Origin of the sequence: Streptomyces sp. AA1529 (assembly GCF_000280905.1) — a bacterium.
GTDB lineage: Bacteria > Actinomycetota > Actinomycetes > Streptomycetales > Streptomycetaceae > Streptomyces.
This window is the reverse complement of the sequence record NZ_ALAP01000046.1, coordinates 1-57671: the sequence shown is the minus strand read 5'-3', so window position 1 is coordinate 57671 and position 57671 is coordinate 1. Positions and strand designations below refer to the sequence as shown.

At 70.6% G+C, this 57671-nt stretch carries 41 protein-coding genes, 1 tRNA gene and 3 pseudogenes (1 of these 45 running past the window's edge); 27 read left to right on the top strand and 18 right to left on the bottom strand.

Going from position 1 to position 57671, the window contains the following annotated elements; genetic code table 11:
• Positions 1-524 carry the 5' portion of an ROK family transcriptional regulator gene (locus A949_RS0114125; RefSeq protein ID WP_019356666.1) on the bottom strand. The gene continues 724 nt to the left of window position 1, outside the view, so the window shows 524 of its 1248 coding nt (coding positions 1-524); the start codon lies at positions 522-524; its stop codon lies off the left edge, out of view.
• 307 nt (positions 525-831) lie between these two features.
• Between A949_RS0114125 and A949_RS0114120 the strand changes: the two genes are divergently transcribed.
• From A949_RS0114120 to A949_RS0114100, 5 genes are read left to right on the top strand one after another with little or no spacing between them, the layout of a single operon-like run.
• Positions 832-2643: a peptide ABC transporter substrate-binding protein gene (locus A949_RS0114120; protein WP_019356665.1), complete on the top strand. Its 1812-nt coding sequence runs from the start codon at positions 832-834 to the stop codon at positions 2641-2643.
• Between the two features lie 48 nt (positions 2644-2691).
• A complete protein-coding gene (locus A949_RS0114115) occupies positions 2692-3651 on the top strand; it encodes an ABC transporter permease (RefSeq protein ID WP_019356664.1) in 960 nt (319 codons plus the stop codon).
• On the top strand, positions 3648-4550 hold the full coding sequence (locus A949_RS0114110; protein ID WP_026004632.1) for an ABC transporter permease: 903 nt from the start codon (positions 3648-3650) through the stop codon (positions 4548-4550). Before A949_RS0114115 ends, A949_RS0114110 begins: the two co-directional genes overlap by 4 nt.
• Positions 4547-6259 carry a dipeptide ABC transporter ATP-binding protein gene (locus A949_RS0114105; protein ID WP_019356662.1) on the top strand — a complete coding sequence of 571 codons (1713 nt, stop codon included), beginning with the start codon at positions 4547-4549 and terminating at the stop codon, positions 6257-6259. Before A949_RS0114110 ends, A949_RS0114105 begins: the two co-directional genes overlap by 4 nt.
• Complete coding sequence (locus A949_RS0114100) at positions 6256-7191, top strand: ROK family protein (protein ID WP_019356661.1); 936 nt, start codon at positions 6256-6258, stop codon at positions 7189-7191. Before A949_RS0114105 ends, A949_RS0114100 begins: the two co-directional genes overlap by 4 nt.
• A 187-nt stretch (positions 7192-7378) precedes the next feature.
• Here the strand turns inward: A949_RS0114100 and A949_RS0114095 are convergent, their stop codons facing one another.
• From A949_RS0114095 to A949_RS0114080, 4 genes are all read right to left on the bottom strand, one after another.
• Positions 7379-8053, bottom strand: coding sequence for a 3'-5' exonuclease (locus A949_RS0114095; protein WP_019356660.1), 675 nt, complete (start codon positions 8051-8053; stop codon positions 7379-7381).
• A gap of 124 nt (positions 8054-8177) precedes the next feature.
• Positions 8178-8253 (bottom strand) — tRNA-Trp (locus A949_RS0114090).
• Between the two features lie 185 nt (positions 8254-8438).
• Positions 8439-11549, bottom strand: a complete 3111-nt coding sequence (locus tag A949_RS33415) for a non-ribosomal peptide synthetase (protein ID WP_078565432.1) — start codon at positions 11547-11549, stop codon at positions 8439-8441.
• A gap of 107 nt (positions 11550-11656) precedes the next feature.
• Positions 11657-13105, bottom strand: coding sequence for a cytochrome P450 (locus A949_RS0114080; RefSeq protein ID WP_019356658.1), 1449 nt, complete (start codon positions 13103-13105; stop codon positions 11657-11659).
• Between the two features lie 567 nt (positions 13106-13672).
• Between A949_RS0114080 and A949_RS0114075 the strand changes: the two genes are divergently transcribed.
• From A949_RS0114075 to A949_RS0114065, 3 genes are all read left to right on the top strand, one after another.
• Positions 13673-14137 (top strand): hypothetical protein, encoded by a 465-nt coding sequence (locus tag A949_RS0114075; RefSeq protein ID WP_019356657.1) that lies wholly within the window; start codon positions 13673-13675, stop codon positions 14135-14137.
• Positions 14134-14703: a hypothetical protein gene (locus tag A949_RS33410; protein WP_019356656.1), complete on the top strand. Its 570-nt coding sequence runs from the start codon at positions 14134-14136 to the stop codon at positions 14701-14703. The genes A949_RS0114075 and A949_RS33410 overlap by 4 nt, the downstream gene beginning before the upstream one ends.
• A gap of 258 nt (positions 14704-14961) precedes the next feature.
• Positions 14962-15936, top strand: a complete 975-nt coding sequence (locus tag A949_RS0114065) for an SDR family NAD(P)-dependent oxidoreductase (RefSeq protein ID WP_019356655.1) — start codon at positions 14962-14964, stop codon at positions 15934-15936.
• A 228-nt stretch (positions 15937-16164) separates the two neighbouring features.
• Here the strand turns inward: A949_RS0114065 and A949_RS0114060 are convergent, their stop codons facing one another.
• Both A949_RS0114060 and A949_RS0114055 read right to left on the bottom strand, forming a co-directional pair.
• Positions 16165-16878: a response regulator gene (locus tag A949_RS0114060; protein WP_019356654.1), complete on the bottom strand. Its 714-nt coding sequence runs from the start codon at positions 16876-16878 to the stop codon at positions 16165-16167.
• The gene (locus A949_RS0114055; protein ID WP_019356653.1) at positions 16875-18152 is read right to left on the bottom strand and encodes a sensor histidine kinase; all 1278 of its coding nucleotides are present in this window, start codon (positions 18150-18152) and stop codon (positions 16875-16877) included. Before A949_RS0114055 ends, A949_RS0114060 begins: the two co-directional genes overlap by 4 nt.
• A 391-nt stretch (positions 18153-18543) precedes the next feature.
• On the opposite strand from A949_RS0114055, the gene A949_RS0114050 reads away from it, so the two are divergent.
• From A949_RS0114050 to A949_RS0114030, 4 genes are all read left to right on the top strand, one after another.
• Positions 18544-19116, top strand: a complete 573-nt coding sequence (locus A949_RS0114050; protein WP_019356652.1) for a GlcG/HbpS family heme-binding protein — start codon at positions 18544-18546, stop codon at positions 19114-19116.
• A gap of 473 nt (positions 19117-19589) precedes the next feature.
• Positions 19590-20906, top strand: a complete 1317-nt coding sequence (locus tag A949_RS0114045) for an MFS transporter (RefSeq protein WP_019356651.1) — start codon at positions 19590-19592, stop codon at positions 20904-20906.
• 177 nt (positions 20907-21083) lie between these two features.
• Positions 21084-21671: a hypothetical protein gene (locus A949_RS0114040; RefSeq protein WP_019356650.1), complete on the top strand. Its 588-nt coding sequence runs from the start codon at positions 21084-21086 to the stop codon at positions 21669-21671.
• Between the two features lie 1121 nt (positions 21672-22792).
• Positions 22793-23803 carry a hypothetical protein gene (locus A949_RS0114030; RefSeq protein WP_158687585.1) on the top strand — a complete coding sequence of 337 codons (1011 nt, stop codon included), beginning with the start codon at positions 22793-22795 and terminating at the stop codon, positions 23801-23803.
• Between the two features lie 493 nt (positions 23804-24296).
• Here A949_RS0114030 and A949_RS0114025 read toward each other — a convergent pair whose 3' ends face one another.
• Positions 24297-25667 (bottom strand): hypothetical protein, encoded by a 1371-nt coding sequence (locus tag A949_RS0114025; RefSeq protein ID WP_237735830.1) that lies wholly within the window; start codon positions 25665-25667, stop codon positions 24297-24299.
• 413 nt (positions 25668-26080) lie between these two features.
• Here A949_RS0114025 and A949_RS33405 point away from each other — a divergent pair, with 413 nt between their 5' ends.
• From A949_RS33405 to A949_RS33380, 8 genes are all read left to right on the top strand, one after another.
• Positions 26081-32599 carry a type I polyketide synthase gene (locus tag A949_RS33405; RefSeq protein WP_063826260.1) on the top strand — a complete coding sequence of 2173 codons (6519 nt, stop codon included), beginning with the start codon at positions 26081-26083 and terminating at the stop codon, positions 32597-32599.
• Between the two features lie 16 nt (positions 32600-32615).
• Positions 32616-34538, top strand: a complete 1923-nt coding sequence (locus A949_RS33400; RefSeq protein ID WP_019356645.1) for an FAD-dependent monooxygenase — start codon at positions 32616-32618, stop codon at positions 34536-34538.
• On the top strand, positions 34528-35508 hold the full coding sequence (locus tag A949_RS33395; protein WP_019356644.1) for an NAD(P)-dependent oxidoreductase: 981 nt from the start codon (positions 34528-34530) through the stop codon (positions 35506-35508). The genes A949_RS33400 and A949_RS33395 overlap by 11 nt, the downstream gene beginning before the upstream one ends.
• 90 nt (positions 35509-35598) lie before the next feature.
• Complete coding sequence (locus A949_RS33390) at positions 35599-36873, top strand: cytochrome P450 family protein (RefSeq protein ID WP_019356643.1); 1275 nt, start codon at positions 35599-35601, stop codon at positions 36871-36873.
• A 34-nt stretch (positions 36874-36907) separates the two neighbouring features.
• Positions 36908-37696 (top strand): hypothetical protein, encoded by a 789-nt coding sequence (locus tag A949_RS0114000; protein ID WP_019356642.1) that lies wholly within the window; start codon positions 36908-36910, stop codon positions 37694-37696.
• Positions 37697-37709: 13 nt separating this feature from the next.
• On the top strand, positions 37710-38360 hold the full coding sequence (locus A949_RS33385; RefSeq protein WP_019356641.1) for a cytochrome c oxidase subunit 3: 651 nt from the start codon (positions 37710-37712) through the stop codon (positions 38358-38360).
• Positions 38361-38363: 3 nt separating this feature from the next.
• Positions 38364-38648 (top strand): cytochrome C oxidase subunit IV family protein, encoded by a 285-nt coding sequence (locus A949_RS0113990; protein WP_037785543.1) that lies wholly within the window; start codon positions 38364-38366, stop codon positions 38646-38648.
• Positions 38649-38711: 63 nt separating this feature from the next.
• Entirely contained in the window at positions 38712-38969 is a 258-nt protein-coding gene (locus A949_RS33380; protein ID WP_019356639.1) for a DUF5988 family protein, read from the top strand.
• A gap of 154 nt (positions 38970-39123) precedes the next feature.
• On the opposite strand, the gene A949_RS0113980 is transcribed toward A949_RS33380, so the two are convergent.
• The 9 genes and pseudogenes from A949_RS0113980 to A949_RS0113945 all read right to left on the bottom strand — a co-directional run bounded on the left by A949_RS0113980 (position 39124) and on the right by A949_RS0113945 (position 48983).
• Positions 39124-39339 (bottom strand): hypothetical protein, encoded by a 216-nt coding sequence (locus A949_RS0113980; RefSeq protein WP_019356638.1) that lies wholly within the window; start codon positions 39337-39339, stop codon positions 39124-39126.
• Between the two features lie 50 nt (positions 39340-39389).
• On the bottom strand, positions 39390-40064 hold the full coding sequence (locus A949_RS33375) for an SMI1/KNR4 family protein (RefSeq protein ID WP_019356637.1): 675 nt from the start codon (positions 40062-40064) through the stop codon (positions 39390-39392).
• Positions 40065-40685: 621 nt separating this feature from the next.
• Positions 40686-40821: pseudogene (locus A949_RS38515) on the bottom strand (IS701 family transposase); the annotation flags it as partial.
• Positions 40795-41435 (bottom strand): annotated as a pseudogene (locus A949_RS33370) (transposase); the annotation flags it as partial. The pseudogenes A949_RS33370 and A949_RS38515, both read right to left, overlap by 27 nt.
• Positions 41428-42492: a methyltransferase gene (locus A949_RS0113965; RefSeq protein ID WP_019356636.1), complete on the bottom strand. Its 1065-nt coding sequence runs from the start codon at positions 42490-42492 to the stop codon at positions 41428-41430. The gene A949_RS0113965 and the pseudogene A949_RS33370, both read right to left, overlap by 8 nt.
• Before the next feature lie 24 nt (positions 42493-42516).
• Positions 42517-43224 carry an alpha/beta fold hydrolase gene (locus A949_RS0113960; protein ID WP_019356635.1) on the bottom strand — a complete coding sequence of 236 codons (708 nt, stop codon included), beginning with the start codon at positions 43222-43224 and terminating at the stop codon, positions 42517-42519.
• Between the two features lie 41 nt (positions 43225-43265).
• Positions 43266-46367, bottom strand: a complete 3102-nt coding sequence (locus A949_RS0113955; protein WP_019356634.1) for an amino acid adenylation domain-containing protein — start codon at positions 46365-46367, stop codon at positions 43266-43268.
• Between the two features lie 58 nt (positions 46368-46425).
• Entirely contained in the window at positions 46426-47469 is a 1044-nt protein-coding gene (locus A949_RS0113950; protein WP_019356633.1) for a methyltransferase, read from the bottom strand.
• A gap of 89 nt (positions 47470-47558) precedes the next feature.
• Positions 47559-48983: a tryptophanase gene (locus A949_RS0113945; RefSeq protein ID WP_026004630.1), complete on the bottom strand. Its 1425-nt coding sequence runs from the start codon at positions 48981-48983 to the stop codon at positions 47559-47561.
• Between the two features lie 1511 nt (positions 48984-50494).
• Here A949_RS0113945 and A949_RS0113940 point away from each other — a divergent pair.
• From A949_RS0113940 to A949_RS36480, 7 genes and pseudogenes are all read left to right on the top strand, one after another.
• The gene (locus A949_RS0113940) at positions 50495-51163 is read left to right on the top strand and encodes a response regulator transcription factor (protein ID WP_026004629.1); all 669 of its coding nucleotides are present in this window, start codon (positions 50495-50497) and stop codon (positions 51161-51163) included.
• Between the two features lie 14 nt (positions 51164-51177).
• A complete protein-coding gene (locus A949_RS0113935) occupies positions 51178-52488 on the top strand; it encodes a sensor histidine kinase (RefSeq protein WP_026004628.1) in 1311 nt (436 codons plus the stop codon).
• A gap of 152 nt (positions 52489-52640) precedes the next feature.
• Positions 52641-52976, top strand: coding sequence for a hypothetical protein (locus A949_RS0113930; RefSeq protein WP_019356629.1), 336 nt, complete (start codon positions 52641-52643; stop codon positions 52974-52976).
• A gap of 364 nt (positions 52977-53340) precedes the next feature.
• Positions 53341-54141 carry a DUF6042 family protein gene (locus tag A949_RS0113920; protein ID WP_019356627.1) on the top strand — a complete coding sequence of 267 codons (801 nt, stop codon included), beginning with the start codon at positions 53341-53343 and terminating at the stop codon, positions 54139-54141.
• On the top strand, positions 54138-54701 hold the full coding sequence (locus A949_RS0113915) for an AAA family ATPase (protein ID WP_019356626.1): 564 nt from the start codon (positions 54138-54140) through the stop codon (positions 54699-54701). Before A949_RS0113920 ends, A949_RS0113915 begins: the two co-directional genes overlap by 4 nt.
• Positions 54702-54771: 70 nt before the next feature.
• Positions 54772-54987: pseudogene (locus A949_RS39750) on the top strand (zinc finger domain-containing protein); the annotation flags it as partial.
• A gap of 1579 nt (positions 54988-56566) precedes the next feature.
• Entirely contained in the window at positions 56567-57025 is a 459-nt protein-coding gene (locus A949_RS36480) for a hypothetical protein (RefSeq protein ID WP_192817144.1), read from the top strand.
• Here the strand turns inward: A949_RS36480 and A949_RS0113905 are convergent.
• Positions 56973-57581, bottom strand: coding sequence for a hypothetical protein (locus A949_RS0113905; RefSeq protein WP_063826259.1), 609 nt, complete (start codon positions 57579-57581; stop codon positions 56973-56975). The two genes, A949_RS36480 and A949_RS0113905, sit on opposite strands and share 53 nt — an antisense overlap.
• Between the last annotated feature and the right edge of the window lie 90 nt (positions 57582-57671).

Genomic DNA, 57671 nt, shown 5'->3' with positions numbered 1-57671 from the left:
GGGAAGCGGTTCCAGCCGGGCATCCGGGCGGGCATGACGACCGAGCCCGAGACGACGTCGACGGGGCCCGGCAGCGAGAGGCCGACGCCGCGCAGTCCGGGACCGTGGTCCTCGGCCAGTGCCCGCAGGGTCTCGGCGAGCCGCGGCAGGGCCGCCTCGGGTCCCTCGTCGATGGCGAACGGAACGGTCGAGACGCCTGCGACGCCGCCGCCGGGCAGTACCACGCCGACGCGGGCATGCCGTCCGCCGAGGTCGGCGGCGACGGCGAACTCGTCGGTCCCGCCGAGACGCAGCACCTTGCGGGGCCGCCCGCCGGTGGACGCCTGGGTGCCCTCCTCCGCGATGAGTCCGCGCTCGACGAGCCGGCTCACGGCCAGCGAGACCGTGGAGGCGGCGGCACCGAGCAGACCGGCGAGCTCGGCGCGCGAGGACGCCTGTCCGGATGCCACGAGTTCCAGGATCCGCGGGGCGAGGGCCGAGGCGCCCTTCGCGTCCTTGGAACCGCCTGTGCTTATTTCAGTCATGGACGAAGTAACTTCCGCGATGGAGGGGTGTGCCGGAGACGGTACGCCCGGGCGGCGCGTTGCGGAACGGATTCTGGTGATCTTTTCCAGCCATAAAAACCGCCCAAAACCGTGCAAAAAGCAGCATCATGGCCGGTTCTTGAGGTGGGCTGAGCTTTTTCCATAACCGCAGATACTTACTTGTTACAGAACTTTGTTTGTGTGCGGGCCGCAGCAGGCGTTAGCTGTCGTGAACACAGCGCCGGTCCGACGGCGCCAGCCCGGTCCACCGGGCTCCCCCTTCGGGTCCTACCTCCTGAGGAGAGCCATGTCCCCTGCTCGTAAGGCCGCCGGCCGCCGCTGGGCCCTCGTCGCGGGCGCCACCGCCACCACCGGTGCACTGCTGGCCGGCTGCTCCGGTGGCGGCACCTCGTCCGCCTCCGGCGCCTCGGACACGATCAACTACGCGCTCCCGGCCAACTTCACGCCGAACTGGATCCTCCCGATCGGCACCGCCGCGCACCTGAACACCAACAACTCCTCCATATCCCAGTCCCTGTGGGAGCCGCTGATCGCCTACGACGGCTCCACCGGCAAGGTCGGCTGGAACAAGGACAACTCGCTGGCCACCGCCGCGGACTTCGCCGACGACAGCAAGAGCGTGACCGTCACCCTCGGTGACCGGCACTGGAGCGACGGCAAGCCCATCACCTCCCGCGACGTGGAGTTCTGGTTCAACCTCGTCAAGGAGAACAAGAAGGACTGGGCCAGCTACAGCCCCGGCAAGGCGCCGGACAACTGGAAATCCTTCAAGACCGTCGACGACACCCACTTCACCCTCACCTTCGACCGGGCCTACAACCAGCAGTGGATGCTCGCCAACGAGCTGAGCATGATCCGCCCGATGCCGCAGCACGTCTGGGACAAGACCAGCGACTCCGGCTCCGTCTCCGACCTGGACCGCACCCCCGCCGGGGCGAAGAAGGTCTGGAAGTACCTCAACGGAGTCGCCAAGAAGATCTCCGGCTACGCCACCGACCCGCTGTGGAAGACCGTCAGCGGCCCCTACACCCTCAAGTCCTTCTCCACCGCCGGAAAGGTGCAGCTCACCGCCAACGCCGAGTACGACGGCGGCGGCAAGGCCCACATCAAGAACGTCAACCTGCTGCCGTTCACCACCACCGACGCCGAGGAGAACGCACTGCGGGCCGGCACGGTCGACTACGGCTACATCAAGGCCACCGACCTCGGCCAGAAGTCGCAGTTCACCGCCAAGGGCTACACCGTCCGGCCGTGGTCGGGCTGGGCCATCACCTACATGCCCTACAACTTCAACAACCCGAAGATGGGCCCGGTCTTCAAGCAGCTCTACGCCCGCCAGGCCATCCAGATGTCGGTGAACCAGAAGACGCTCTCCAAGGTCGTCTTCAACGGCACCGCGGTGCCCACCTACGGCCCGATCCCGCAGGGCCAGAAGTCCTCCTTCGTCTCGAAGAAGCAGCAGGACAACCCCTACCCCTACGACACCGCCAAGGCCCGCAAGCTGCTCACCGACCACGGCTGGAGCGAGCGCGGCGGCACCATGGTGTGCACCAGCCCCGGCGACGGCGACGGCCACTGCGGCAAGGGCGTCGACAAGGGCACCAAGTTCTCCATGCAGGTGCTCTCGCAGTCCGGCTCCACCGTGACCGACAACATGATGAGTGCCCTGCAGTCGTCGTTCGCCAAGACCGGCATCGACTTCCACATCAAGACCGCACCGGTCAACTCCGTCCTCTCGCAGTCCGGCCAGTGCAAGGCGAGCGAACCGAGCTGCAAATGGCAGCTCTCCTTCTTCGGCACCGCCGGCAGCTGGTACTTCCCCGCCTACCCCAGCGGCGACTCGCTCTTCGCCGCCGGCGGCGGCTCCAACTTCGGCAACTACTCCGACCCCGAGGTCGACAAGCTGGTCGCCCGGACCACCACCTCCGCCTCCGACGAGGCCATGCGCGACTACAGCGCAGCCCTCGCCGAGAAGCTCCCGGTGGTGTGGCTGCCCGAACCCGACTACCAGGTCTCCGTGGTCAAGAAGGGACTCGACGGCTTCGCGCAGGACTCACTCGCCAACTTCCACCCCGCCATGTGGAAGTGGACCAAGTAGCCGTCCCCGCGACCGCGCGCACCACCGAGCCCGAACGACGGAACACACATGAGCACTCCCACATACCTGATCAGGCGCGTCCTGCAGGCCGCCGCGGTCATCCTGATCGTGACGATCGTGGTCTTCGCCCTGCTGCACGCCCTGCCCGGGGGTCCCGCCCGCGGGATCCTCGGGCCGCAGGCCACCGCACAGCAGATCGCGGCCTTCGACCACGAGCAGGGCCTCGACAAGCCCCTCCCCGTGCAGTACCTCTACTACCTGGGGCAACTGGCACACGGCGACCTCGGCACCTCCTACACCCTCAACGAGCCGGTGTCGCAGCTGATCACCGAGCGGCTGCCGAAGACCCTGCTGCTGACCGTCCTCTCCGCGGTCGTCGGCCTGCTGCTGGCCGTGCCGCTGGGCATGTGGCAGGCAGTGCGGCGGAACAAGCCGGTCGACTACGTCATCACCACGCTGAGCTTCATCGCCTACTCCACGCCCGTGTACTTCCTCGGGTTGATCCTGGTGCTGGTGTTCAGCCAGGCCCTGCCGTGGTTCCCCTCCCAGGCCCCGCAGGGACACACCCTGGGCGACGTGCTCGCCTACCCCCAGGGGCTGGTGCTGCCCGTCGTCGCGGGCGCCGCCTCGATGGTCGCCGTCTTCAGCCGCTACATGCGCGCAGCCACCCTGGAGAACCTCTCCGAGGACTACGTCAGGACGGCCCGGGCCGGGGGCTCCCGCTCCCGGGCCATCCTGTGGCGGCACGTCTTCCGCAACTCGCTGACCCCGGTGGTCGCCATGCTCGGCTACTACGTGCCGGTGCTGTTCGGCGGCGCCCTGGTCGTCGAGCAGCTCTTCAACTACCCCGGCATGGGTCTGCTCTTCTGGACCGCCGCACAGTCCTCCGACTACCCGGTGCTGCTCGGCTGCGTGCTGATCATCGCGGTCGCCACCGTGACCGGCACGCTGCTCGCCGACATCGTCCAGCGGATCATCGACCCCCGAGTGAAGGCAGGCCGGTCATGAGCACAGTCATGCAGCCGGGCAGCACCCCCGGAACGGCCACCACCCCGGAGCCCGCCACGTCGGGAACCCGGCTGGCTGTCCGGCGCTTCCTGCGCAACCGGCTCGCCGTCGTCGGCCTCGGGTTCGTCGTCTTCTTCGTCCTGTTCTGCTTCGCGGGCCCGCTGGTCTACTCCACCGACCAGACCCACACCCTCCTCCAGCAGGTCAACCTCGCCCCCAGTGGCGCACACTGGCTGGGCACCGACGCCGTCGGCCACGACCAACTGGGCCGGCTGATGTACGGCGGCAAGGTGTCGATGACCGTCGGCCTCGCCGCCGGCGTCCTGGCCACCGTCATCGGCACCCTGTGGGGCGCAGCCGCCGGATACGCCGGCGGCTGGGTCGACGCCGTCATGATGCGGATCGTGGACGCCGGCATCGCCATTCCCGCCCTCTTCATCCTGCTGGTGGTCTCCGCCATCACCACCCCGGGCCTGGGCGGCCTCGTCCTCATCCTCGGCTTCGTCTCCTGGCTGGTGCCCTCGCGGCTGGTCCGCGCCGAGACACTCACCCTGAAGAACCGCGACTACGTCCTGACGCTGCGCGCCATCGGCGGCACCCACTCCAGGGCCATCACCCGGCACATCCTGCCCAACTCGGTCTCCACCATCGTCGTCGCGGCCACCTTCCAGATCGCCGACGCGATCCTGCTGGTCGCCTACGTCTCCTACCTGGGCCTGGGCGTCCAGCCGCCGTCCACCGACTGGGGCGGCATGCTGTCGGCCGGCCTCACCGCCGCCTACTCCGGCTACTGGTGGCTCATCCTGCCGCCGGGCCTCGCCATCATCCTGGTGGTGTGGGCGTTCAACGCGATCGGGGACGGGCTCCGCGACGCATTCGACGTGAGGGGACGCGGATGACCGCCACCGAACGCCCCGCCGCACCGGCGGCCGGGCCCATCCTGCAACTCGACGACCTCGGCGTCGTCTTCACCACCCAGTCCGGCGAGGTGCCCGCCGTCCGCGGCGTGTCCCTGCTGGTCGAACCCGGCGAGACCCTCGCCCTCGTCGGCGAGTCCGGCTCCGGCAAGTCCACCGTCGCGCTCGCCGCGATGGGCCTGCTCGCCGGCAACGCCCGCGCCACCGGGAGCGCCGCCGTCGCCGGCACCGAGGTGATCGGCGCCGGCGAGTCCGCACTCGCGGGCCTGCGCGGCCGGACCGTCTCCATGGTCTTCCAGGAACCGGCCACGGCGCTGGACCCGCTCACCCGCGTCGGCAAGCAGATCGCCGAGGTCGTCCGCAACCACCGCGGCGTCTCCGCCAAGGAAGCCGCCGCCGAGGCCGTGGACCTGCTGCGCCGCGTCGGCATCCCCGAACCGGAGAAGCGGGCCTCCGCCTACCCCTTCCAGCTCTCCGGCGGCCAGCGCCAGCGCGTCGTCATCGCCATGGCCATCGCCAACGAACCCGCACTGCTCATCGCCGACGAGCCGACCACCGCACTGGACGTCACCGTGCAGGCCGAGATCCTCGACCTGCTGCGCCGCCTCGCCGCCGAGACCGGCACCGGCGTGCTGCTGGTCACCCACAACATGGGCGTGGTCGCCGACTTCGCCGACCGGGTCGCGGTGATGTACCAGGGCACCCTCGTGGAGACCGGCCCCGTCGAGGACGTGCTGCTGCGCCCCTCCCACGAATACACCCGGCGGCTGCTGGCCGCGGTGCCGCGCCTCTCCGTCGCCGACCAGAGCCCGCCGCAGGCCGCACGGCCCGCCGCATCCGCCGCCGGGGCCGAACCGGTCGTCGAACTGGACGGCGTCTCCGTCGTCTTCGGACGCGGCAGGAACGCCGTACGGGCGCTGGACGGTGTCTCCCTCGCCGTGCGCCAGGGCGAGACCCTCGGCCTGGTCGGCGAGTCCGGCTCCGGCAAGTCCACCGCCGCGCGGGTCGCGCTCGGCCTGGTCACGCCGACCGAGGGCACCGTCTCGCTGTTCGGCACCGACCTGGCCCGCACCCGCTCCCGGGCCCGTCGGGCGCTGCGGGCCGGCATCGGCGTGGTGCTGCAGGACCCGGTGGCCTCGCTGGACGCCAGGATGACCGTCGGCGAATGCGTCGCCGAACCCCTCAGGGTGCACCGCCGGGGACTGAACGCGCGGGAGCGCCAGGACCGCGTCGCCACCGTCCTGGACCGGGTCAGACTGCCGCGCGAGGTGGCGCGGCGGGCCCCCAGGGAACTGTCCGGCGGGCAGCGCCAGCGGGTCAGCCTCGCCCGCGCCCTGGTGCTGGAGCCCCGGCTCCTGGTCGCCGACGAACCCACCAGCGCGCTCGACGTCAGCGTGCAGGAAGCCGTCCTCGAAGTGGTCTCCGAACTCCAGGCCGAACTCGGCTTCGCCTGCCTCTTCGTCTCCCACGACCTCGCCGTCGTCCAGCACTTCGCACAGCGCGTCGTGGTGATGCGTGCCGGCCGCGTCGAGGAGCAGGGCGACACCGGCAGCACGCTGCTGCGGCCGGAGACCGACTACACCCGCAGACTGCTGGCCGCCGTGCCGGTGCCCGACCCGGTGGTGCAGCGCGGCCGCAGAGCCGAACGCCTGGCCACCCTGGCAGCGGGCCGGACGGAGGCGAGGGCTTGACCCCCCGGGAACGCACCCTCTTCGCCGGGGTGGACATCGGCGGAACCACCACCGAAGTGGTGCTCTGCGCCGAGGATCTGACCGTCCTGGACCGCGCCGGGACGGCGACCCCGGCGTCCGACGGCGGCCAGGCCATGATCGGCAAGGCGCTCGGCGTGCTGGCCCCGCTGCTGGAGCGCACCCCCGGGCGGCTGGCCGGCGTCGGCACCGGTGCGGCCGGCGTCGTCGACTCCGCCGCCGGACGCATCCTGGTGGCCAGCGACTCCTTCACCGGCTGGGCGGGCTTCGCCGTCGCCGACGCCGTCGCGTCGGCACTCGGCGTCCCGGCCTTCCTGGACAACGACGTCAACGCCTTCCTGTACGGGGAGGTGTACGGCGGCGCCGTGCGCGGCGAGACCGACGTACTCGGCATCACGCTGGGCACCGGCGTCGGCGGGGCGCTGTGGACCGGCGGCGCACTGTTCCCCGGGCCGCACGGCGCGGCGGGCGAGATCGGGCACATCCCCGGATTCGGCGACCTGCCCTGCACCTGCGGCGGCCGCGGCCACCTCGAGACCCTCGCCTCCGGGCGGTCGCTGTGCGCCCGGTACGCCGAGCGCACCGGCCGCCGGCTCACCGCGCGCGAGATCGCCGCCGCCGCCGGACACGGCGACGCGGACGCCCTCGCGGTGTACCGGGCCGCCGCCGGGGGCCTCGCGCGGGCCATCACGATGACGGCGGGCCTCGTCGACGTCACCACGGTGGTGGTCGGCGGCGGCGTCAGCGGTGCCTGGTCGCTGCTGGAGCCCCTGATCCGGGAGCAGTTGGCGGCCGAGCCGCCGGTCAGCGGCCACCCGGTCCGGCTGGTGCGGGCGGCACTGGGCGCCGACGCGATCCCGGTGGGCGCGGCGGCCAGGGCCCGCCGGGAACTGACCGCGGGCGCCCTGGTCTGAGACCGCACGGCGGAGACCCGTCGGCTCCCGCGGGAGCCGACGGCGGGCGCACCGGACAGCACCGCCGGTGCGCCCGACGGCGTCCTCCCGGCGAGCCCGATCCGGGCGGAAGGCGTGCCCGACCGTGCGGTCGCGGCCGGTCGCAGCCGTCGGCAACGGCACCGCGAGAACGGTGTGCCTGCCCGCGTCAGTGGCCGGGGCCGAACAGTTCGCCCTGCACGGGGAGGTCCTCGGCGGCCGTGGCGGCGGGTTTCGGCCGCAGGCCGGCTGCGACATCGAGGTCGAGGAGTGTGGACCAGTGACCGGCCCGCGCTCCGTCGGCCAGCAGCCGCCGGAAGACCTCGGCGGTCGCCTCCACGTCCGGCATCGCCCGGTGCCGCCCGCGAGGCGGCGGCATGCCGTAGTGCCGCAGCAGCGCGTCCAGCCCGTACGAGGACAGGCCGCGCAGTACCCGCTTGGCCAGCCTGAGCGTGTCCAGCATCGGGGCGGCGCCGAGGGTGGGGCAGTGCGGGGCCTGACGCGCGATCAGCCCGGCCTCCGTGGAGGCGTGCTGGGCGACGAGCCGGTAGGGCGGCGACGTCAGGCGCCGCTCGAGTCCGGCGAGGACCTCGGCCGGCGGCGGTGCGCTGCGCAGAGCGGCTTCGGTCATGCCGCCGGCCAGGTCCCGCGCCGTGACCGGCACATCCGACGGAGGCCGGATCAAGGAGGCGAAGCGGCCGTCCTCCACCAGCCGCCCTCCGCGGACGACCAGGGCGAGAGCCGCGACCTCGGTGGGCTCGGCCGGACGCCCCGCCGGAGTGAGCGCCTCGAAGTCGATCACCACGAAGGTCGTGCCGCGCAGATTCCCGATCAGGCTTCCCATCCCGCGGCATCCTGCCCGATCATCTCCGGACCACCGCTACCGCGGCGCGCCGAGCGTGTCACGACACGGCAGCCCCTTGCCGCAGGCCCCGTCGCCGGGGAACCGGCCCGTGGCAAGGACGTGGTGGCAGGGGTGGCAGGAGTCGAACCTGCGGCATCCGGTTTTGGAGACCGGCGCTCTGGCCGCTGAGCTACACCCCTCCGGCACGCTTCAGCCTGGCATCCCGGGCGGGCGGACCGCCAGGGAGTTTCCGCGGTCACGGCTGCCGAGCGGAGTGCTGCCGACCGTGGATCCTCTCCGGCAGTCCGGGCACGGAGGAGCCGGGTGCCCGCGAGGAGGCCCGCCCCTCCGGGCACCGGCGGAGCGGCAACTCTCCGTGCCAGGGCTACGGCCCCGAAGCGGGGGCCGCTTCCGCATCGGGGCCCTTCGCGGACACCGCGACCGACTGGAGCAGCCCGTCTCCGCGGAGACAGGCCAGATACAGGTCGAGCAGCGCCGCGTCCACAGGCGGGCAGGAACGGGCCCAGTCAGGCCAGATCTCGTCGGTACGAGTCCGGTGGATCTCAGGGAAGACGCTGTCGAAGTACATCTCTTTGACCGAGAAGTCCGCGCCCCGGGCGGGAGTGACGAACAGCGGCAGGAAGGGCGCGATCGGGGCCGCGGGATGGTCGCGGACATGCTCGCCCAGCATGTCGACCCATTCGCCGTAGGGCACCGTCCGCACCGTGTGGCCGGCAGCCCGCATCCGCTCGGCCATGTCCGCGAGCATGGCGGGCCGGGGGTTGGTCAGGTGCACGGCGCCGCCCAGGTGCGGCAGTTGCATGGCTATGCGGGTGATCGCGCTCGCCACATGGTCGACAGGCACCAGATCCAGCGGCAGCGGCACTTCGGGGACGGCCCCCAGCCGGGCGACGGCATCGACGACGGCACAGATGGCGGTCGTGGTGTTCCAGGCTCCGGTGCGGCTGTCCCCCGTGATCTCGTAAGGCCGGTGGATCGTCACCGGCAGCCCTTGGGCGGCTGCCTGCGCCAGCATCCGCTCCGCCACCCACTTCGACTCCGGGTACCCCATGCTCAGCAGTTCGGGATGGCTCAGCGGTGTGGACTCGTCCACCTCCGGTACGCCGCCGACACCGCTTCCGGCGAAGACCGCGGTCGTGGAGACGTAGTGCAGCGGCACCCTCCGGGCCGCGGCCAGGTCGACGAGGGCGCGCACAGCTCTCACATTGGTGTTCCGCAACTGTGCGTAGGGATAGAGAAAGTTGACGTGTGCGGCGTTGTGGAGCACGAGGTCGACGGAGTTCGCGAGATGTTCCGCCACGCCCGGGGGAAGTCCCAGATCCGGCTGCGACAGGTCGGCGGGCACCGCGCGGAGGCGGTCCGCCGGTGGTTGCGGGAGCAGATACCTGCGGGCGGCGTCTTCGATACGGCGCAGCGCCTTGTCCTCGTCGGAGGCACGCACCAGACAGCGCACCGTCACGTTCGTGGTGCGCACCAGCCGGTCCAGCAGGAAGGCACCGAGAAATCCGGTGGCGCCGGTCAGCAGCACCTCACCTCCTCTTGTGCCGAGCGGGAGCGTCGGCCGTGCGCGCTGGGAGTCGGGGGAGCGCGGGGGGAGAACCAGCTGCGCGTCCTCCTCGAAGTGCGCGAGAGCCGCTGCCGCAGGCGCGGCGGGTGCCGCGTGCACGGCTGCGCGGTAGGCGGTCAGGGTGGGTGCCGTGAGCAACTGCCGGAGCAGCGGGTCGAACCGCGAAGCGGGCAGCGCGTGGGCCGTGAGCGTGCGGGTGACGGTTTGGGCGGCCAGGAGGGAGTTCCCGCCCGCGGCGAAGAAGTCCGTCGCTCCGGTGACCGGCATGCCCAGGACATCGGCCCAGATGCCGGCCAGCGGATCCTGTGCGTCCGCGTTCGCCTGTGCGGGCGCCTCCACGCCGTCGGCGGAGCGGGCGAGCGCGGTGTAGTCGATCTTGCCGTTGCGGGTCAGGGGGAGGCGGTCGAGCACGGTGATCGGGGCCGGAACGGCGTGTGCGGGCAGCCGGGTGCCGGCCTCCGCGCGCAGGCTTCCCGGCTCGGGGGGCCGGTCTCCGCGCGCGGGGGTGACGAAGGCACTCAGCCCTTTTCCTATCGCGTCGTTCGTCCGCACGACGACTGCGGCCTCGGCCACCCCCGGAAGGGAGCGCAGTTGCGCCTCGACGGCGTCCAGCTCCACACGAAAGCCCCGGACCTTCACCTGCCGGTCCGTGCGCCCAAGGAACTCCAGCAGTCCGTCGCCCGCCCACCGGGCTCGATCGCCCGTGCGGTAGAGCTGACCCGGCAACTCCGCGGAGCCGCCGGAACCGTGGGCGACGAAAGCCGCAGCCGTCTCCTCGGGCCGGTTGAGGTAGCCGAGGGCCACCCCGGGGCCGCCTATGTGTATTTCGCCCTCGTCGCCGGGGTCCGCCGGCGTACCGTCCGGGCGGAGCAGCAGGACGGTGCTGCCCGCCACCGGACGCCCGATCGGTACCTGGGCGGCATCGTCCGGCGGCCGCGGCACGTCGTGCGCAGTGGCCATGATGCCGCCCTCGGTCGGCCCGTAACCGTTGATCAGGTGACGTGGACGTCCGGCATCGCACACCGCACGGGTGAGGGCCGGGTCCATGGCCTCCCCGCCCATCAGCAGCATCTCCAGCGGCGCGAAGGCGTCCGGCCGCGAGCGCGCGGTGTGGTGGAAGAGGCTGGTCGTCAGGAAGGCATGGGTGATGCTTTTCTGACGCACGGTCCCGTACAGCGCCTCGGTGTCCAGGAGGGTCCGGCGGTCGGCGACCACCAGGCAGCCGCCATTGACCAGCGTCGTCCAGGTCTCGAAGAGCGAGCCGTCGAAGGAGAGCCCGAACGTCTGGAGCACCTTCGCCCCCGGCCCCGCCCCCGCTGCCCACGGCGCCGGACCCATGGCCAGCCGGGCCACGGCCCGGTGCGGGAAGAGCACCGGCTTGGGACGGCCGGTCGTGCCGGAGGTGTACAGGACGTAGGCGGCTTCCCCGCTCCTGCGCCCCGAGCCGGGCAGAGCGGGGAAGGGGCCCGCGGTCCCGCTGCGCACCAGTTCCCCGTAGCGGTACCACTCCACGAAACGTCCGCCGGCTTCCGGCGGGAGCGGTGCGTGTCCCGGGAGGGTGACGGCCAGGCGGACGCCGGCGTCGCCGAGCATCTCGGAGGCGCGAGCGGACGGATAGTCGGCATCGACCGGTACGCACACCGCTCCCGCGCCCAGGATGCCCGCTGCCGTGACCGTGGCCTGCCAGGAGCGTACGCCCAGCATGCCCACGGCATCGCCTGCCGCGATGCCGCACGCGGTGAGGGCAGCGGCCACCCGCCCCGCGAGCACTCCGAGTTCGCCATAGGTCAGGCTCTCGGAGCCGTCCTCGACTGCGGTCAGATCCGGATTCCGGGCTATGCGCTCAGCCAGGGCCGTGGCCAGAGAAGGGAGGGGGAGGGAAGTGGCGGGCGTACTCGTGTCCAACATCGGCTCCAGACGGAAGAGGGCAGGCGGAAGGGCCTACTTCGTGGCCTTGCAATCGCCCGGTAACACCGACCGGGCCCCACCGCGCCGACGTGCCACCGCCTGCGTCCTCAGCTCTGGTGCGCCCATGGCTTCCACCACGGAGCTCTCTTCCTGCCGGCAGCCGGGCCTCCGGCACCCGCTCCCGGTCCCTGCGCCGCGGGTGCTGCTGCCACCGCGCTCGGCAGCTTGGCCCGCAGCGTCCCCGCGGCATCGGCGTCCAGCACCGGAAGCTTGCGTGACACCGGGCTGAACTCGACCGGCAGCGCGGCCAGGTTCCGGTACATCAGTGCCGACGACCACCGAAGCTCCTCCTCGGGGACGGCCAGCCGCAGGTCGGGCAGCCGTCGCAGCAGGGCGTCGATCGCGCTCTCCGCGATGGCTCGCGCGATCTGCTGACCGGGGCACTCGTGCGGCCCCCGGCTGAAGGCCAGGTGCGAACGGTTGCCGATGACGGGCGTGTCCTCGTCCCGGACCGCGGAGTCCACGTTGCCGGCCGCCAGCCCGAGCAGCAGCAGGTCGCCCGCACGGATGCGCTGCTCTCCCAGAGCCGTGTCCCTCGCGGCCCACCGCCCCAGCAGGGTCATCATCGGCGGCTCGTCCCACATCACTTGCTCGAGCCCGTCCGGCAGTGTCATATGCCCCCCGGCCAGGTCGGCGCGGAAGCGCGAGTCGGTCAGCACCATGTGCAACGTGTTGGCGAGGAGGTTGACCGTGGTCTCGTTCGCGGCCGTGAGGATCAGCCGCAGGTGCTCGCGGACCTCGTCCGTGGAGAGCCCGGCCGGATGGGCCAGCAGCATGGACGGCAGATCATGAGCGGGTGTGTCCTGCTTGCGGGCCACCAGGTCGTCGAGTGTGCGGGTGACGAAATCGTTGCTGGCTGCCGATGTCGCGGTACCCCGCAGAGCGTCCTGCACGGCCTCGATGAACGCGGGTCCGTACTCGCCGCCGTGCTCGTCCGACATGCCGTACAGCTGGGTCATCACGCGCAGCGGCAACTGTGCCGCGAACTGGCCCACCAGATCGGCCTGACCCGCTTCGGCGAACTCGTCCACCAATCGGTCGGTGTGCTGGGTGACATGGAGCCGGATACCGCGCGACTCGAAGGCGTCCAGGCTCTCGGTCACCGCCCCCCGCAACCGCCTGTGCTTCTCTCCGTCCACGAACACGCACAGCGGCTGCCAGGCGGTGATCGGAATGAGCGGGTGGTCGGACGGTACGCGCCCCTCCTCCATGTCCCGCCAGTACCGCGAATCGCGCGAGAACACCGAAGGGGTCTGCAACGCCTTGAGGTTCTCCCGGTACCCCAGCACCAGCCAGGCCGGAAGATCGCCGTGCAACAGCACCGGGGCCACCGCGCCGTGCTGCTCGCGCAGCTCCTCGTACACGGCCCTGGGATTGCGGATGGCATCTTCGGTGTACAGCCGCCGTCCGACGGGCTGGCCCCCGGCGTGGGCGGGGCAGCCGGGAGGCGGAGTCCCCGGCGCGTGGGGGGCGGGGTCGGAACTGGGGGCGGTCATATCGGCTCCGGGTTCGGAAAGGGGGTGCGCACGTCGTGCAAGGGGAGGACGGGGAAGTGGCGGCCGGGAGGCTGGACATCCGGCAGACGGGAGAGGGAACTTCCGCTTCCGGGCGACTCTCGGTGAGCCATCAGCACCTCTCATCCAGGAGAAGACGACACAGTCCACAGGCACGCAGTTCCGCCCTGCCGGGACGGACAGGAAGGCCGGGAGGGACGTACGTCGACCGTCACCGGCCGCGCCGCCTCAACTGGCCGAGCCGGTCGCAGAATACCTGTAGATGATCAATCTGTGCACGGTGCCTCCGAACGAGCGTGCGCATGCCGGGCGATGAGTACCGGCCGGCGCTCCGAGAGGCGGTCTTCGCCACCGAGGCGCGGGCCGACCGGCCCTCGACGACGCCGGCACCGATGCCGTCCGCGACCTCGGTCGCCCGCGGACGCCGAGGAGAACCGGCGACGCGACGGCAGCCGGATACCGGGCTGCACCGCTGCCCGTGCACCGCCGACGAGGCAGGCTGCTCCGGAGCCAGGTTTTCGGCTCCGAGCCCGGGGAACCCCGCGGCCCATGATGGGCAGCATCGCGCGCGGCTGCGCCGCCGGTGCGGTCGGCACCACCGCACTCGACGCCGTGACCTGCGCGGACATGGCCCTGCGCGGCAGGTCAGCCGGCACGATCCCCGCCGCACTGGTGGACGAGATCGGCGCCACAATCGGGCGCCCGGTCGCCGGGGACGCCGGCCGGGACAACAGACTCTCCGGCCTGGGAGCCCTGTCCGGCATCCCGGCAGGCACCCCTACCGGGGCGCTGGGGTCGCCGGCCCGCGGAGTCGGCATCCGGCCGCCCGCCTGGGGCGGCGGCCTGCTCGCCGGAGCGCCGGCCATGGCCGCCGCCGACCTTCCCCCGGCCTGCCTGGGCATCGGCGACCCACGTACCGGGTCGGCCCGTGACTCGGCTGCCGAGGCCATACCGCACCTCATCCACGGCCTCACCACCTGCGGAGTCCTCGACCCCCGGGAGCGGGGACGATGAGCCCGCCGCTCCCCGCGCTGATCCGGGCCGGTCTGATCGGTGCGGCCACGGGTCTGCGTTCCACTTCCGGCGTGACGGTGTTGGTGTGCGCGGCGCCGGCGGTCCTCCCCTCGGGCTCCTGGGCGGCCCGGCTCGCTCGTCCAGGGGTACGGGCTGTCGCTCTGGCAGGTGCGGCGGCCGAATTCGTGACCGACAAGTCGCCACGCACCCCCGACCGGCTCTCTCCCGGCGGCCTGGCTCCCCGGGTCGCCCTCGGAGCGGTGACCGGGGGAGTCCTCGCGAACAGCCGCACCGCGAAGCGGCCGACGGCGGCCGGGGCCGCGGCGGGGGCCGCCGCGGCTGTCGCGGCCGGATACGCCGGAGAACGCTGGCGAACCGTGCGCGACCGGCAGGCGGGCAGGGACTGCGTGGCGGCGGCGCTGGAGGACGTCGCCTCACTCACCTTGGCCGCGGGGGCCTGCACCTGGGCGGCCACCGCACGGCGACGCGCGTACACGGCCGCAGAGGAGAACAGCAGCGGCCTTTGGGAGACGTGCTCCTCGGAGCGGGAATCCTGGCTGCCCTAGCGGACGGGACGCGGCGATGCCTCCGCGACCCGCCGCCGTACCGCCCGCGCACGACCCCTGTCCGAAGGCCGGCCGCTCCGTCCGATGCCCCCGACGCGCGGCGACGCCTTCCAGCGCCTCCGTCCGCCGGCGGCAGAGCTGTCGGTGATCCGTAGGCGAGGTGTCGGTGGCCACTGGAAAAGTGGATGCCACGTCGCCCGGCACACAGCCGCAGCAGCAGTGCAGTCGCCCGCCCGGAATGCAGAGGAGCCTCCCGCCATGTCGTCCGCAGCCGCCACCTCGCCTTGGAACGTCCATCGGCTCCCGCGCGCGGACAGCAGCGTCTTCCTGGTCACCGGCGGCAACGCCGGCATCGGCTGCTTCGTCGCGGAGCAGTTGTCGGCGACCGGAGCGACCGTCGTACTGGGCAGCCGGAATCCGGCGAAAGCCGAGGCCGCCATGGCCTCGATACGTGCACGTGTCGCCGATGCGCACGTGCGGGCGGTGCCGCTCGACCTCGCGGACCTCTCGTCGCTGCGCTCAGTGGTGGAATCGCTGGGAGTGGAGCGGCTCGACGCGGTGGTCCACAACGCCGGTGTCGCGCTCGACGATCCGCCGCGCAGCACGACCGAAGACGGTCACGAGCTCATGTTCGGCACGAACCACCTGGGACACTTCACGTTGACGCGCTGGCTGATGCCGCTGCTGTCGGCCGCGCCGTCGGCCCGTGTGGTGACGGTGGGCAGCTTCGCCGCGAAGTCGGAGCGGCTCGACCTCGACGACCTGCAGTCCCGGACGGACTACCGGCCCAAGCGCACCTACGGACGGTCGAAACTGGCGCAGATGTACTTCGGCCTCGAACTCGACCGCCGTCTGCGCGCCGTCGACAGCACGGTGCAGAGCGTGGTCGTCCATCCCGGGGGAGCGCTGGACTCCCTCACCCCGTCCCGGCCGCCGGTGCACGTGCGGACCACGGGCGCCCGGCTGCGCGCGGCCCCCGCGGCCCTCCTCGTCCAGGGCAAGCACGCCGGAGCGTGGCCCGCCGTCAGAGGAGTGCTCGACCCGGCCGTGCGCGGAGACCGCATATGGGGGCCGCGCGTCTTCGGCCTGCGCGGCGAGCCGAGAAGCGAGCGGGTGTGGAACCACCTCTCCGACACCTCGGTGGCGGCCCGGCTGTGGGACGCGAGCTGTGAGCTGACCGGCATCGACCCCGCTGCCCTCATCGCCGGAAGCTCCCCTTCACAGCCGCGTTGACGGAACGCGGACCCCGGGACCGGCCCGACCGGACCGTCCCGGGGCTCCGGGGGCGGACACTCCGAGCCCGGTGAGAAGCCGCCGCCGGCGCCACGCAGCGCAGCGGCGCGCCCTCCCGTACAGCTGCCGGAGATCCGGCAGGACGGAGGACTCCGGCCCTCCTCTTCCCGCTTCCCGGGGCGCCGGACAGCGGAACGCCGCCGACCCATGGAGTGCACAGCCGCAGCTCTACGACAGAAGGCGTCGCTCCTTGGCGACGGCGACCGCACCCGCCCGGGTGTCGACACCGAGCTTGTCGTAGATGCGGCCCAGATGGGTCTTGACCGTGGCCTCGCTGACGAAGAGAGCCCTCGCGATGTCGCGGTTGGACAGGCCGCGGGACAGCTGGCCGAGGATGTCGCGCTCCCGGTCGGTCAGGGCGGGCCGCGGGTTGCGCAGGTGGGCCATCACACGGTGGGCGACCGGCGCGGACAGCGCGGTACGGCCGGCTGCGGCGCTGCGAATGGCGGCGAAGAGCTCGTCGGGACGTTCGGCTTTCAACAGGTAGCCGGTGGCGCCGGCCTCGATGGCCCGGGTGATGTCGGCGTCAGTGTCGTAGGTGGTGAGAACCAGGACATGCACCCGGCCTCCCGACTCGGCCGTGATCCGGCGGGTCGCCTCCGTACCGTCCATCTCCTCGCCCAGCTGGAGATCCATCAGAACCACGTCGGGGGCCAGTCGGGCCGCGAGTGCGACAGCTTCCGGGCCGCTGCCGGCCTCACCGACGACCTCGATACCGGAGGCGCTCCCGAGCAGGGCGAGCAGCCCCGCGCGGACAACGGCGTGGTCGTCGCACAGGACGAGCCGGACCGGTACCGGGGACGCACCGGGGCCGCCGTCGCCGGGCGCACCCGTGCCCGCGGGCGAGAAAGGTGCCGAATCGTCTCGATGGGCGCGGTTCATGGGGTGTCGGCTTTCGCGGAAGCGGGATGGACCGGAACGGAAACCGAGACGACGGTGCCGTCGCCCGGCGCGGACTCGACGGTGAGCGCACCGCCCACCTGCCGCACCCTGGCCCGGATCGCCGGCAGGCCGTGGCCGCGGGCGTGCCGCCGGGGCCCGTGCGCCGCCGCGGTGTCGAAGCCGCGGCCGTTGTCGGCGATGTCCAGGCGCACCTGATCGCCGAGGTAGGAGAGCGTCAGAGCGGCATGTGAGGCGCCGGAGTGCTCCCGCACGTTCGCCAAAGCGCCCTGTGCGATGCGCAGCAACGCGGCCTGGATGTGCCCGGGCAGCGCAGGAGCGCCCACGGCGTTGTCGACACGGCAACGCACGGACCGGTCGGCAGCCGACTCGCGGGCGGCGAGCCGCTGCAGGGCGGCCTCCAGCCCGCCGCCCTCGGCCAGGTCGGCCGGCGCCAGATCATGGACGAAACGACGCGCCTCGGCCAGACTCCGCTCGGCGATCGAGGCTGCGCTGCGGACGTGGGCGCGCGACTGCCGCGGGTCGGCATCCCACAGCCGGTCGGCGGCCTGCAGAAGCATCTGCTGGCTGGAGAGACCCTGGGCGAGGCTGTCGTGGATCTCCCCGGCCAGCCGCTGGCGCTCGGCCAGCGTGCCCGCGCGCCGCTCGGTCGCGGCCAGTTCGCGGTGCGTGCGTGCCAGGTCGTCGATCAGCACGGCCTGCCGCGCGGACTGGCGGTCCATGGCGGTGAAGACGGCCAGCGCCAGCGCGGCCACGGCGGGCGGGCCCACCACCAGGTCCAGGTCGAAGCGTGCGGCCAGCCGCAGCTGGGCGAGGACCACGAAGCCGGTGAAGAACGCCACCAGCGCGTAGGCGGCAGGCGGCGGCAGCGTACGCAGCGCGGTGTAGAACAGCGGAACCGCACACCAGGAGAAACTCGGCGCCAGAGCCACCAGCGTGGCCCAGACCACGACCAGCACACACAGCCACAGCACGTGCCGCGCCGAGGGGCGCCGGACGGCAGCCGGGCGCCCCCTGACCCCGTCGGACGGGCCGGCCGCCGCGAGCCGGCCCGGAGCCGGGCCGAAACCGTAGACCAGAGCCAGTGCCCCGGCCAGGACGAGCACCGGAAGGGCACCGCCGTGCCGCTGTACGTACCGCACCAGCGCGGCTCCCAGCAGCACGAAGAAGGTCAGGTGGATCACCAGCGCCAGCCACCGGCGGTCACGCTCGGCGGCCGGCGCGCCGCGGAGGGCCGACGGTCTGCTCCGGGCCACGTCCCTGCTCCTCACCTTGCCCGACGGGTCCCCAGCGGCCGACCAGCGGGCGGGCACTCCTCGCATCCGCCACCGGTGAGGCAGCTGAGCTGCACAAACGACTCCATTGTCGCCCTGCGCCGCGGGACTGCGGGTCAACCGATCGGATGACCAGGCCATCGGCCGTCCCCTCCCCGCGGCCCAGCCGGTACGCCGACGCCCGGGCCCTGTCCGCGGCGGAGGCTGGAGACACGGCACCGGCCCCGGGGACGGCACGGGACACAGGACCGACCCGCCGCGGGCACAACCCGCAGCGCGCTGTGCTCCGGCCGGCCCCACACAGCCCGAACCCGCCCCGGGGCGGACTGCCCGATACAGCCCACGGACGACGAGACGACCGGAGTTCCCAGCCATGCAGCACCAGGCCAAGAAGTTCCTCACCCCCGCCAAGACCGTCTCCTGCGCGGCGGCCCTCGCCCTGGCCGGCGCCGGCACATTCGGCGTGCTCTCCGCCTCGGCCCAGGCCCCGTCGGCCGGCGCGGCCACCGCCGCCCCGGCTGCGCCCGAGGCGAAGACCACCACCACCCGGCACCTGAGCGCCGACGCCGCCACCGACGCCGCGCGGTCCGCACTGGCGGCCGCCGAGAAGGAGGGCCGACAGGTGACCGTCGCGGTGGTCGACCGCAACGGCAACACGGTCGTCACCCTCCGCGGCGACGGCGCTGGGCCGCAGTCCTACGAGTCGGCGGTCGAAAAGGCGTACACCGCGGTCTCCTGGAACGCCTCCACCTCGAAGCTGACCGAACGGCTGGAGTCCGCCCCGAACCTGAAGGACATCCCCGGCACACTGTTCCTGCCGGGCGGGGTGCCGGTGACCCACCGGGGCACGCCGATCGCCGGAATCGGCGTGGCAGGTGCCCCCTCCGGGGAACTGGACGAGAAGTTCGCCCGCGCCGGTCTCGCCGGCATCAGCGAACACCGCTGATCCCGTCCCGCCACACCGAGCACCGCCGACCGCACCGGCGGGAGATCCTTTCTGTGCGCGGAGCGGGCTTGCGGCGGCCGTGCGGCAGGAGCGTGCCCCGGCCGCCGAGTGGCAAGGCGGGCACCGCGGCTGTCGTGGCCCGCCGGGCAAGTACACCCGTCGCTGCTGCCGGCGCACGGTCCGACGCAACCGCCGACGGCACCGACACGACCATCGCTGTCGTCAGGAAGCTGTGGCAGCGCACACTCCCCGAGCCGCCGAGATGCCCGAGGCGGACTTCTCCGCGACGGGCGGCAATTCCACCGACACGCTGCGGCTGTCGTACCTGATGCGGGGTGAGTTCTCCGTGCTGTTCGGCATCGACGACGTGTTCCGTGCGAATACGGTGATCTCCAGGGCACAGTCTCGTCAACAAGCTGGGCTGCAGGGGGACGTCCGCATGTCAGGCGGACGGCGGCGGGGGAGGGAAGCGCATGAGCCTCGGTCCGGAGTACCGGCGGATCTGGACAGGGAACGCCACCTCGAATCTCGCCGACGGCATCACATTCATCGCGCTGCCGCTCATCGCGGCGGACCTGACCGGCTCTCCCGCGGCGATCGCCGGCCTCCCCCTCGCGTACTCGGTCCCGAGGATCCTCGCCGTCCTCGGCCTCGGAATCCTCATCGACCGCTGCGACCGGCGGGTCCTGCTGTACCTGTCCAACTTCTCCCGCGCGGCGGTCTTCGCCGTCCTCACCGTCCTCGTGGCCACGGACACCGTCACCCTCGTCGCCCTCTGCACCACCTTCGTGATCATGGGCGTCATCGAGACCCTGTCGGACAACACCGCCTTCGCGGTGCTGTCGAAGGCCGTTCGGGGAAGCGGGCTCGACCGGGCCAACTCGCAGATCACGAGTACTCAACTCGTCGTCGACGAATTCGTCGGACCGCCGCTCGGTGGCCTGCTGTTCGCCGCTGCGGCCTTCGCTGCTCCAGGCATCAACACCCTCGTCTTCCTGGCCGCCGGAGTCAGCTTCTCCCTCCTCAGGGGCGACTACCGGGCCGCGCCGGCCGAGACGGTACCCAGCAGCGTCTGGGCAGACATCCGCAAGGGCGTCTCCTGGACCTGGCGCGACAAGATCATGCGGACCACCGTCCTCATCGGCACCTTCGCCGCCGTCGGCTACATGATCCCCTTCTCGTACCTGGTGCTGTACGCCAGGGACGTGCTCGGGCTCGACTCCACCGAGTACGGCCTGCTGCTCTCGGTATCCGCACTGGGCGGCCTCGCCGGGGCCGGGATAGCCGCGAAGCTCCGCCGCATGCTCGGGTATGGCTTGTCGATCACAGTGGCCCTCGTCATCGGGTCCGCCTCGTTCGTGCTGATCTCGGTGACGGAGAACCTCATCGCGGTCGCCCTCGCCCTCGCCACGTACATCGGGCACGCCGCCCTGTGGAACGTCCTCGCCGCCTCCGTGCGACAGAAGGCCACCCCCGACCACCTGATGGGCCGCATGCTCTCGGCGACCCGTCTGATGTCCTTCGCCGGCCTGGCGCTCGGGGCGTTCCTGGGCGGCCGGCTCGCCGACGCGCTCGGTCTGCGAACACCGTTCCTCGTCGCCGGCGCCCTCTTCGCCGCAGCCAGCCTGATCAGCCTGCTGGCCATCCCCCTCTTCCGGTCCTGGGAGAGGGGGCGAGAAGACCAAGAGACAGCCGAGACGGCAGGGGCCACCGCGACCGAGCCGGAAGGGAAACCGGCCCACGACGACGAGCCGACACGCGTGCACAGGAACGACCGGCGGCCGGGCTGAGGACCGGATGGTCTTCCCGGGGTTCGCGCACCGCAGCAACCGGACAAGCCGATCTGCACCGTCCCGAAGCGGTGACGCCCCGCGTAGCGGCATGATCGGCTGTTGAACGACCGGCTGGGGGTGGAACGCCGGTGTCCCGGCCCCAGATGCGCCCTCACCCACACACAAGGAGCGAGAGTGTCTGACGGCATCCTGTGGCTGCCCGATACCTGGTACAGCCCGAACCTGTTCATCACCTTCGCCCGAGGCTTGAGCCCGCACGAGCTCGCCGTGCGGCTCGGCGCCGAGCCGACAGGATTCCTCGACCCGATCACCATGGCAGAGGCCGAGTCTCTGACCAGCCGGGAGGGAGCGGCGCGGACAGCCCGTTTCGGCGCATGCGCAGGCTGGTCCTTCGCGGTCGAACAAGGCCGGCCGTCCAAAGCATGGTGGGCCCACCCGTCCATGTCAGCGGGCGGGGTCGAAGTGCTGCACCTCACGCCGAAGCCCGACGACCCGCCCAAGGAAGTCTGGTACTACCGCGACGGTGCGACGATCGGGTGGTTCAACATCGGTGAGCGCCCCGACGACGGGACGGAGTTCCTGATCCCCGCACTGGAAGAGGCCGGCTTCTTCGACACGACGTTGCACGAGGACGAGGTGCTGATCACGCTGCGGGCCCTGCAGGAGCACTTCGGTCTCTCGCTGCCGCGTCAGCAGATCCTCACCGGGCGCCTTCCATCCGCAGTGACCGCGAAGACGCCGCCGGAAAACCTCGGAGACTGACAAGCCGTTCACGCCCGATCAGTACAGCCATGCAAGAGCTCGCACCCTGCTGCTCGGCTTCGCCTCACCACCGCCGCAGCCGTCGGTCTGGCTGCTGAGCGGAACCGGTCGGAAGGGTTGACGGAGAGGCGCCAGACGCTGAGGCAGTTCGCAGCCGAGAGCGTGGCCGGCCGCCCCTTCGCGCGGGTGTCGGTGGAGCCGGAGCCGAGCGAGGGGGTTGAGGCCCGAGCCGTGCAGCCGGACCCGTACCTCGCCGAACGTCCGGACCGGGTCGCACGTTCGGCGAACTGGAGCGATTCGGAGGCGCCGTGGGGCGTCCGGATGACGGATTTCACCATGTCATCTCTCACCCGCCCTTCGCCCGTCCGTGAGGAGAGGAGTCCCGAATCGTGCCGGGATTCCCCGGCTGCTCCACACGAGCCCCGGGCATCTGCCCGGCGGCATGGGCGGGGCACTGTCACGGGCCGGCGCCGACGGGGAACTGCCCTCGGCCGCCGTCAGCGGCACCCCGTGAACCGTTTCGCTGACGGCCCAGGCGCAGCGGCAGGTAGGCCGACGGGGGGCGGGCGCCAGCGCGCCGAGCGCCCCGGACAGCGCGCTTCCGGCGACCACCGCCCCGACGACGCCGGGGCCGATTCCGGAATTCGCCGGCAGAGAAGTCAGCTGGGTGGATCCATGGAGAAAACGAGAGTCGCCACGAATGCCAGGAGGTACATGCCGGTGATGCGGTCTCTCCCGCTGCGCTGCGGTGGCTGCTCCCGCATGCCGCTCCCTGACCCCGAGCCCTCCGCCTCGCTCGCTCCGTGGCCTCTTTTGCAAGGCGAAGAACGCCAGGACGGCGACGACGGCCGACACGATCGAAGGGCCGTGTGGCCCCCGAGGCTCGCCAGCAAGGATTATGCAGCGGCGGACCGCTTGGACGTTCGACTGGAGCCGCAGTGATCAGGGTCATAACGTCCGACCCGCTGAACACGCACGTCCGTTCGTCGTCGCGGCTAGTGTTGCGCCCTGTACGTCAAGTGACGGATTTGGGGGATGCGATGAGGGAGTCACAAGAGGCAGGGCGAAGAGCGCTATACGGCACAGGTGCCATCGGCCACAACAGGGTGGCCGGTCTGGCCGTGCTGACGGCTGTAGCTGTGTTGCTCACCGGCTGCGGCGGCTCAGCGGCCGAGGGGGACAAGAAGGCTCCCGAGCCGGAGGGCGTCGTCACCGAGGCGGAAGCCGCCAAGATCGTCGACCGGTATGTCAGTGTCAACAACCGGGCCAACAAGACGAACGACGGAAAGCTGCTGTCCACCGTCGAGGGCGGAGCCCTCCTTGAGCAGAGCCAGGCCGGCTACAAGGCGGACGCCGACCTCAGCAAGAAGGAACAGGCCGCGTCCGCGGAACCCTTCTCCTACGTGGACCGCACCTACCTCATTCCCAGGAAAGGCAAGGCCACGTGGTTCGCGGTCAAGACCCGGACCAAGGACAAGGAAGGCACGAGCAAGTACCCGCAGCTGATTGTCTTCGACCGGGACAAGGGCAAGGGGAAGGCGAAAGGCGAGTGGAAGAACGTCGCGAGTGTCTCTCTCGTCGACGACGAGAAGAAGACGGTCCCCCTCGCCAAGGACAAGGACGGTTTCGTCCGTGTCCCGGCCGACGGTTCCGGCTCGGCAGGCAGCAGCGCCGCGGGCGTTGCGGAGTTGTCCACGTCGCTTGCCGACCTCTACACCATCCGTGGCCCCCTCTCCTCCTCCGAGTTCGCCGACACCAAGGCTGCCCGTTCAGTGCACGAGATCCCGAAGGAAGTGGGAAAAGACCTGGGAGAGAGGGCCACCGCCCAGTTCAAGGAAGGCGAGTCGGAGCACGAGAAGGCCTACACGTTCCGGACCCGCGACAAGGGCACGTACGCCGTCTTCAACACAGCAGTGGACGTGGACCAACAGGTCATCGCCGACAACCTGGAGATGGTCCCCGGGCCGAACCTGCACCCCTTCGTCGGTAAGAAGCCGAGCAAGGGGTTTTCACTCCACTGGCTGCACCAGTCCTCCGCCGTCCTCCCCGCGCACGGCAAACCCCAGCTGCTCGACTATGAGGTCGAACTGACCGGTGTCCGCCGCCTGCACCACGCCTCCGGCGCCACATGACCGCTGGCAACCCCACCCTCCTCCGGCCCCGGTCTGCCCTCTTGAGTCCGGCCGAAGGACGGTCTGACCCGCACCACGCTCGGCCACCAGCGGCTGCACATCGCCTTCGTCACCGCACCCCCGGGCCCGCGGCGGGCGGCAAAGCGCACGTCCTCACCCTCGAACCCCCATCTACGCGCCACTCCACGCGCTCTACCTCCACCACACCACCTGCCCCAGCCGCACCACGTTCCTCACCCAGGTGAGACTCTGAGCGGGCGACTTCCGGCGCATGCAGACAGGTGCTCGGTTCCTGGCCTCCGCCGGCCCACTGTGGACAGTCCTGACAGTGCTGCTGCCCGTGGCCAGGACGGGGGGCCCGGGTGCCGCGCTCGCGGATCGCGCGGGAGGAGCGGGAGGAGTACGCCTTGTCGGCCAGGACCGAGTCCGGCCCGGCGCGAGTCCGGCGTTCGGTGTCGCATCCGACCCTTCCCCGCCCGGTATCGTCCCGGAGTCAGTCCAGGGCGGCGGAGCGCGCCAGGAGCTGGGCAGTGGCGTGGTGCCGGCGATGGGGGTGCAGCAGGCGGCGCATGGCGCTCAGGCGGTGGGCTACGCGAGAGGAGTGCAGGACCGGGTAGGCGTCGAGGAACATCCGCCAGTGGGCGAGGGCGGTGTCGAGGTGCCCCTGTGCGAGGCAGCTTTCGGCGAGCCGGGCGCGGGTGAGGGTGGCCGCCTGCCGCTCGGTGGGATCGCGTAGCCGCAGGGACGTGGCGAGGGCGCGGGCGGAGCCCGCCGTGTCGCCGAGGGTGGCCAGCATTTGGGCCCGCTGATAGTGCAGCGCCGCGGCTGGATAGTGACTGAAGGGGCCCGGCGCTGCGCTGGGTGCCTGCTGGTGGAGGCGTTCGGCGACGGCCAGCGCGTCGAGCGCGGCCCGCGCGCTGTGGTGGGCTTGCATGACGGCGAGCTGGGCCTGGGCGTACGCGCCGACGGTCCCGTCCGCGGCGCGTGCGCTGTCGGCGGCACGTTCGGCCAGGTGCAGCACCGCGGAGGTGTGGTGGCCCATGTCGTGTGCGTGGGTGGACATCGTGCGCAGGGCGATGGCGAAGGTGGCCGCATCCCCGGCCTCGGCGGCGAGCTGCGCCGCGGTGTGCTGGTAGTGCTGGGCCAGGGCCTCGGCGCCGCCGTCCGCGCTCATGCCGCCGAGCAGCAGCGCGAGTTGGGCCGCGCCGACCAGCAGGTGGTGGCGCGCGTTCTCGGTGGCCGGGGCGTGCAGGTACCCCGTCACGTCCCGGGCCAGGTAGGCGGCCAGCGCCGAGCGGACGTGGCCGGGGCCGTGCAGCTGTGCCGCCTCGGCGAAGACCCGGGCCATGGTCCGCATCTCCTCGGCCTCCGCGTGCCCGGTCCGGCCTCTGGTACGGGGCGGCCGCTGCCGCGGTTGCGCCCCGGGTGTCTGCTCCGAGCGCCAGACGTCGAGCACCGTGAGGCTGTACGTCCCGGTGTGCAGCGTATGGCGGCTGCGGGGATCCATTTCGGCGCGGGTGAGGACAGTCAGCCTGTGCAGCGGGTCGGCCTCCCAGGAGAGGTCAAGCACCGTGGCCGGAGCGCTGCTCAGGCCTGCCTCGGCGGCGCTGACGGGCCGTTGCAGACGCCGTGAGAGTGCCTGCAGCAACAGCTCCGGCGCGGGCGGCCGGGGAGTGGTGCCGCCGAGCCAGCGCGAGACCGTCGAACGGTCGCAGGCCAGCCGCTGCGCGTGTTCGTCGGCCAGCTTCCGCAGTGCGGTGGCGAGTTGGGCGCCACTCCAGTCGGCTTCCTGGAGCAACGTGTGCAGGCGGGTGTTGCGCGTCCGGGGCACCTTTCCCTCCTGACCCGGGAAGTCTCTGCTCACCGTCGTATTCCTCGCCTCCCGGGGTGTGAAGGCGAGACGGCCGCGGCAGGCGTGCACGCGTATATCGTTCGTGTTCTTGTGAATGCGCCGCGCGGGGTGCGTGCCAGTGCTGCTGGACGCCGCAGTCGGCCTGGTCCGGGCCCGGCGCGGCCGGGGACCCCCGGTTCGGCCGTCCGGCTCCGACCACGGATTTCACAAGTGCGCGATCCCGCATCGGTCGCACCACTTCCGGCGCCGCAGCCCTTTGTCGCGCCGGGGCCCGTCGCGGTGCACTGGGTTCGGACGGGCAGCCACTGCCTCGTACGACACGGTCCGGCTCGTACGCCGTGGCGCGGCTCGACGGAATCGGTCCGTATCGCCGCCACCGATCGCGGAGCACCACTCGATCCCCTCACCCGGAACTGGAGTTGGACATGGACACATCCGCCGTTCGGTCTTCTGGACGAGAGGACGCACGGCCCCGGGGGGAGATCGCCGTCATCGGCGTGGGCTGCCGCTTCCCCGGCGGTATCGATTCGCTCTCCGGCCTGTGGAAGCTGCTGGACACGAAGGACCATACGATCGGCCCCGTCCCCGCCGACCGCTGGACGCCCGAGACGCTGAAGGAACTGCCACCCGACGTGGCCGAGCGGATGCGGTGGGGCTCGTTCCTGGAGGACGTCTTCTCCTACGAGCCCGACTTCTTCGGGATCAGCGAGCACGAAGCACCCTGGGTCGACCCGCAGCACAGGCTGCTGCTGGAGGTCGCCTGGGAGGCCTGCGAGCACGCGGGCATACCGCCCACCAGTCTTGCCGGGGAACGGGTGGGGACGTTCTTCGGCCTGTACTCGCGGGACTATCTGCTGCGCTCCCAGCGTCCGCTGGAGGACACCGACCCGTACGCCATCCACAGCGGGACCGACAGCATGGCCGCCGGACGGCTGGCCTTCCTGCTGAACCTGCAAGGACCCCAACTGACCATGGAGACCGGCTGCGCCTCCGGCCTGGTCGCCGTGCACACCGCCTGCCAGAGCCTGCTGAACGGCGAGTCGAACATGGCGCTGGCCGGCGCCGCCTCGCTCACCCTGGACCCCGAGGGCACGGTACTGCCCGCCCGGTGGTCCTTCTTCTCGCCGACCGGACGGTGCCACTCCTTCGACGCGGCGGCCGACGGCTACGTGCGCGGCGAGGGCTGCGCCGTCGTCGTCCTCAAACGGCTGTCCGACGCACGGCGCGACGGTGACCGTGTGCTGGCCGTCGTACGCGGCTCGGCCGTCAACCAGAACGGGCGCCGCAGCTCCCGTCTGATGGCCACCTCGCAGACCGCGCAGGCCGACGTCTACCGGGAAGCGCTCGACCACGCCGGCATCCGGGCCGGACAGGTGGGCCTGGTCGAGGCGCACGGGCCGGGGACGGCGGTGGGCGACCCGCTGGAGTTCGCCGCCATCGCCGCTGTGTACGGGCAGGGCGAAGGGCCCTGCGCCGTCGGGTCGGTGAAGACCAACATCGGGCACACCGAGCCGGTCGCCGGGCTTGCCAGTCTGCTGAAAGCGGTCTGCTGCCTGCGGCACGGGGCCATCGCGCCGAATCTGCACTTCCACGACCTGAACCCGGAGATCGATGCGGCGGACACCCGCCTCTACGTGCCGACGGAGTCGCACCCCTGGGGCGTGCCGGGCCCCCGTCGGGCCGCGGTCTCCTCCTTCAGCGTCTCCGGAACCAACTGCCACGTGATCATGGAGGAGCCCGAGGAGCCCGGAGACGGGGAGGAAAACCACCCCGAGGAGGGAGGTGAGCAACGGGCCGAAGACGGTGGCGGCGGGTCCCGGGACAGCGGGAGCGCGGCAGGAGAGCGGGTCTTCCTGCTCTCCGGCGGGACCCGCCCCGCCACCCGGACCGCCGCGGGCCGGCTCGCCGACTGGCTGGAGGGCGAGGGGACGACAGCGCCCCTGGCGGACGTGGCGCACACGCTCGCCACCCGCCGTACGCACGCCCGGCACCGGGTCGGCGTGGTCGCCGGGCGGCGCTCCACACTCGTGGACCGGCTCAGGGCATACGCGGCGGAGTCACCCGGCGAGGGCGTCACAGCCGACAAGGTGGTCGCCGAGGCGGGCCAGGGGCCGCTGTGGGTCTTCTCCGGGCACGGCTCCCAGTGGGCCGGGATGTGTGCGGGGCTACTGGACAGCGAAGCCGTCTTCACCTCGGTCATCGACACGCTGGAGCCGCTGATCGGCGCCGAGACCGGGCTCTCCCTCCGGAAGACGCTCACCTCCCGCGCGGAGATCTCCGCCATGGGCACCGTGCAGCCCGTCATCTTCGCCGTCCAACTCGGCCTGGCCGCCATGTGGCGTGCGCACGGTGTGGAGCCGGCCGCAGTCGTCGGACACTCCATGGGCGAGGTGGCGGCCGCCGTCACGGCGGGCGCGCTCAGCCTGGAGGACGGGGTGCGGGTCATCTGCCGCCGCTCCCGCCTGGTCGAACGTACGGCCGGGCAGGGAGTGATGGCGTCCGTCGAACTGAGCAGGTCAGAGGTCGAGGACGACCTCGCCCGAGTCGGGGCCGACGGGGTGGCCGTCGCCGTCGAGGCGGCGCCCCGCAGCACGGTCGTCGGAGGGGACGCCGCGCAGGTCGAGCGCCTGGTGGACGAGTGGAAGGCGCGGGAGGTGATGGCGGCGCCGATCAGCGTCGAGATCGCCTCGCACACCGCGCAGATGGATCCGATCCTGGCGGAGCTGCGCGACGCACTGTCCGGCGTGCAGCCCCGGAAGCCGGACCTGCCCTTCTACAGCACCGTCGCGGACGACCCGCGCGCTCCCGTCGAGTGCGACGGTGCCTACTGGGCGACCAACCTGCGCAGCACCGTACGGCTGGCCCGTGCGGTCGGCGCGGCTGCGGAGGACGGCCACCGGCTGTTCGTGGAGATCAGCCCGCACCCCCTGCTGGGCCAGGCCGTACGCTCCACCGCGGCGGAACACACCCACACCCGCACCACCTACGTCCCTTCGCTGCTGCGGGAGACCCCCGAGAAGCCCACCTTCCTCGGCCATCTGGCCGGTGCGCATTGCGCGGGCCACCCCGTCGACTGGCAACGCCCCTATGGTGCGGGGAGGTTGGCGGACGCGCCGCCCACGAGCTGGGAGCGGCGCACGTACCAGATCGACCGTCCGGCGAGGGCCGCCGCCTCCCCGGAGCAGGAAGGGGGCCACCATCCCCTCACCGGACCTCGAGTACTGGACCCCGACGGCGAGAACCGGCACCTGTGGCAGGCCACTCTGAGCTCCGCCACCCTCCCGTGGCTGGGCGACCACCGGATCAACGGTGTGCCGGTGCTGCCGGGCGCCGCCTTCTGCGAAATGGCGCTGAGCGCCGCGACCGACATCTTCGAATCCGGCATGCGGCAGGTCGAGGTCACCGACGTGGAACTGCGCCAGTTCCTGCCGCTGCGCGGCGACACCGAGGTCACGGCGACCGCCACCGTACGGGGCCAGGGGCGCGGCACCTGGAAGCTCACCGTGCCCGACGCGGACGGCGCGGGCCGCTGCCACGCCACGGCGGAACTGCGCCTGATCGAGGAGGCGCGGAAGGAGGACACGGAGCACCCGCCGGGCCGCGACCTCGCAGCGCTGAAGGCCGGCCACGACGAGACCGTCGATCCTTCCGGGCTCTACGCGCAGATGCGCCAGGAGCGCGGGATCGAACACGGGCCCGCCTTCGCCGGGATCACCGCACTGGCCGTACGTGGCGGCAAGGGGCCCGTGACGGCCCTGGCGGACATCGAACTGCCCGCTGGGGCGCGGATCGGCACGCGGCGGCTGCACTGGCACCCGGTGCTGCTGGACGTGGGACTCCAGGTGGCGGGCGCCGCCTGGTTCGCCACCACCGCGGTCGAGTCCGGCAGCATGGTGCCCCGCCGGATCGGGCTGCTGCGTGCCTACGGCGACGTGGTCGACGCGCGGCACTGCCACGTCCGGCTCGACCATGCCGACGCGCACGCGTGCACCGCCCACCTGCAACTGCTCACCGGATCGGGCGAGGTGCTGGCCGAGGCGTCCGGCGTCGAGTTCGTCCAGGTGCCCTCCCACACGCCCGAGGAGCAGTTCGACAGCAGGCTGCTGCGGACCGTGTGGGAGGAGGCGCCCCTGGACTCCTCACCGGAGCGGCCGGCCTCGGCATGGACGCTGTGCCCCGAACCGGAGACCACCGACCAGGCCGCGGCGCTGGCCGAGGCGCTGGGCGCGCACGCTGCGCACGCCACGGTCCTGCCGCTGCCGCACCCCGCGACGGCCGACACCGACGCGTTCACGGCGCGGCTGCGCACCTGCCTCCAGGAAGGGGAGGCCGTCGAGCGGAACGTCGTCTACCTGCCCGCCCGCGACACCGCTGTGGACGCCGGCAGCCCTGCGCAGGCCCGCGACCGGGTCCTGCGCCTGATCCGCCTGGCCCAGCCGCTGGCCGACCCGGCCCTGGCGCAGGAGACCCCGGCGCGGCTGTGGACGGTCACCTGCGCCGCACAGGAAGTGGTGGAAGGCGACCAGCCGCTGCTCGGCCAAGCGGGACTCCAGGGACTCTGCCGCGTCCTCAGCTACGAGCACGCCGAACTGCGGCCCACCGTCATCGACATCGAGCCTGCCACCAGCCCCGAGGAACTCGCCGGCGAACTCCTGGCCTGCCCTCCCGACCAGGACCAGATCGCCCACCGTGCGCACACCCGCCTACTGGCCCGACTGCACAACGTGCCGATGGCCCGGGACGAGCGGCAGCTCCGCACAGTCGACTGGAGCCGGGACAACGTCACCCTCCAGCGCGGCGCCGTACGCACCACCAGCACCGTCGAACTGGTCGCCGGCGCCCGGAGGGCGCCCGGGCCCGAAGAGATCGAGATCGCCCTGGAGGCCACCAGCATCAACTTCGGCAACGTCCTGCAGGCCCTCGGCACGCTCGACCGCTTCCGCACCCCCGAGGGCGGGGCCCCCACCCCCTTCTTCGACGGCGCGGGCACCGTGGCCGCCGTGGGAGAGAACGTGACCGACGTCCAGGTCGGGGACCGGGTCGCCGCGCTCGTCTACCGGGGCGACGGACGGCTCGACTCGCTGATGAGCCGACGGGTGTGCGTCCGTGCGGACGCCGCCCTCCAGGTCCCCGACTGGATGGACCTGACGACGGCTGCCGGGCTGCCCGCCGCCTGCATGACCGCCTGGTACGCCTTGCGGCACCTCGCTCGACTCCGCGCGGGCGAGACCGTGCTGATCCACAGCGCCAGCGGTGGCACCGGCCTCGCCGCCGTGCACATCGCCCGGCTGTGCGGCGCCGAGATCATCGCCACCGCCGGCAGCGCGGCCAAGCGGGACTACCTGCGCGAGCAGGGCCTCACCCACGTCCTCGACTCCCGCGACCCCGACTTCGCCGACAAGGTGCGCGAACTGACCGAGGACCGGGGCGTGGACGTGGTGCTCAACGCGCTGACCGGCGCAGCGCAGGCGGCGGGGCTCGACGCGCTGGCCCGCCAGGGAAGGTTCATCGAGCTGGGCAAGCGCGACATCTACGCCGACTCGCGCATCGGCCTGCTGCCCTTCCGCCGCAACATCACGATGAGCAGCGTGGACCTGGTGCTGCTCCGGCAGACCGACCCGGCCCTCATCGCCGGGATCGTGCGGGAACTCGGCGAAGCGCTGCGCGGCGGCGACCTTCCGCCGCTGCCCGTCACCACCCACCCGGTGACCGAGGCCGCCGAGCCCTTCCACACCATGGCCGCAGCCCGGCACACCGGCAAACTCGTCCTCACCTGGCCGACGGAAGGCACCACCACGCTGCCCGTCGACCCCGAGGACGTCGAGGTCGTACGGACCGACGGCACCTACCTCGTCACCGGCGGACTGGGCGGCCTCGGCCTTCTCCTCGCCCGCCGGCTGGCCGACCTGGGAGCGTCGGCCATCGTCCTCAACAGCCGCTCGGAACCGGACGAGGACACCCGTACGGTCATCGAGGAGCTGCGGGCCACCGGCACCCGGGTCGAGGTGGTCAGCGGCGACATCAGCGCGGCCGACGTCGTGGCGGAAGCGGTGACGGCGGCGAAAGCGTGCGGACATCCGCTGCGCGGCGTCGTCCACGCCGCCGCCGTGGTCGAGGACGCCATCGCCACCAACATCGACCCCGCGCTCCTGGACCGGGTCTGGACCCCGAAGGCCACCGGAGCCTGGCGGCTGCACGAGGCCACGGCGGGGCTGCCCGAGCTGGACTGGTGGGCCGTCTTCTCCTCCGAGTCCTCGCTGCTCGGCCGCCCGGGACAGGGCAGCTACGCGGCGGCCAACGCCTGGCTGGACGAGTTCGCCGCCTGGCGCCGGGCCCAGGGGCTGCCGGCCGTCAGCATCAATTGGGGCGGCTGGGCCGAACACGGGCGCGGCGCCTACAACGAACAACTCGGCTACACCATGATCCGCCCGGCCGAGGGCCTCGCAGCGCTGGAGAAGATCCTCGCCCACGGCCGGCCACGCACCGGATACGGAGTCGCCGACCTGGCACTGCGCACGGCCTCCCACCCCGACACCGCAGCGCTCGCCTTCTTCGCGCCACTCATCGGCACGGACGGCGGGAAAGGCGGTTCGGGCGGCCTCGCGGCGGAGCTCGCGCACTGCGCCGAGGACGACCGGCGCGCCCTGCTGCGGGAGTGCGTCACCGGCCACCTGGTCGAGATGTTCCGCCTGGACCCCGACGAGTTCGACCCCCACACCTCGCTGGTCTCACTCGGCCTGGACTCCCTCCTCGCACTCCAGCTCCGCAACCGGATCGGCCGCGACACCGCACTGGAGTTCCCGGCCACCGCGATGTGGACCCACCCCACGGTCGAGGCCCTCACCGCACACCTGCTGAGTCTGCTCACGGACACGCAGAGCGCGGAGGGCGAACAGGACACCCCTCCTGCCCCGCTCGCCAGCGACGACGCCGCGCGGAACTGACCGGAAGAGGATCCACATGGACACGCACACGCAAGCGGTGGTGATCGGCGCCGGCCCGTGCGGGCTGGCCACGGCGGGCCAACTTCTGCGCCGGGGCGTACGGGTGCGGATCTTCGAGGCGTTGCCGGAACCGGCCCAGGGCAGCCGCGCGATCATGCTCTGGCCGCCGGCCCAGGCGGCACTGGACGACCTGGACATGCTGGACACGGCACGCGGTCAGGCGCACACCCCAGGCCGGCTCGACTACCACGGCGACACCGGACGGCTCGTCAGCGTCGGGCTGCACGCCCGGCACGCACCCCTGGTACTGCCCCAGTCCCGTACCGACGCGCTCCTGGAATCCGCCGTCCGGCGGTCCGGCGGCACCGTGGAACGGGACCGCCGGCTGGTCTCCCTCACCCAGCGGGACGACACGGTCGAGGTCGTCGTACGCGACGGCGCCGGGCGGCACGAACGGCTGCGCACCCGCTGGCTCATCGGCGCCGACGGCGTGCACAGCACGGTGCGTGAACTGCTCGGTGTCGCTTTCACCGGCAGCGCACTGCCCACCCCGTTCATCCTCGCCGAGGGGCCGCTGACCGGAGTCCACGTACCCGACGTGCCGTCCTACTTCCTCACCTCGCGCGGCGGCATGGTCATCGCGCCCCTGCCGGAGGGCCGCTACCGGGTCGCCGGGAGCGCGGTCGAGGGGCAGGAAGCCACCGCGGGGTTCATCCAGGACATCCTCGACACCCGTGGCCCCGGAGGGCTGCGGATGGACGACATCGAGACGCTCACCACCTTCAGCTCCTCCGAACGCATCGCCACGCGCATGCGGTCCGGGCGGGTCCTGCTGGTCGGGGACGCGGCCCACCCCCACTCGGCCGTCGGCGGCCAGGGGCTGAACCTGGGCCTCCAGGATGTCCGGAACCTCTCCTGGAAGCTGGCCGGCGTCCTCGGCGGCACGCTGGACGAGGCGGTCCTGGACACCTACGAGCCCGAACGCCTCGCCGCGGCACGCCAGATCGTCAAGGTCACCGGCGACGTGACCCGCGTCGCGCTCGCCCGGCCGCCCTGGAGCGGCCTGCGCAACGCCGTACTGCGGATCGCCGAACGGACCCCTTCTGCCCAGAGCCGGTACGCGGCCACGGTGGCGGGACAGCGGATCCGCTACCCGACGAGCGCACTCGGCCGGCCGGCCGGGTTCCGCCGTACGGGTCTGCCGGCGCCGGGCTGGGCCGCGGCAGCCACCACTGCGGGCGCCCGGTTCACCCTGCTCACCTGCGGCCCGTCGGACGGCCCGCTGTCCATCGCCGCCGAGGCTTTGACCCGCCGCTATCCGGCGCTGCTCAGCCACCACCAGCTGCCCCGGCGCCACCGGGAGTTCCTGCTGATCCGCCCCGACGGCTACGTCGCGGTACGGGGCAGGCCCAAGGACCTGCCCCGTACCGAGCGGCTGCTCACCGCCATCGGCTCCGACCCGCAACCCACCGAGAGGACAGCCATGCCGCACCGGCAGGACGACCATCAGACCTACGAAGCGCACGCGGCCACCTTCCGCAAGTGGGCCGACTCGATCATGGATGGCGATGTGGAGGCGTACGCCTCCTGCTGGGCCCCCGACGCGGTGGCGGAAGACATCGCCATGGGCATGGAAACCCGCGGTGTACGCGACATCAGGGCGGCAGCGGCGCGCTGGTTCGAGGCGATCGTCGACCAGAAGATCACCCTGCTCGCGCAGTTGGAGGGCGACGGGTACTCCGCCGTCATGTGGGAGCTGTCGGCCCAGGCCCAGGGCACGTTCACCGAACTGAGCACGGACGTACAGCCCGGCAGCAGGTTCACCAAGCAGGGCATGAGCGCCTTCCGCTTCAACGACCAGGCCCAGTTCGTGTGGGAGAGGTCCCACTGGGACCGGGCGAGCGTCCTGCGGCAGATCGAGGCCCCGCATGACGACTGAGACGGCCCGGCATGCCGAGACCGTCGGCTGCGCCGGGCTCGGCATGCTGGGAGCCGCCCTCGCGCAGCGGCTGGCCGACGCCGGTCACCTGAACGCGGTGTGGAACAGGACACCGGGCTGCGCCGTCGGCCTGGACACGGCAGGGGTACACAGGGCCGCCGGGCCGGCCGCTCTCATGCGCGAGTCCACGGTGCTCGTCCTGTGCGTCAGCGACAGCACCGCCGTGGAAGAGGTCACCTTCGGGCCAGGCGGCCTCGCCGAGGGTGCGGGCCCCGGCAAGGTGCTCGTCGACCACTCCAGCATCGGCCCGCAGGAGACCCGGTCCCTCGCCGCCCGGCTGGCCGCCGAGACCGGCGCGCACTGGCTCGACGCGCCGGTCTCCGGAGGACCGCAGGGCGCGGCCGCCGGAAAGCTCACCGTCCTCGCCGGCGGCAGCGCCGAGGACTTCGACCGGGTACGGCCCGTCCTTGATGCCTACGCCGGCCGCTGCACCCTGACCGGTCCCGTCGGCGCCGGGCAGGCGACCAAGCTGTGCAACCAGATCATCGTGGGCGCCACCTGCTGGGCGCTGGCCGAGGCCACGCTGCTGGCCGCCGCCTCCGACCTCGACTCCGACCGGCTGCCCGAATACCTCGAAGGCGGTTTCGCCGACTCGCGGCTGCTGCACGTCCTCCAGCCGATGCTCAAGCCCGGGGACACCCGCCGCTTCGGCTCCAGCGACCACCTGCTCAAGGACCTGGACACCGCGCTGAGCCTGGCACGGAGCGCGGGCTGCCCGCTGCCGGTCACGGCGAACGCGGCCGAACTCTTCCGTACCGCACGCAAGTGGTCCTCGCCCCTGCGCAACGGCGCCATCTTCGACTTCCTCGACGGACGGCCGGAACCCGGCCCCCGCCTGGAGACCGCACCACCGGACGGGATCCAGCCGGAACCGGGGCAGCCCGTCGCCGGGCGATCCGACGGCGCCTGAGTACGACCACGGGGGAGCGCGACGGCTCTCCCGGCCGCCGGCCCGACGGAGCCGCCGCCTCGCCCTTCCGACAACGGAGGAGACCCACCGATGAACGACGCACGCACCCCCCGGACCCGCACACCCGCGACCGTGGACCTGCGCCCGCACGCCGAGGCACTGCTCCGCGACCCGAACCCCGTCTACGCCCGGCTGCTGGAGCAAGGCCCCGTCCACCGGGCCGTCCAGCCCGACGGCGCCGAGGCCTGGCTCGTGCTCGGCTATCCCGAGGCGAAGGAGGCCCTGGCTCATCCGGCGCTGTCCAGCGACCCGGCACAGGCCGACCGGAACTGGCGCGCCCGTTACCTCGGGGACCCCGACACCACGGAGTTCCCGCACGGCCGCAACATGCTCAACTCCGACCCGCCCGAGCACACCCGGCTCCGCAAACCCACCACGCAGGCCTTCACACCGCGCCGCATCGAGGGCCTGCGCTCCACCGTGGAGGAACACACGGAACGGCTGATCCGGGCGCTCCCCGAAACGAAACCGTTCGATGTGATCGACGACTTCGCCGCACCCCTCACACTCAGCATGATCTGCACCGTGCTCGGCGTCCCCGACCTCGACCACGGACGTATCCGCGAGTGGGCCGACCGGGTCAGCTTCCCCAAGATCCCGCAGGACGCCATCACCGCGCGGCAGGACCTGATCCCGTACTTCGACGAACTGATCCGCACAAAGCGGCAGGAGCCCGGCACGGGGCTCTTCGACGCGCTGCTGGAGACGGCGGACACCGACCTGCTCTCCCACGAGGAGCTACGCGCCACGGCCTTCCTGCTGCTCCTCGCCGGACACGAGACCACCATCAGTCTCCTCTCCAACGCCGTCCTGTGCCTGCTCACCCACCCCGAACAACTCGCCCTGCTCCGCCGGAATCCGGACCTCGCCAACCAGGCCGTCCACGAAACGCTGCGTTTCGCGCCGCCCGCACCGAGTCCCTTCCCGCGGTTCGCCGCCGAGGACCTGACGCTCGATTCGACGGAAATTCCCGGTGACGGCAGCCACGTGAAAATCATGATCTCCAGCGCGCAGCGAGATCCTCGGGAATTCCCCGAACCCGATGTTTTCGACATCAGCCGCCCCCCGGGCTATCTCCTGGCGTTCGGGCACAGCATTCACGGATGCCCCGGCCGCTCGCTGGCCCACCTGGAGGCGAGCATCGCACTGCCGGCGCTCCTGGAGCGCTTCCCCGATCTGTCACTCGCCACCACCCCCGACAGGCTCAACTGGCGGGTCGGACCTCTGCTCCGAGCCCTCGACCATCTGCCGTGCCAGGCGCACGCTGCGGAGCGTCGACCCACGAAACCCACCCGTGCGGCATGACGCGCACTTCCCGAGAGAAAAAGGACGCACCCTCATGGAGACGCGCTTCTCTCCCCAGCCGCACAGGCTCTATCTGTGGATGGGTGCCGTACTTGTCGTCACCTATCTCATCGGATTCTTCCCGATGGCGGAATTCCTGCCACCGCCCAGCCCCGGCTGGTCGGCCGAGCGGCTGAGCGCGTGGATCGTCGAGCACCGACTCGGAACGCAAACGGCGTGCGTACTGATGATTCTCGGCGCCACCCTCTGCGGGCCCTGGGGAGCCGCACTGACCATCTGGACGCGGCGTACCGAAAGCCGCTTTCCTCTTCTCCACACCACGCAGGTGATCTCACTCGGCTGCGGCGTATGCCTCATCGTACTGGTCAACATCCTCTGGTCGGCCGCCGCCTACCGGGCCGGTGAGACCTCTCCGCAGATCACCCAGGCACTGTGGGACATGGGATGGTTCATATTCATCTTCTCCGTCCCGCCATTCATCGCCTGGTTCGTCTCGCTGGCACTGGGCATCCTCTGGAATCCGCCGGAACACCAGCACTTCCCGCGCTGGTCTGCCTATCTGACGCTCGCGCTGTGCCTGAACTGGGTCACGGACGTGGTCATCATTTTCTTCAAGAGCGGCCAGTGGACGTATTCCGGATTCACCGGGATGTGGCTCATCTTCGGCACCTTCTCGCTGTGGGTGTACGTGATGACGTATCTCGGCTTGAAGGCGGTGGCCCGCCAGGAACGGATCTCCCGGCAGGAAAATGCGGAAGGCGTGTATCACGCGCAGGCCGAGAGCGCGCGGCACGCCGGCCGTCTCCCGGCCGACCGAGAGTGAAAGGCAGGAATCCATGCCTCATGACGGCAACGGTACGTCGCTCGTCGCGGAGGAAGCTCAGCAGGCTCCCGCTCCGCACCAACGAACCGAAACCGACCGCACGGCCCCGTGGCTGCCCGGCGAGGTGGGTATCTGGGTATTTGTCCTCACCGACCTCATGATGTTCACCGCCTATTTCGCTGCGGTCATGAACGAACGCGGACACCACGGCCGGGACTTCGTGGCCGGACGCGCCGCCATGAACACCGATCTCGGCGTCGTCAACACCTTCCTGATGCTCACCGCCTCCCTCTGCATAGCCCTCGCCGTGCACGCCGTACGGGAATCGGAGCACCACACCTCCCGGCGCTTCCTGCTGGCCGCCGGGACCTGTGGCGCGCTGTTCATCGTCGCCAAGGCGATCGAATGGAGCAGCGCGGTCGGGGCCGGCCACACCCCGCAGACGAACGTCTTCTTCCAGATGTACTTCCTGCTCACCGGAATGCATCTGCTGCACGTGATCATCGCAATGCTCGTGCTGGCCCACATGTGGCATACGACCGGCCGGGGCACGGCACCGACAGGTACCAGGCGGCTGCGCTTCTTCGAGAACGGCGCCACCTTCTGGCACTTGACCGACACGCTCTGGATCGTTCTGTTCACCCTCTTCTACCTGGTCAGGTGAACCATGACCACTCCCGCACATCCCTCAGGCCGCCGATCCCTTCTCAGCGCCTGGGCGGCCCTGATGGCGCTCACGGCCCTGTCGTGGAGCCTCGCCGGCAGCGGACACGCAGGCCTCGGCGTCGAGCCGAGCACCGTCCTCATCGTCGTCCTCGCCTTCGTCAAGGTCCTCGTCGTGGGCTACGTCTTCATGGAACTGCACCGCTCGCTCCGCCGTCTGCGCACGGTCTACACCTGCTGGTGTGCGACCGTCTGCGCCATGATCGTCGCCCTCTATCTGCTGATGTGAACTGCCTGCTGATGTGCCCCGCACCTGCCGACCGCCCCCACCTGTTCCGATAGGAGAGCCCCGATGTCCGTCTTCGCCGAGCCTTCGACCGACCTCTCCCAGGACCACGCTCATCACTGTCTGGTCTACCTCGACGGCGCTCCGCACGGGCTCGGCGGCCTCATGCGGCTGACCGTGGGCACCACGGTCACCGCCCGGAAGATCGTGGTGACCCACTACGGACGCCACCAGCACTTCGAGTGGGCGCACACCACGAAGTCCGCCTCGGGAATCGAGGTTCCCCTCTACCGCTGGACCTACAGCACCTGCATCGCGGAATGAGTGCCCTCAGCCGATCCCGACCCCCGTCGCCAGGACAAGGGCCCGCACCAGGACCGCACGGGCCCGAGGCCCCAGGCCCTGCTCCCCGAAGCTGCCGTGAAGTCGCAAACGCCTCACTGTGTTGTCAGGACCTCGGCCTCTGTGCGAGGTTCGGCTACTTCGCCGTCGGCGAGGTGGCCAAGCCGGGGTGGGCCTGCTCGCCGGCTTCGGGGCAGGTCTCGTGTTCGGAGTGCTTCGCGAGCACCCGGTGGATGACAACGACGGTGGGTTTCTGACCCTGCTCCCGATCGGTGGGGATGATCGGGCCGGGCCGGATCTGCTCGACAAACCCGCCGCCCGCACGGCGCCGCAGCATGGTGGAGCATGTCATGGGTGATGACCGACCGAGGGCGACTCCCGGACGGGCGGTCCTTCATCCGTTCAGCCGTTCAGTGGTTTCCACACTTCGGCGTCTTCGTCCAGGGTGGGCACTCCCCAGTGCAGTGTCCTGTTCCGCAGCAGCCCTGCACCGGCTGGTGCCGGAGCAGGGTGTTCCAGGCCGTCTGCCATCTTCTCCAGGTAGGCGGCAAGTGAGTCAGCTATCGAGTCGTGTTCCTCGTTTCCCTCGTACCACTTGCGTACCTCACCCGTGGCTCCGTCGAGGTACAGCCCGTAGGTCTCATCGTCCACGGCGAACGAACAAAAGGGTATCCACTCGGGCTGCCAGTGAAGATCTTCTTCCGGTTCGTATTCCTCCTCCTCTTCCCGCTCTTTCTGGAGGTCCATGTGAAGCCGGTGGGCCCAGGACACCCTGGGCAGGGTCATCAGCGCCCAGTCGTCCAGCATGAAGACTGATCCTTCTCCCTCGGTCACGCCCTCGTTCAGCCGCCACAGCGCCCGCAGCTGCTCCGGGAGGTGCACGTCGAGGTCGCTTTCCAGGGCGGCAAGCTGCTCTTCGGAGGCGCCCCGTCTGAGCGTGGCGTGCGAGGCCGGAGCGTGCTCACCCAGCCAGGCTTCGATGCGCTGCCACGCGGCAGCAACGCGGCAGGCCTTTTCTTCCTCCTTCGCGGCCGGCGGCGGCTGCTGTGCTCCTTTGGAAGGCAGATCATCCCTCATGCTCCAAGCCTTCCACGGAAGCCCGTGCGGACGCCGGGCAAGGTGCCCGATCTCGGGAGGCAGGCCGGTGATCGGTCCTCGTCCGCGCGCTCGCTACGGCGGCAGCACCCACCTCATGCGCGAGCGGATCGGTGCCGACTCCCGGCCGGCACCACCCCCGAACTCGGACCCTGCCGACCGGGCCCGGAGCGCCGTCTTCCCCGGCCGCCGACCAGATGTGCTCACCGGACATCGGCGTGCCGTCACACAATCCCCGTTCGGGTAATGTGCGAGTCCCTACTTAGATGAAGGCCCTGGTGGCGCTCGAGGTGTGTGGTGGTGGGCGCGCAGCATTTACATGACCCTGGCGGTGTCCGCCGGGGTGGGCGCGGGATCGCCGTGGACGGCCCGCCGTACGAGATCGGGCGTGGGGTTCCGGTGACCTCTCTCCCGCCGGGCGGGATCGTGTTCTTTCGCGGGGCGGAGCTGATGTGTGCTGTGGTGGTGCTGAGTGCTGCGAAGATCCAGAGGCGTAACGCGTGGCGCTACTACATACGCGATGTCGCGTTCGGGGACGGTCGTCGAGCAATGCTCAAGACCTGCGGTGCTCGATGGCCTTGCGGCGGTGGTCGAGTCGGGTGATCAGCCGTCGCATCTCGGCGAGACTGAGGTGGATGAGTGGCAGAGAATCCGTCTCTGCTTTCCCGGCATCCAGTTGGCGGGCCCGCAGGACGGTCAGGCAGGCGTGGGCGGCCATGGCGAGGTGGATTGGCCGGTTGGCGACCTGACCGTCGCGGATCCTCACGTGGATGGCGTCGATGAAGACCACCGGACAGACCCGGTCGAGCGGACGGTTTTGCCATCCGGCATGTCCTCGATCACCGAGGCGGTGACGGTCGAGATCGTCTGCTCGGACGCACTGGCCCCGTGGCCTTCGGCCGGGTGCGCGGATATTCCACCGTGGGTGAGGCCCTTCGCCGACAGCGACAGGACCATCTCTTCCACCCTGGACAGACGACGCCGCCGCTTGCGGACAATGGCCGGCTCGAAGCTGCCCTCGACAACGCGGGGCACGTTGACCTTGAAGGGACCAGCGTCGGTGGTCACCGTCTTCGCCCGGCGCCCGTTGCGGGAGTTGCCGCCGTTCCTCCCGGCCGCGTCGTGCTTGTCGTAGCCGAGGTGGTCGCTCATCCCACTGTCGAGTGCGGACTCCAGGACCCGTTTGGTCAGCTGCTGCAGCCCGCCCTCACCGGTCAGCTGCAGCCCCTCGGCGCGGGCCCGGTCGACCAGCATCCCGACCAGCTGGTCATCCACCGCATCAGTCCCGGCCGCCGCCTTCGACGGCTCCACGGGCTCCTCAGCGGCGTCGGCCCCGTTCACAACATCAGTCATCCGGTGTCACTCCATGATCGGCAGTTCCACCATTTGTTGTACGCATCCGTCCAGGATCGGACTTGTATCCGATGAGTACATGTTTGTCGCCACTGGAGCGGTGCGTCTCGCTGTGGGGGAATCCCGCCTCTCTGAGGAGTGCGGTGAATTCATCGGCTGTGCGGTGTCGTCCCTGGGTTTCCAGATGCATGGTGAGGTTCATTGCCGACGTGGCGAGGGGCCCCTGGCGGGAGTTGTCGAAGAGTCTGTCCATCACGAGCACCCGTCCGTGCTCTGGACAGCCACGGTGTGCCTTGCGCAGCAGCTGGAGGCAGTCTTGGTCGGGCCAGTCCGACAGGATGTAGCCGAAGGCGATGCAGTCACCTTCGGGGAAGTCGTCGGTGAAGAAGTCGCCCGGTTTGAAGGTGAGTCGGTCACCGAGATCGTAGGCGGTGCGGGTTTCTTCGAGGTAGGGCTGGACCTGGGGGAGATCGAACACTGTTGCTCGGAGCGCGGGTGAGGTGTGCAGCGCCGCGACCGCGAACGGGCCGCTGGCGCCGCCGACGTCGACCAGGTGGACGGTGTCTGCCAGCCCGGCGAGCGCGGCGAGTTCCTTGGAGGGAGCGAAACTGAGATCCCACATGGCGTTGAGGAAGGCGCGGGTGGCCTCGTCGTTGCGGTAGAGGGAAGCGAACGGCTGGGAACCGGGGCTGTCCACAGAATCCTTGCCGTGGCGGAGATAGGAGTCGAGCCGCGGCATCCTGCCCGCTGTTTCTTCGACGAGGTGGTTGATGAATCCGCCGATGTACTGCTCGTCGTCGGGGTCGAGGAAGGGCCGCATGGTCGCCGGGAGGCTGTAATGACCGGTGGGCGCGCGCTGGATTATCTCGAACGCGGTCAGAGCCAGCAGCATTCGCTCCAGTGTGTCGTCGTCGAGGCCGAGTTCCGTGGCGATGTCATCCGCGAGGCTTGGCCCGTTGGCCGCAAGGTGGGTGAACACATGGTGACGGTCGGCCAGGTGCAGGACCGGTGTTGCGATCACGCCGAACAGGGTCTTCTCCAGGGTGCTCGGCAGCATGAGGTCCTCCTGTGTGGTGCGGTGTCAGCCGCTGGGTGGGGCGATGGCCTGCTCCACGAGCGCGGCGAAGTGCCGGGGGTGGGTCACGTGCGCGATGTGGCCGGCGCCGTCGATGTCTTCGTGGCGTGCGGCAGGGATCAGGTCGCAGAGGTGGAGTGCGGTCTGTTGGTGGTGGGGGAGTGAACGGGTTCCCGAGGCTGTGAGGACGGGCGTGGTCATCGTGCCGGGGTCGAAGGAGGGCTGGCTGATCGTGGGGTCTGTCATCTCGCGGATCAGGGCGGTGCCGAGCGCGGTGAGTTCCTCCTCGCTCTGTCCTGCGGAGGCGTGGCCCAGGACGGCTTCCTGCAGAGCTTTGGCGGTAGCGGCCGGGCCCTCTTGGGACGCGTCGTCGATGAGCTGCTCCCAGGGGGCGGTCGTGGGCCACCAGGGCAGCCAGGGCAGGGGGGGTTCGAAGGCGACGACGGCTTTGACCAGCTCGGGATGCTGCGACGCCGCGGTGAGCGCCACCAGAGCGCCGTAGCTGTGTCCGGCCACGATGGGTTTGGGCAGCGTGGAGAGTGCTGTGATCAGGTCATCGACGTGGTCGGCCAGTGCGGGCTGAGGGGGCGCGAGCCCGCGGGAGGCCCCCCAGCCGCGGCGGTCGTAGCCGACGACGCTCCAGGCGGGAAGGTGGTCTGCGATGCGGCGGAAGCTCCCGCTGTGGTCCATCGTTCCGTGGACGAACAGGACCATGTCGGGGCCCGTGCCTCTTCTCGTGTGCCTGACCGGCCGGATCATGCGGGTGTCCCCTCAGCGAGCAGGAGAGAGGCGATCTGTTCGGGGGTGGGGGCGTTGATCAGCGCGCTGGTGTCCACGGGGGCATCGGTCAGGGATTCCAGGCGCTGGAGGAAGGCCGCCAGGGTGAGGGAGTCGCCGCCGCTGGTGAAGAAGTCGGAGTCGGCCTGGACCTGACGCAGGGGGATGTCCAGGGACTGGGCGAAGTGCTGGGCGACTTGCCAGGTCAGACGGGAGTGCCGCCTGTGGGGCGCGGCAGTGGCGCTGTGGTGGGAGGCGGATCCGGCAGAAGCCGTGGTGGAGTGGTCGGCCTTGTCGTTCTGCGTGCGCGGGAGTTCGGCGACGGCGGTGAGCGTGTGGGGCCGCATGGCGCTGTGCAGGTGACCGGCCAGGTGGGTGCGGACCGATTCTTCATCGAGGTCCGTGCCCGTGGGCACGACCAGGGCATGGAGGCGGCCGTCGTTCTCGTGCACGTGGCAGTCGGCAACGCCGGGGGCGGATTCCAGGACGCGTTCGACCTCGTCGAGTTCGAGGCGCTGGCCTCGGATCTTGACCTGGCGGTCTCGCCGGCCGACGTAGTCGAGTGCGCCGTCCGGGCGCTGGCGGCAGATGTCACCGGTGCGGTAGAGCAGGCTGGACGGCCCGGTGGTCGTGTGCGGGTCGCGGATGAAGCGTTCTTCCATCAGATCCGGCTGGTTGAGGTACCGGCCCACACCGACGCCCCCGAGCCACAGTTCCCCTTCCTGACCGGGCGCGACGCGCTGCAGGGCCTCGTCCAGGAGGTGCACTTGCTTGTTGGCCACGGGGCGGCCGATGGGCGGCCGCTCCTCACCCGGGGTGCATTCGTGCCAGGTCGCCAGGACGGCGGTCTCGGCCGGGCCGTACAGGTTGAGCAGGCGCCGCCCCGGAGCCGCCCAGCGCCGCACCCACGCCGCCGGCAGCCGCTCACCCGCGGCCGCTGCGATGCGCAGGTCGGGCAGGGGCTGATCGGGAAGTGCCGACCAGACGGAAGGAGTGAGGATCACCGTGGTGACCTTCTGGGATGTGAGCAACCTGACCAGCGGTGGTCCGACGGTGAGCTGATCGGCCGGAGCGACGATCAGGGTGGCGCCCGACAGGAGGGCGAGCGTGAGGTCGGCGAAGCAGCCGTCGAAGTTCGGGGACAAGAACTGCAGGACCCGATCACCGGGGCACAGCTTGAAGATCTCACGCTGGGCGAGGGAGAGGTTTACCGTGGCCTCGTAGCTGATCCCGATGCCCTTCGGGGCGCCGGTGGTGCCGCTGGTGAAGACGACGTAGGCGCTGTCGCCCGCCGAGACGCCCGTCAGTGGGGCGTCCGGCCGGGGATCGGGCGCGTCGGTGCTGATCACGGGGGCAGGAAAGATCGAAGCGGGCACAGTGCCGTCGCTGATGGCCAGGCACGCGTCGGCGTCGGTGAGCATGGTCCGCAGACGCTCGTGGGGGCAGGTTATGTCCGCGAGCAGGAATGCGGCGCCGGATTTGGCGACGGCCAGCACAGCGAGGGCGAATTCGACCGATCGCTCCATCACCACGGCGACCACGGCGCCCGGCTGCGCGCCCAGGTGGCGCAGCCGGTGGGCCAGGGCGTTGGCCCGCTGGTCGAGTTCGCGGTACGTGACGGCAGCGTGCGGCCCCTGCACCGCCGGCACCTCGGGTGTCAGCCGGGCCTGCTGCTCGAAGACCTCGTGCCAGCAGTGGGCGGGCGGGGGGTCGCTCGGCGGCCGCAAAGATGAACAGCCATCGAGGCGGGCATGCTCGTCGACTGCGTGGTCGGCGGTGTTGACCTCAGCCGCCGGGTCGGCGGCACTGGCCGGTGCGGCCGCGGGGACACGGATGTGTGCGTGGTCGAGGCAACGGGTGTTGCCGTGCAGGCCCCAGGACAGCGCGTCCGGCCCGGGCTCCGGGGCGTAGGCCGGGTACTTGGTCAGAAAACCTTCAATGGCGAAGCCGGCCAACCGTTCGGCATAGCCCGCGCCCGGACAGGCGTGACGCCCGGTGCCGAAGCCGAGGTGCTTGGGGGCACTCCGGTCCAGATCCAGCGTCCCGGGCGCGGTGAAGGTCTGGGGATCCAGGTTGGCGGCGGCCAGGTGGACCAGGACGTTGTCGCCCGTCGCGATCCGCGTCCCGTGGATCGTTACGTCAGCGGTGGCCCGGCGCGCGACGTACTGACTCGATCCGTTGAGCCGCATGATCTCGGTGACGGCCGACGGGATCCTCTCGGGCTGTGCGCGCAGCTTCTGCTGGCAGGCCGGGTCGTCGTGCAGGGCCAGCAGGGCCGAGGTGACGAGGTGGGGCAGGGTCTGGTAGCCGCCGCCGACGAGGACGATGCAGTTCGCGGCGATGGCGAACAGCTCTTCTTCGCTCGGCGTCCGGTCGGCCAGGGGGGTTGTCAGAGAGCTGATCACATCCGTGCCGGGGGCGCGCAAGCGGTCTTGTGCCTCCTGCTGGAGCACGGAGAGAGCCTCGGTCAGGTCCCGCTCCACCTGAGGGTCTGAGGGCGCCTGCAGGGCGGACAGGTTGCCCAGCAGCCGTTCATAGGCTTCGGCCCACCGGGTCAGGTCATCCTCTCGTCCCGGCATGCCGAGCAGATAGGCCACCAGAGTGGCGGGGAGCTTCGCGGCGAAGTCGTCGACCAGGTCCAGCACGCCCTCGGCGGGTAAACCCTCAAGGGCGCGGTCGGCGATCGCCCGCAGGTCACTTTCACGGCTCTTTATCCGCTTGCCGGAGAACTGTCCGGCAAGCGTCGAGCGGACGGCGCTGTGCTGCGGTGGGTCCAGGAAGAGCATCTGCTCGTGCACCATCGCGCTCAGAGCGGCGGAGGTGTGCAGGCCCCGCTCGCGCAGTGCGGCATGGTCGTACTCGCGTACGGAGGAGAAGCGGCTGTGATCGCGCAGGATCTCGACCGCCTGGGCATAGCCGGAGCACACCCAGACCGAGCCGACTTCGTCGTAGAACAGCGGGCCGAGCTCGGCGATCGCGTCGATGTAGACCGACGGATCTGCGATCACTTCGGGCGACCTGAGCAGGTGCACTCCGTGCCGGGCACGGTCGTATCCGGCTGGGCGCTCAGGCAGGTGCATGGCTCCTCCAAATCGGCAAGGGCGCCGGCGCTGGGCAGTGGGCTGCGTGTGCGTCTGGTTAGCTGACGTGGCCGACGACCACGCCGTTGGCGCCGACCGCCTCGACGGGCAGAACCTCGACCCGGGCGAAGCCCGCGTCCAGCAGCCAGCGGCTGTACTCCGCGGCGGAGTAGTTCTTGCCGCCTTCGGTCTCCACGAGCATGTTCATTCCCATCAGGGCCGCGGCCGGAGGGCCGGTGCGCTCGTCGTTGAGCAGCAACTCGCAGATCAGTACCGCGCCGTTGGCGGGAAGGGTGGCCCGGCACTTGCGCAGCAGTGCTCGTCCGCTCTCCTCGTCCCAGTCGTGCAGGATCATGCTCAGGATGATGACGTCGTAGCCGCCCGGCAGGACGGGGTCGCGGTTGAAGTCGCCGGCCACCGCATTGACCCTGCCGTTCAGCAGGGCCTCGGTGACCTTCGTGCGTGCCAGGTCGCACACATGGGGCAGCTCGAAGACGGTGGCCGACAGATGGTCGAAACGGCGGCACAGTTCGATCGGGAACGCCCCGGCTCCGCCGCCGACGTCCAGCAGCCGTGTGTGCCGGGTGAAGTCGTAGATCCCAGCCAGCGTCCGCGCCGTGAGGACGGAGACGGAAAACATGCAGTCCCAGAACAACTGCAGAGTCTCGGGGTCCTCGGTGTCGAAAAGGGAATCCTGCGTACCCGGCGTCCAGGTGGTGGGGCGGTTGGTGCGCAGGGCTTCGACAATATGCTGCCATGCCGGGTACTCCCGGGAGTCCAGGTAGCGGACGAACCCGCCGAAGTAGTACGGCCGTCCCTCGACCAGGAACTCCTCCGCCAGCACTGAATTGCGGTATCGGGCACCGGACTTGTCCAGCAGGCCCAGCGAAGCGCAGCCGGCCAGGAGCAGGTCGGCCGGACGGTGAGCGATCTCCAGCTCGGCCGACACCTCCTCCACCGTCAATGCACGCCCGTCGGCCAACAGGTCGAACAGCCCGATCTCGATGGCGCCCGCGTAGGTCTTGAAACTCCAGAACCCCGTGGCGAGCTGCATCAGTTCCGTGGGCGGCAGCGATGGGGCGAGGGGGGACAGTTCAGGCATGGTGCACTCCTTCACAGGCCGTTTGCCTACCGCCGCGGCAGGCTGGAGGGGAAATACGTGATCTCGATGGGGGCCGCAAGGTTCCGTTCCTACCGGGTGACCGGGCCGAACAGCGGCTCTTCCGACAGCGGCTGGAACCGGGATTGGAAGAACCGCAGGGTCGATGGCTCGTGGGTGAACTCCACTCCCGAGCGCAGCGTCTCGCGCCTCTCGTACAGCCGGATCACGCTGTCGGCCACCACATCCATGTGGCCTTGCGTGTAGGCACGGCGCGGAATGGTGAGCCGGACCAGTTCCAGTGGCGGGTACCGGTTCTCGCCGGTGACCGGATCGCGGCCGGCCGACACCGCGCCCCGCTCGGTGGAGCGGACCCCGGCGTCAAGATAGAGCGCGCAGGTCAACGTCTGGGCGGGGAACTGCTCGCGCGGCACACACGACAGGAAGTCGGTCGCGTTCAGACACACCGCGTGCCCGCCGACCGGCTGCACGATCGGCACCCCGGCTCCCGATATGCGGTCCGCCAGGTAGGCCACCTGCTCAACGCGCGTGCGGATGCTGTCTTCCTGTACCGACTCCTCGATCCCCTGCGCCAGGGCCTCCAGATCACGGCCCGCCATCCCGCCGTAGGTGTGCAGGCCCTCGTAGACGACGACCAGGTTGCGTGCCTTCTCGGCGAGGCGGGGGTCGCGTACGGCGAGCCAACCTCCGATGTTGGCGAAACTGTCCTTCTTCGCCGACATCGTGGCGCCATCGGTCAGCGCGCAGATCGACCGCAGGATCTCGGCCACCGTCCGTCCGCCGCAGCCGGGTTCGCGCTGCTTGATGAACCAGGCGTTTTCCACCGCGCGGGCGGCGTCCAGGATCACCGGGATGCCGTGCCGGTGCGTCAGCTCGCGGACCTCGGCGAGATTGGCCAGGCTGATGGGCTGGCCACCGGCCATGTTGACCGTCGCGGCCAGGGAGACATAGGGGATCTGCTCGGCCCCGACCTTGTCGATGAGCTGCTGCAGCTTGGCGACATCGACGTTTCCCTTGAACGGCAGGTCCGCTGCCGGGTCATGGGCCTCGTCCACGATGACGTCGTGGAAGATCCCGCCGTTGAGCTCCTGATGCTCGCGCGTGGTGGTGAAGTACATGTTCCCCGGGATGTGATGTCCCGGCCGGATCAGACAGCGCGAGAGGATGTGCTCCGCCGCCCGCCCCTGGTGCGTGGGGATGACCTCCTCGTAGCCGTAGTAGTCGTGCACCGCCGCCTCGAAGCGGTAGAAACTCCGTGAGCCCGCATATGATTCGTCGCCGAGCATCACCGCCGCCCACTGCCGGTCCGACATCGCGCTGGTCCCCGAGTCGGTATAGAGGTCGATGTACACCAACTCGGCCGGCAGCAGCCCCACGTTGTAGCCCGCCGTCACCAGAGCTGCAGTGCGCTCCTCGGGACTTGTCAGACGAAGCGGCTCGATGCTTTTGATCCGCCACGGTTCCGCGGGATGCCGCACTCCTGCCCGGGGCTCCATGGACTCTGACGAACCTGATGCGCTCATGAAAAGGCGGCCTTTCGACGTGGAAGATTCTGCTGCACCGCAGCCGGCACACTCACCGGGAAATCCTTATTGCAGGGCAACACTGTTTTGTCCTTCACGAAAACGCTGAGCGCGTCGGAAACCCCCCAACGCACCAACGGAGGACGACAGGGCGGTTTCAGATCAAAGAGAAACTGCATGGCTGGCCCCCTGGAAGAGACACTGGTGGACAAGGTCATGAGCTCCTTCGCTCGTCTGGCGACTACGACCCTGCTGGAGATGCCGCTCAGGACGGGCATGGGTTATTTCGGTGCACCGGGTCGGTGCCCGCCTCGTGATCGCCGCCACCACGGCACGAGCCGACCCGTCAGGTGGCCTCGGCCGCGCGTCGGTGGGTGACAGAGCGGTCGAGGTGGGAGATTCACCGCCCCGGTTGTGCGCTGACGCGTCATGGGAGGGGCAGCCAGGCGGACTTCCTGACACAGGCGACCTCTCCGGGACCCCAGCGATCGGGTCTGTGCCCATTCGCCGGTGACTGGTGGCGAACGCCGACGTGTCGCGGGGGCGAGTGGGACACTTCGTGCCCCTGGTGCAGTGCGGGGGGCAGCTCTGTCACGCCCAGATCGGGTCCCAGGTGCCCGCCGGCGGCAACCGGAGGACCCGCGAATCCCACCGGCCGGGTGGGGCAGATGAGCGGTGGGCAGCGTGCGCAGCACGCCGGGCCGACGACCTGTTTCCAGCAGTGGCAACGAGCTGCCCAATGAAAATGTGCCGATGTCTTTTCCTCCTCCCATCGAGCGCCGAGCATCGGTGACGATGCGCATTTCCAGGACAACGGGTGCACTGCCGGAATGGAAGAGGGTTCTACCCCCAGGTGCGTGAATGCGTTGAACGGTTGCACCCTTGTGGAAGCCCCGCAGGAAACCCGTACGGTGCGATGTCCGTTCCTCAACTCGCCTCATCCGCAGCTGAAGCAAGCCTGTTCGGGGTCACGATTCCGGCATCTGGCCGCGCATGTACTGCTCACCTCTGGGTGCCACGAGTGCGTTGCGGAGTGCAGCTCCGGGCCGGGCTCCCGGCGTGGTGTCCCTCCTCGCATGCCCGAGTGTCCGCGCGGCAGACCGCGAAAGGACTCGTTGGCGTGTGAATCCGCCGTCTACTCGTGAGTTCGCGAGGGGAGGCTCAGAGCTCCTGACACAGGAGGTGGATCGACTCTGGTGGCCCTGTCCAGCACCACGTCGCCGAGCGCCTCGGCGACCCGGGCGGGGTCCTGATCGTGGACGGCACCGGCTTCCTCAAGACGGGCACCGCCTCCGACGGGGTGCAAAGGGAGTATTTGCTTGGCCCGGATGCGGGCGAGTCGGCGGGGTCCCTCCCGCTCGCCCCTCGACGACGTACGTGGACGAGCCTGACGCAGCATCATGCCGCATACATATGACGTCACGTGAAACAAACTCTAAGAGTTTTATGTGGTTGTCACTGCGGGGTTGTTTTCATGGGGTGTCATGAGGGTTCTGGTAGCTGAAGATCACCGTGTGCTGGCCCGTACGATCGCCAGGGGGCTTCGCCGGGAGTCGATGGCCGTCGATGTCACGGCCTGCGGTGGTGAGGCCGAGCGGATGTGTCTGCTGACCGACTACGACGTGCTCGTCCTGGACCGCGATCTGCCGGTCCTCACGGGTGATGAGGTCTGCCGGCGCCTGAATGGTCTGAGACAACGCCCCCGGATCCTCATGCTGACCGCGGCCGGCGGTACCGAGGAGAAGGTCTACGGCCTGACGGAACTGGGTGCCGATGACTACCTGGCCAAACCCTTCGACTTCGCCGAACTCACCGCCCGCATCAGGACCCTCTACCGCCGCGCCTCCCAGCCGCCGGCCACCGCGCTGCGCTACGCCGGTGTCCGGCTGGACCCGGCGCGCCGTGAGGTGTTCGCCCACGGCGCTCCCCTCGACCTGACGCCCAAGGAGTTCGAGGTCCTGCATGTGCTGCTGAAGTACCGCGGTGAAGCCGTCTCGCAGCGGGACCTGCTGCGGACGGTCTGGGACGAGAACATCGATCCCCGTACCAGCGCTGTCCGCGCCATCGTCAGCAGACTGCGCCGAAAGCTCGGCGGGCCCGGCACGATCACCGCCGATGCCGGGCGGGGCTACCGCCTCACCCCGTGCCCGTGAACGTCACCCGCCGCATGCCACGGCTCTTTCTGCTTCTCCGCCGCCGGATGACGCTCTCCCGTATTCCCTTCCGCACCCGGCTGACTCTGGCGTTCGCCGGCCTCTTCCTGCTGGCCGGCACCTCCCTGCTGGCCTTCGTCGTCCTCCTGGCGCGCCACGGGACGGCGCAGAGGACGGCCGGTATCTCCGTCAGCAAGACCCCGGCCTCTCCTCACGGCACGGCATCACCGCCCGCACAGTGGGAGACTGCAAACCCCGAAGGAGCGACGCCCCCGGCACAGCCCCATGACGGACACACCCGGCCCGGTGCGGTGGACGGCACACAGAGCGAAGCCATCGCCCTGGTCAAACAGACCGCGCACAGCGTGCAGGTCACGGCACTTGAGCAGATGCTGTTCTGGTCGGTCATCGGCCTGGTCCTGATGACCGTCCTCGCGGCACTGACGGGCAGATGGCTGGCAGGCCGGGCGCTGCGTCCTGTCTCCGTGGTCACCGAGACCGCACTGCGGATGACTGAGCACAGCCTCGACCGACGGCTCGCCCTGAAGGGCCCGGACGACGAGCTGCACCGCCTGGCCGACGCCTTCGACTTCATGACCGACCGCCTGCAGCGCTCCTTCGACAGCCAGCGCCGCTTCGTGGCCAACGCGTCCCACGAGTTGCGCACTCCGTTGGCGGTCCAGCGTGCCGGCATCGAGGTCGGACTCGCTGGTCCGCTCACCGACGACCTCGCCGAGACCCGCGAGGACCTCCTGAGCGCCAACCGCGAGGCCGAGCGGCTCATCGCTTCCCTGCTCCTGCTGGCCCGCAGCGACCGCGGACTGGAACGGACCCAGGAAGTGGACCTGGCCCAGGAGACCGACACGGCCATCTCCGGCCTGAGACACGTCGCGAAGGAGAAGGGCATCGCGCTGCACACCGAGTCCGACGCCCCCCAGCGGGTGACCGGCGACCCGGTCCTGCTCCGCCATCTCGTCTCCAACCTGGTGAGCAACGCGCTCCGCTACAACCGGCCCGAGGGCCGGGTGGAGGTGACGCTGCACGGCAGGACGCTCACCGTCACCAACACCGGACCACCCCTCGACCCCGAACGCATCGAGGACCTCTTCGAGCCCTTCCGCCGTCTCGAACGGGACCGCACCAGCACCTCGGGGCACGGCCTCGGACTGTCCATCGTCCGCTCCATCGCCCGCGCGCACGGCACCGATCCGCAGGCCGAACCGGGCCCTGCGGGCGGCCTCAGGGTCACGGTCCGCTTCCCCCTGACGCCGGGCCCGGATCGGTTCTCTTCGAAGCGCCCCCCGGCACGTGTGCCGAACGGGTAAAGAAGCGGGAAGCAGCGGCCCGCACCTGTTTACCGCGCCGAACACCCCGGCGGGATGGAATCACATGTGTGAGAACGGCGCGGTACCGCGCCGGTTCTCTCACCGCAGGTCGAACCACACGTTCGTCCGCTCATTTCCATCAGGAGGATTCCATGCGCAAGAACCGGGTTATCGGCGCTGCTGCGGCAGCGGTTGTGGCTCTCGGCCTGTCGGCCGGAGCGGTCACCACCGCGGCTGCGTTCTCGGGCGGGGACGGCACCGGCAGTGCCCAGCCGGCCGAGCAGTCCGACGGTTTCGCTCCCGCAGGCAAGAGCAAGGCCGGCTCCGGGCACGGAGACATGCCCGGGGGCGTCGCCGTCCAGCGCACCGAGGACGGCATGAAGATCCGGAAGCTGACCGAGGAGGAGCAGCAGGACTCCCACGGCGCGAAGCCGACCAAGCCCCTCACCGACCAGGGCGGCGCCGGCGAAGAAGTGCCGGACAAGTGATCCCCCACTTCGCTGTCGACCTCCGGTAAGGGAGACAGGTGCACCCGGGGTCTGCACATGAGGACCCCGGGGCACCCCGGCCTCCCCGGCAGACCGCCTCCCTCCACGCCCAGGACGCCGCAGTGACGTGGCGCGCTCACCCTGCAGGATTCTCCGGTCGGGCCTGCCCCCGAAGCATGCCGCTTCCGGCCGCGTCCTGGCCAAAGCCGGGTTCACCCGCGTCGACACGGCCGACCGGGACACTGAGACCGGTACCGTCCCCCACGGGCTGTACGCGCTGGAGACCGGCGGCATCTGAACCAGCGCACGCGCGGTGCGTACGGTGCATGCGTTTGGCCTGCCTTTTCGAGGAGGTGTTCACCGGATGACTGACAACCCGCCCGTGCCCGGACCGCGCCGTGACATGGCGATGCACAACGACTGGTGGGCGTCGGGCTGGGAGCACGTCCTGCCCCGTCAGGGCTTCCCGCTGACCATGCTGATGGGGACGGCGTGCCAGCCCGGTTTCACCGGTTCCCCGGACGACCTTCTGCAAGAGATCTTCGACGGGCACTGGGACATGATCGGCGGCGACCTCGACGGCGCGCTCACCTTCTCCTGGCCGGATGAGGAATGGAACTACGAGGCCGTGCCGGAGGGCCGCGAGGCATGCGAGGCGACCCGGTGGGAGCAGTCCGGCGCCCTGCTGACGACAGCCGACTTCCCGGTGCCCGCCACCGTGCGGGACCTGTCCGAGCTCTACCTGACGTGGGGCCTGGCCGGCCGTGAAGAGACTCCGGAAGGCACCCGATGGTCCAAGCCCGCCGTGCTGCCTCTGCCCGGCGACCTGCTGCCCCTGAACCCCGAACTCACCGAGCGCCTCGACAAGATCCGCTGGATGATGCGCACCGGCCCGCTCCTCGACCCCCTCATCGACCACCTGGTCAGCGATCTGGGTGAACCGGCAGAGACCCTCACCTCTCTGGACCGGCCGGCGGCAGCCACGGGCCAGGACGTCGACGACGTCCGGCTCGCTCTCGTGGAACTCGTGAAATCCGGCGACACCCGTGTCCAGCGCGGTGAGGAGCCGGCCGACGCGGAGCGCCTGGAGACCCACCGCCGCTTCCGCCCGGTCATGGACGCGGAGCACTTCCACGAGAACCGCATCCAGGTCAGCCGCGGGTGACCGAGGCCGCGCACAGTACCGTGGGGACCAGCGACACGCGCCTGATCGTGCTCCGCGGCAACAGCGCCTCGGGAAAATCCTCCGTCGCGGCCGGCCTGCGCGAGAAGTTCGGCCGCAACCTCGCGATCGTCGCCCAGGACAACCTCCGCCGGATCGTTCTGCGCGAACGCGACCGCCCCGACGGCGCCAACATCGGCCTGATCGACCTCACCGCCCGCTACGCCCTCGACAACGGCTTCCACGTCGTCATCGAAGGCATCCTGTACGCCGACCGCTACGGCACGATGCTCCAGAACCTGGCCCGCGCCCACCAGGGCGTCACACGGTGCTACTACCTCCACGTGCCCTTCGAGGAGACGGTGCTCCGGCACACGACGAAACCAGACACCGCATACCTTGCGCACGTCAACGAGGGCCACCTACGCGACTGGTACCGAGACAAGGACCTGCTCCCCGACGGCCTGGAGACCGTCATCGACGCGGCCAGCACCCTGGAAGACACGGTCCAACAGATCCTCTCCGGGAGCGGCCTGGACGGCATTCCCCAGACCGACCGCTGAGAGGCACCACCGCCGGCACGGTCAGCTTCACAGCACGCAAGACGGCACACACCACCGGGCCCCAGGGGGCATGGGCGTGGAGAACGGAGCTCAGAGCACCCCGTGGGGCGGCGAGTGGCCACGCCACCTGCGCTCCGATGCCGAGATGGACCCCCCGCGCGCGGGGAAGCGCCGTGCCGAATGCCCGACCTGCAAGGCAGCAGCAGGGCGGGCCTGCCGCACCGCGGGCCGCAGCCCGACCAACGAACACCGTGCACGCCGTGACGCCGCCGGCCCCATCCCGTACGCGAAGTGCCGCGAGGAGGGCCTCATCCCCCAGCAGCGGACGCACACGATCCCGGCCGTTCCCAAAGAGCCGGAGAAGGCCCGAGCCGACTTCAACCTGGACACCGCCTTGGCCGACGGCGTGGCGGCCGTCCGCATGTTCCTCGCCGACCGGCTCGGGCCGTTCCTCCAGGACGAGGAGGCCATGGACCGCATCGACGACGTCGTGCACGAACTGATCGAGGTCCGCGCCCCGGCGGGGACAGCCGACATGGTCACGGTCCCCGCCAGCCCAGTCGCCTCGCTGCTGGCTACGAGCGCCGGCCCCGACGGCGACCCGGAGACCCTGTTCGACACGATGATCCGCACGCAGATCGACATGGCACGCAGGACGAATGCGACCGAGAAGGAACGAGCCGACGGCTGACCGGCCGGTCAACACTGATGCAGTGCCACCCACGAACCTTCCGCCGACCGAAGCGACGAGCTGTGCCCGACCGACCTGAAATCGTCTGCATCTGCGGCTCTACCCGGTTCGTGGACGAGATGCGTGCGGTGAACCGTGATCCGACCTTCGCCGGGGTCATCGTTGTCGCGCCAGACGAAGCGGACGGGCGGTCACCGACGAGCAGAAGGCAGCACTGGACGCCCTCCACCTGCGCAAGATCGACCCGGCAGACCGGGTTCCGGTCATCAACCCTCGCGGATACATCAGCGAGTCCACGAGCAGGGAGATCGACTACCCCCACGCCACCGGCAAGCCGCTTCCCTCCACCCATCCCGCCTCCGCTGCAACGTAACTCGCCCGGGGAGCGCCCCGAAGATCCAGGGCCCACACGCACGCCAGCGGGATGCTCGCGGCTCAGAACCCCGCGCATCCCACCCCAGCGCATGTAGAGCTTGGTAGCTGTGCTGCTGGCCCCGGACAGCGAAGGACCCCGGGCCGTGCCCCCCCAGGATCCCGCCGCCGGTCCCACCGCTGCTCACCAGTCGTCAGATGCGCTGCCCACCCACGCGATCGGCCAGCCCTCGCTGATGCCGCCCCAGTGCGGCTCCTCCATCGAGGTCCCGCGCCCGCCGGGCAGGCACAGATCCGCTCCCAGCGGCCGTCCTTGCCCCCGCAGAGCCCGCCGAGCCCGTCCGCGTCGCCCTCCGCCACGGCCTGGTCACAGCGGCCCTGGAACGGCTGGAGACGGGCGGACAGCTCCATACCGAGCTCTGTCTCCGCCGCCTCAACCCGGCCCCGCGCATCCGACGGCTCCTGCGCGACGCGCTGACCGCCCGTGCGAAGCGGGCTGGCGCCTGACACAACGCGAGGGCCCATGCCGACTCCGGCGTGGACCCCAGCGTGTGACACCCCGTGAGCTGCCCTGAGTCCCCTGAGCCCCCGCCCCCGTGGCCAGCAGGTCCGTCCCCTTCCCAGTGCCTCGTCACACCCTGACACCAATTCGGGATTTCTGAAGCATTCTACTGTTTCTCACCGGTTCACGGTCAGGGCGAAGGTGAGGGGGCTCCGGCCGGCACCGGCTGGCTACGGGACCTGCGCGATGTCCGGCCGCCGACCTCGGCGGAGGAACTGGAACAGTTCGAAACCGACGTGCTTGTTCGTCCTCGCGCGGGCCTCGGCGGACCTGACGGACGGTACGTTCCGCGGGAACGTCGGTCACCTGGAGCAGATGCGATCCTGGTTCGGTCGGCCACTGTGGGAGATGGAGCCGTCCGACGCCGACGCCTGCTTTCGAGAAGGTGCTGCGGGCCCCGCCGAGCGATCCACCCCGAACGCCCCCAGACAGACGACGTACTTCCTGTTCCTGGAACTGCGGCACACGGCCGAGATCCACCGGACGACCGGACGGGTGATCGAGTACCCGCTCGACGAGATGAACCGGCCGCCCGGCACGAAGGACGCGGCGCTACGGACCCCGCCGACCGAGCCGCAGGTCAAAGCCCTCAGCTCGCGAAGCTGCCACGAAGTTCCCATCGAGGCACACCAGGAAGCCTCGGCGCTCAGTGGCCGCTGCGCGGCTCGAAGCAGCCGGTCTCCAGGAACCGGCCGTTGACCTTCACCAGGTAATTGGTCGGCTGCGTGAACGCGGTGACGCAGGCGTCGTGACGGACCCGCAGGGCGACACGGGCACCCTCGGGCCTGACGGGGTGAGCGTCGGTGAGCCCGAGCCGTGTTCCCATGCCCTGCACGATGAGCGTTCCACGGCCCTGCTCGCTGTCGGGCCCCTCGTTGCGGTAGCCGAGCCGGAGCAACGCCGCGCGCACACTCTTGGGATCCCATACTCTGTTTTTCCAGAGGCGCTTGAGGACGGGTTCGATGCGATCAGCCTCCCTCCGGGCAATCTCCTCGCTGGCGGGAGACATGCCCTTGGGGATCTTGAAGCCGTTGTTCTCGCGGTAGTGCGGGGCTCCGCCGTGGGAGTCGGGTTCCACGTTGCCCCGTGCGGGGCCGATGGGGGAGCGCGTGGGCGAGGGGGAGAGGGCGGCACCGAGGCTCGGGGCGGGACCGGTCACCGTCGGACCGGTACGCTGCTGGCCACAGGCGGACAGGGCCAGAGCGACGCCCAGGAAGAGGCCCGCAGCAACGTATCCGGATCTGGGTATCTGCATGAGGAGGACTCTGCCACGGTGCCGGCTGGTACACGCCCGCCTATGAAGCCGGAGTTGCAGTGGACCGGCCCAGCAGCTTGACCGCGAACC

What these genes read in the sequence shown, in the direction of transcription:
- A949_RS0114120 (WP_019356665.1), top strand. Translation starts at nt 832, where the DNA reads ATGTCCCCTGCTCGTAAGGCCGCCGGCCGCCGCTGGGCCCTCGTCGCG.
- A949_RS0114115 (WP_019356664.1), top strand. Translation starts at nt 2,692, where the DNA reads ATGAGCACTCCCACATACCTGATCAGGCGCGTCCTGCAGGCCGCCGCG.
- A949_RS0114110 (WP_026004632.1), top strand. Translation starts at nt 3,648, where the DNA reads ATGAGCACAGTCATGCAGCCGGGCAGCACCCCCGGAACGGCCACCACC.
- A949_RS0114105 (WP_019356662.1), top strand. Translation starts at nt 4,547, where the DNA reads ATGACCGCCACCGAACGCCCCGCCGCACCGGCGGCCGGGCCCATCCTG.
- A949_RS0114095 (WP_019356660.1), bottom strand. Translation starts at nt 8,053, where the DNA reads ATGGGAAGCCTGATCGGGAATCTGCGCGGCACGACCTTCGTGGTGATC.
- A949_RS33415 (WP_078565432.1), bottom strand. Translation starts at nt 11,549, where the DNA reads ATGTTGGACACGAGTACGCCCGCCACTTCCCTCCCCCTCCCTTCTCTG.
- A949_RS0114080 (WP_019356658.1), bottom strand. Translation starts at nt 13,105, where the DNA reads ATGACCGCCCCCAGTTCCGACCCCGCCCCCCACGCGCCGGGGACTCCG.
- A949_RS0114075 (WP_019356657.1), top strand. Translation starts at nt 13,673, where the DNA reads ATGATGGGCAGCATCGCGCGCGGCTGCGCCGCCGGTGCGGTCGGCACC.
- A949_RS33410 (WP_019356656.1), top strand. Translation starts at nt 14,134, where the DNA reads ATGAGCCCGCCGCTCCCCGCGCTGATCCGGGCCGGTCTGATCGGTGCG.
- A949_RS0114065 (WP_019356655.1), top strand. Translation starts at nt 14,962, where the DNA reads ATGTCGTCCGCAGCCGCCACCTCGCCTTGGAACGTCCATCGGCTCCCG.
- A949_RS0114060 (WP_019356654.1), bottom strand. Translation starts at nt 16,878, where the DNA reads ATGAACCGCGCCCATCGAGACGATTCGGCACCTTTCTCGCCCGCGGGC.
- A949_RS0114050 (WP_019356652.1), top strand. Translation starts at nt 18,544, where the DNA reads ATGCAGCACCAGGCCAAGAAGTTCCTCACCCCCGCCAAGACCGTCTCC.
- A949_RS0114045 (WP_019356651.1), top strand. Translation starts at nt 19,590, where the DNA reads ATGAGCCTCGGTCCGGAGTACCGGCGGATCTGGACAGGGAACGCCACC.
- A949_RS33405 (WP_063826260.1), top strand. Translation starts at nt 26,081, where the DNA reads ATGGACACATCCGCCGTTCGGTCTTCTGGACGAGAGGACGCACGGCCC.
- A949_RS33400 (WP_019356645.1), top strand. Translation starts at nt 32,616, where the DNA reads ATGGACACGCACACGCAAGCGGTGGTGATCGGCGCCGGCCCGTGCGGG.
- A949_RS33395 (WP_019356644.1), top strand. Translation starts at nt 34,528, where the DNA reads ATGACGACTGAGACGGCCCGGCATGCCGAGACCGTCGGCTGCGCCGGG.
- A949_RS33390 (WP_019356643.1), top strand. Translation starts at nt 35,599, where the DNA reads ATGAACGACGCACGCACCCCCCGGACCCGCACACCCGCGACCGTGGAC.
- A949_RS0114000 (WP_019356642.1), top strand. Translation starts at nt 36,908, where the DNA reads ATGGAGACGCGCTTCTCTCCCCAGCCGCACAGGCTCTATCTGTGGATG.
- A949_RS33385 (WP_019356641.1), top strand. Translation starts at nt 37,710, where the DNA reads ATGCCTCATGACGGCAACGGTACGTCGCTCGTCGCGGAGGAAGCTCAG.
- A949_RS0113990 (WP_037785543.1), top strand. Translation starts at nt 38,364, where the DNA reads ATGACCACTCCCGCACATCCCTCAGGCCGCCGATCCCTTCTCAGCGCC.
- A949_RS33380 (WP_019356639.1), top strand. Translation starts at nt 38,712, where the DNA reads ATGTCCGTCTTCGCCGAGCCTTCGACCGACCTCTCCCAGGACCACGCT.
- A949_RS0113980 (WP_019356638.1), bottom strand. Translation starts at nt 39,339, where the DNA reads ATGACATGCTCCACCATGCTGCGGCGCCGTGCGGGCGGCGGGTTTGTC.
- A949_RS33375 (WP_019356637.1), bottom strand. Translation starts at nt 40,064, where the DNA reads ATGAGGGATGATCTGCCTTCCAAAGGAGCACAGCAGCCGCCGCCGGCC.
- A949_RS0113965 (WP_019356636.1), bottom strand. Translation starts at nt 42,492, where the DNA reads ATGCTGCCGAGCACCCTGGAGAAGACCCTGTTCGGCGTGATCGCAACA.
- A949_RS0113960 (WP_019356635.1), bottom strand. Translation starts at nt 43,224, where the DNA reads ATGGTCCTGTTCGTCCACGGAACGATGGACCACAGCGGGAGCTTCCGC.
- A949_RS0113955 (WP_019356634.1), bottom strand. Translation starts at nt 46,367, where the DNA reads ATGCACCTGCCTGAGCGCCCAGCCGGATACGACCGTGCCCGGCACGGA.
- A949_RS0113950 (WP_019356633.1), bottom strand. Translation starts at nt 47,469, where the DNA reads ATGCCTGAACTGTCCCCCCTCGCCCCATCGCTGCCGCCCACGGAACTG.
- A949_RS0113945 (WP_026004630.1), bottom strand. Translation starts at nt 48,983, where the DNA reads ATGGAGCCCCGGGCAGGAGTGCGGCATCCCGCGGAACCGTGGCGGATC.
- A949_RS0113940 (WP_026004629.1), top strand. Translation starts at nt 50,495, where the DNA reads ATGAGGGTTCTGGTAGCTGAAGATCACCGTGTGCTGGCCCGTACGATC.
- A949_RS0113935 (WP_026004628.1), top strand. Translation starts at nt 51,178, where the DNA reads ATGCCACGGCTCTTTCTGCTTCTCCGCCGCCGGATGACGCTCTCCCGT.
- A949_RS0113930 (WP_019356629.1), top strand. Translation starts at nt 52,641, where the DNA reads ATGCGCAAGAACCGGGTTATCGGCGCTGCTGCGGCAGCGGTTGTGGCT.
- A949_RS0113920 (WP_019356627.1), top strand. Translation starts at nt 53,341, where the DNA reads ATGACTGACAACCCGCCCGTGCCCGGACCGCGCCGTGACATGGCGATG.
- A949_RS0113905 (WP_063826259.1), bottom strand. Translation starts at nt 57,581, where the DNA reads ATGCAGATACCCAGATCCGGATACGTTGCTGCGGGCCTCTTCCTGGGC.